This window comes from Sphingobacterium sp. UBA3549 (assembly GCF_002376635.1).
In the GTDB taxonomy this organism is placed as follows: Bacteria; Bacteroidota; Bacteroidia; order Sphingobacteriales; family Sphingobacteriaceae; genus Sphingobacterium.
The window spans coordinates 288,358-346,028 of sequence record NZ_DFOE01000011.1 but is presented as its reverse complement, the minus strand read 5'-3'; the positions used below and the strand labels follow the sequence as shown (position 1 = coordinate 346,028).

Genomic DNA, 57,671 nt, shown 5'->3' with positions numbered 1-57,671 from the left:
ATCACTTAAGAAATAAGCAAGTGCTAGCATCAGCATTACAACAGCCGAAAGGAGCACGTATTTATTGATATACGGATAGAGCTGATTAAAAATGATAAACCCTATATGCTGGTGGATTAAATACAGGGGATAGGTCAACATGCCAATTTTAACAAACTTGGACGAATTAATAAACTGAAGTTTTTTACAGGAAACCAGTAACATAAGTAAGTAAAACACGACAATGGCGGTCCCAATGATATAAGGAGAAAAATCACTATGAAAAGTACGCTCCAGCCAGTGAATTCGACCAATAGCGCTGTCGATCGAAATGTACAAGCACCAAAGTAGGGCGATCATATGCTTTATTTTTACTCCATGCAAAAAAATTTGGCAACATATAATTCCCGCAATAAAGTAGGCACTCCAATCGAGTAAAAAAAACTCGTGGAGTCCATCATACATTTCGGACGGTCCGAAAAAAAAACGTAGACTCGACAATAACAGCCAAAAATAAACCAGGTAATCTAATCCTACTCTTTTAAATTGATTTAGAATCAGGAATAAGACTATGATCAGGTAAAATTTCAACTCAACATAAAGTGACCAGTAGGCACCATCTACATCGCCTTGTCCCCATAATTTCTGCGTCATCGTCAGATTGGCCAGTAGCTGAGTAAATGTTACATGATAACGCGGCGCGCCAAAAAAATAGGTAATCACACAGGTCAGCAGCAAGCAGATCCAATACATCGGGTACAAGCGCTTAAATCGAGAATAGCAGAATTTACGCAACGATAGATGCTTGATAGAGAAAGCGATCACAAAACCGCTGATGATAAAAAATAGGTCGACGCCCAGATAACCATATTTGACATAGTCACCAACGCCATCAAAACGCAAAAGAGACATATTTCCAGCAGCAGCCCCGCGATACATATAATGATAAAACACTACTGCTGATGCTGCAATAAATCGAAAAAAATCGATTTGATAAATTCTTTTGGACTCCAACATTTGGCTGCAAATATACGCGGTTTCTCCCATCTACTCAACTTTATAACATCATCATGTGACTTCTGCTCATTGCATTTAGCACAGTTGCTAATTAACTTTACTAGAGTTTAATCCAATAAAATAGAGGAAATTATGAAAAAGAACCTATTTATACCCCTCATTGCGCTTGTAGCCATATGTTTTGGAAATCAAGCCAAAGCCCAAGTGACGGCAACCTCCCAACCTGTTACTGTAAATATCAACTTGACAGATGCCATATCAATCACCTTAGGTGCAACCCCAACAGTTAATTTTACGTATACAACTGCGGCTGATTATACTGCTTCAAAAACTATTGAGAAAGCAGGTCATTTTACGGTAGTGAGCAATAAACCGTATAACCTCACTGTTGCGGCAACTGCCGCATTTACGCCTGCAGGGGGGCCCGCTTTGGATATTGTAACGGTGAATGTACCTTCCACTTCGGCCAATGGGGGTACTCCAGAAGCGAATGTACCATTAAGTACAACCCCGGCCGCTTTAGTCAACGGTTCGACTGCAACCACGGGGGCTAGCTACACCGTGGATTATACCATAGCAGATCCTGCATCGCTTTTAAATCTTGGTGCATCGGCCTATAGTACAACAGTCACTTATACCGCAACACAACTCTAACTGGAAAGATAATTTTATCCGTGAGATATTATTTAACACTATTCGTCATTTGTATCTGTAATACCCTGATCTATGGACAGGGTATTTCGATTTCTCCATCCCGCATTTTTTTTACTGGCGATCCAGGGCAGACAGTTTCTCAGATCATTACATTTAGCAACACCTCGAACACTGAACTCTATTTTGTCGCCAATCTTAAAGATTGGGATCGCGATTCGATTGGGGTAAAAAAATATTATTCTGAAGGCCAAAAACCGCAATCAAATGCGGCTTGGCTTACGCTATCGGAAAACACGGTACGTTTGGCTCCAGGAGAGACCAAATCGGTAAATCTTTCCATGACTATCCCAAAAAACCCAGCGTCCCTGCAGCTAACCAACACGATGCTCTTCTTTACACAAGTGAAGGAACAGAAAGCTGCACTCAAAAATGGTCTTCATATGAACGTACTAATCGAAGTAGGCATCCAAATTTACCATACCCCTTCAGGATTAAACCCCGGGGATCTGGAATTCCTTGCTTTCGAGGACAGGCATGTCATTCCAGGTCATACAGGTCAGCCGGTGCGCCGGATGGACATACACGTTAAAAACACAGGGCAGATTAATAAGGATGCCTATGTGCGCTTTGAGCTGACCAATACAGAGACAGGCGAAGAAATACCCGTTAAGACTGTCGCTATTGCGATGCTCCCCCACTCGGATCAATGGGTGCAAATCGATCTTCCAGAGAAACTTGTCGCAGGAAATTATCTTGCCGTTGCAATATTAGATGCCGGTAGCCAATATGATTTGAAAATTGCAGAAAAAGAAATTACATATTAAGTGGAATTTTGTGGTATATTTCCTAGGCTTATTAAGCCTATATGGATATAGTACTTATGGGCAGACGACATCTCTGACGCTACCTCAAGCCAATATACAGGCTAGAACCGACTATAATACAGCTATCAACGCTGGCACTTATACCAGTGTAATTACCTTACTTCCTTCTTTTTCAGTAAAATCCAATACCTCAATTTTTAACAGCACCACTAGTGGCAGTTTTCCAGTCGGTGCAGTGCATATGAAACTTTCGAGTATTGGTAGCCTTGTATTACTTGGCTTAACCGGAAACAATGAAGTTGCCCTATCACCCGGGGGCGGTTTACTCTATACGGCGGTGGCAAGTGTTGCTTCCGGTGCGATAGCCGCCAATGCACGCATTGTTACAGCAGGGCAGACTTGGACTGCGGGGGTATTTACTGATGCTGTCAGCTTTTACACGCAAGGCCTGTTGGCGGGGTCAATCTCTCCCGCCAGCTTCACGCTATCCATCAACGTACCCGGATTTATCAGTCCTCCAGGCAACATAGGAACAACAACTATCGTGGTAAACAATCTTAATTTTTATCGTTCTGCTAATGGAATCACTGCCAGTCAAATTATACTGGTATCAAGTACCGTACCTTATATTCCTAGTGTCAGGACTGGTAACGCCCAATTTAATTTTAACACAACCTTTCCCTACAACGCCTTGCCTGTTCCACCTGTCTCAACAGTGAGCGCCGCACTCAGCGGAGTCGGAACAGCAACTGCCACCAATTTGTCTACCAACGATCAGGCGCTTACAAGTGCTGCCGGAATAGCTGTCCCTACCAATAACAGCAGCTCAATCACACACACATACACCATTAGCAACACGTCCCTAAAAAATAACTTTAAACAAGCCGGAACTTACACAGTTCCTCTCACCTACACTTGGAACAAATTATCTTCAGCCTATCCTACAGCTCCAGTGCAGGCGCAGGCTACTGGCAGCTTGAATATTGTGGTCAGCGACCTCGGAGAAATAATCGCAAATCAGCAATCCGTTAATCTTCCTTTTACTACGACCAGTAATTATATTAACGGTGTCAGTACGAATATGGCTACCCACTTAAAGCTGAGTAAGACCACACCCTACAACTTGTATGTACGAGCCACTTCTTCTAGTTTTACCTCAGGGGTCAATAGTATCCCGTTAAGTGTTTTGCGTATCGGTCCAATGGCTGGGCAAACTGGAGTAAATACAGTTACGCTATCCACAACAGCCCAACAGCTTATCCAAAATGCCGATCCTATCATCGATCGAACACTCGATATGCAGTACAGCATCCCCGCATCGCAGACTAGCAATCTTCTGGGCAAACCTGCCGGCACATATACCGCGAACATCGTCTATAGCTTTGTCGCTCCCTAAAATCTTTTAATACCGACTTTGCGCCTCTGATCCCGGTAGCGCAAGGATGGTAGCTCAATCAATCCTTCGGCTTTTATTTCTACTTCGCAATTCGAATTTTCAATGACAAAAGGCATTCCTTCTGTTTCGACCGTCAGCCTATAAAAACCGATAGGCAGATAAAAAACATATTCTCCCGCTTCGTTGGTCAAGGTGTTATATTTCTTGCCCTGCCTATCATTCGCCGTAATTCTGATACCGCTCAAATCAGGCTTAGACTCCAAGTATTTACTGGCAACTAATTGTATATTCCCTTTTACAGATTTTGTTTTGACCAGCGGGATGTCCATCGACTGATTTTTCGTCAGTACAATGGTCGATGGTCCCTGAAAAATCCAGCCTTGATGGTTTTCTGTACGAATGGAAAAAGAGCCCGCTTCCATGTCAACAAACTTGACTCGTCCCTTTTCATCTGTTATGGCAACTTCCTTTCCGACGCGAATCAGCATAGATTCTACGACTGGTTCGTCATTCTCTCGAATGCCATTGTTATTTCTATCATCAAAACAGGTCAGCTGCAAACGATACCCCCTAACGTGGCCCCTATGACCAAAACTCTTTTCAATTCCAATTCTGATTTGTCTGTTATTAAATGAATACCGATCTAGTGGCTGCTGCACAGGAGAAGTCACTGGATCGGTCTTAAAAAGCAGCTTACCTTTAATAAAGGTATAAAAGATATCTGCAGTGAGGTTCCAGCTATTCTTCATCCGCCAACGGACGTTCCCATTTAAGGAAAAATTATTACTTCTCGAAAAGCCGTAATAACTATACATCGCTGCAAGCTGAACTTGTAAATTATGTGCAAATGCGTCAAAGTGCGTGTTTGGTCCTAGTGAATACATCCTATAGTTAGCATTCGCATAAGTAGCGAAAAGATCACTCAAATAATAGGGGTTGATCTGCACAAACGTGTTAATCCCAAAGAGCGCGTGATCATAATTACCTGATACACGCAATGAATGAAAAGGAGCGATAGGCAGTTCAGCTGTATTTTTATAGGTGTAACCATAATCTGTATGCAGCGAGAAGCGATGGTTCTTGGTAAAAAAATTAAGATCTGCAACAGTTCTTAACGAACTGGACTTCCAGTTTGCCGCATCAGTTCCCAATTCCAACCAACTGTGGTAATCTGCAAATTGATTCATCCAATAAGGTCTTAAATCAACCTTTATTCGCCCGAGCGCAGTACGATATCCAAGCTCATAAATTTCAATTCGACTGCTGCTGCTAAAAAAGTAATTCCTATCTCCAGCTTGGTAACTGGGCCTATTATCCATAAAACTCATCCTAACGGAGACACTCTTCGTTTTCTCGAGCGGAATGAGGACACGTGAGTCCGACTGCAAGAGCCCTCTTCTGAGGCCTACATAATAGGGAGAACTGTAGTAATTGTTACTGGAAACCTGGAAGCCGGCGAATATTCCAGTATAATTTATGCCAGCGGCCAAACCCGTTTGATGCCCGTCAGCATCCAGCTGTTCGATACTAACCCCACCTTCCCAGATGAGGTGTTGTTTTTCGCTCCAGTCTTTATAGCCTTTTCCACTAAACAGATGGTTTCGGACAGTTCGGTAATTATCTTTGCTGTGCAAATAGACCAAGCTACTTTCTTGATTTTTTTCTGATTTAAAAGCATACTTAAGTCCTAAAACCCCACCCCGGTGGGAAAAAGTGTTCATCTCATTCCAAAGGAAATAATTGTTTTGAACTGCATATGCGCTAATCGAACGCGACTTATCAAATTTATAGCTTGCTCTCACTCCACGACCGTTCACATATTGATCTAGATTTTCGTAAATATTGCCAGCTTTCACCCCCCATTTTTCCGTCTGATAATTCAAATAACTATCATATATATTGAACACGCGTTGGCTTCTAAAATAGTCCATGTTCATACGATAGGTCAAGGATTTCTCATTACCTAGCCCAAGATTTCCATATCCCTGAAGCTGGTAAACGGCTATATTCTGATCCATATTAAGATAGCGTAAGGCAAACATATTGTTGTAAGGCTGATTCTGTAAGCTCATCGCTGAGCCGAACCGCGTTACGTTTCCTACGGTCAGGATATGTATACTGCAGGGGGCAAGCTGCTTGCCCCCTGCTTCGACCGCTGTTACCGTCAGGTTAACATCTGTGGCAATCCTTTTTGTCCGCATACGAGCTGTAAAGGTCAATAACGACCGTTCTCCAGCAGGCAATGTCATCGGTAAAGTTTCACCCACGATCTCCATTTCGGGAGGCAAGTTAGCAAACTGCAGCTGAAAAGTAAGCGGTATTAAACCCGTATTGACGATGCGCACCATAAACTGTGTCAGTCCAGTTGACTGATCAATAAAATACTCTGGTTGTTCAGGCTGAATTAATAGTGATGCCTGAAGATCCAGTTTTGTAAAAAAAGCTCGGCTTGGTTGTACATTTAATGAAATGTCCTCCGAATTGAGCCTGATGCTAAATTCTTGTCTTGCTTCGGAGATCGTCTGCCTATCACTTATGTATTTTAACGGAAAAGTTTTAGTTTCATGGGGTTTCAGCGGTATAAATGGTGGTAATTTTATTAATCCCTGCAAAACTTTCGTATCATTAGCCTCGGGATAGAGTTCAATGGCTCTATCCATGTAGTTGACAATGGTTAACTTATTGGAAAAGGTTTTGGATGCTGAGATAGAGATGGAGTCGTATTCGAAATGGTAGGCAACATCATATCGTTGCTGACTTTTAGCTATGGATAAGAAAAAAGCCGAGCTGCAGAGAAGAAACGCAAAAATCAAATGGCTTCTTATTGACATAGCATATCATTCAAGTAACCATAAAAATGAGGCTAAAATTATTGAGATCGAAATTTAGGCAGTCACATGTTCATGTAATGAATTATCAAGCATTCAATTGCGCAATCAATTCACCTTTGCTATTAATCTGAAACTTTCTATAGATTCGTTTGATGTAAATACGGACAGTGTCCAATGATATGGCATATTTTTGGGCAATCATTTTATAGCTGAGGCCTTCAAGAATACCATTGGCAATCTGTAATTCTCGCGCAGTAAGTAAATTTTCCGATTGTTTGGCACTAAAAGCCTGCTCAATTAAAGCGCGATTCACAAAAGGGCTAATAAAAGAACCATTTCCCAGAGTCATTGCTATTGCATTTTTTAAAGATTGAAGACATGTCTTCTTTAACATATAACCCACAGCGCCCTGCCTAAAGCAACTACGTACCTTCTTGATATCACAATTATTGGTCAACACTAGTATTTCAGCACTTGGAAATACACTTTTAGCACGTTCAACAATTAAACCATCCGGATGATCAATATCCACAATCATCACATCCGGCACTTGATCGTACGCTGTAGATGCAAGTGTCCCCTGATCGAAAAGCACCTCTATTGGTATAGCTGATTCAGATTTATTTTTTTCCGAGATGATCTTTTTTGTCTCTGCCCGTTCTTGCTTATCTATGTCAATTATCCCAACTGTAATCATGATATTTTACAATTTATTAAACTGAAAATTATAGGATCTCTTTTAAAATATCATAATCTAACTCCAAAAAACAATTGTCAAACGTATAAACAATTGCAACCTTTAATTATTTTTAAAGAAAAACCACGCCTAAAATAAAATTTGAAAAAGAATTAAATTTTGATATTTAGATATAAATCTAATAATAATTTATATTATAAGCAAAAACAAAAACAGAAAATGAGCGCAATAAATATAATATTTATTTTCTAAGAACTCATATTTCACTCTAAGAAAAATATCAATATTTCATATTTCAGGGGTTTTTAAAACCATAAATCATAGGTTGTATTTTTAAGAATGTTATTTATATTTGACAAAAAAAATCCAATGAACCACATCTATATCTTTCTGTTTATTAATTTCTTAACTTTAATACCCAATTGTCTTTATGCACAAAGCACTGGATGGGAAAAAGTCAACAAACAGCTTGAAACAGTTAGTGGTGATTCTGCACGCATATTAGTTTATTACAAAGTCGCATCAGAAATTTATAAGAGTACCCCTCAAGACGCGCAGGAGATTGTATCCAAGGGACTAGATCTGGCGGAAACAAAGAAATTTGAGGCATTGGCAATTGACCTGCTCAACCTCCAAGGAGTTATTTACCTGAAATTAAACAACTTTGACGAAAGTATTAAAACCCACTTTAGGGTGCTCAAAAGACGAGAAGAGCGAAATGACAAAAAGGGGATGATGCTTTCTTTCTTGAATATTGGCAATGTATTCAATAAGAGTTATGATCCAGAACAAGCCTTAAAATATTACCAACGCGCATTAGATCTGGCCAAAGAAATTCATGATATTCGAAATCGTGCAAACATATCGACCAATATAGGCAATATTTATGCGCAAAAAGCACTAAATGGTGAGCAAAAGAAAGATGTATCCAATGCGATCGATTATTTAGTTAAAACAGTTGAATTCTGTAAAGCAAACGCCCCTGAGGTTGACCTGTTCAATACCTACATTTTATTGAGCTACCTTTACCTAAAAGCAGACAAACTCGAATGGAGCACATACTATACCGATCTTGCCATCGACATTACTTCAAAGAAAAAAGATCCCGTAGGTGAAAGTTATGCCAGGATCAATCGTGCAAATATCTACGTTAAAGAAAAACGCTTTGATTTGGCTACACAAGAAGTTACCCTCATTAAAAGCATCATTGCTAAAAGTGGGCTTAGCAATCTAACTGAAGAACTTCAAGGTGATTTTGATAAAATAGCGAAGGCTGTTAAAGAGCAAGATGAACATTTAATTCTCAGCGATCAAGATAGTTCGGATCGAAAGTTCCATGAAGATGCTGAGGTCTTACGTGTAAGAATTAGGGAAGAACTTCGGGAGAAATATGAAAGCGAAAAGAAAGAGCTCGAAAATAAAAATCTAATATTGGAAAACGCTTCCATCGAACGTGAAGCACATTGGGTAAAATTGATGTGGCTGGCCACCTTTTTTGTTCTATTAATCTTTTTTGTGTTGGTTCTGCTATTGGTCAAAAAGAACCGGTTATTACGGAAAGAAAAACAAAAGGTCGATGATCAAGCTGCTGAGATCAGGCATCAACATGAAGAACTGGTTCAGGCAGACCGATTTCGATCTACTATATTTTCCGTCGTATCCCATGATCTTCGAAGTCCTTTATCAACTTTTCAAGCGCTACTTTCTGTATCAAAAATTGTCGATCTTCCAGCTCACGAAATCAAAAGCATGTTAATTACTATTGGTAATCAAGTCACTACAGCGTCCAAAATGCTCGACAGTTTACTCGTTTGGTCTTCACAGCAGATGGCGAATGAAAAGCTTGACATGCAGGAAATTGTACCGTTTCAAATTGTAAAAGAATGTGATGAGTTGTTCATTGATCGGATTAATCTAAAAAATTTAGTTATAGATGTCCGTATTTCTCCGCAATTGACCATTCGTAGTGATCTTAAACGATTTGAATTTATCATTCGAAATATCTTCAACAACGCAATCAAATTTAGCTTTAGTGGCAAATCCATTATTTTTAATCAGCGTGAAACCGATAGTGAAGTTCTTATATCGATTACAGATCAGGGTGTAGGAATGGACGAGCGAAAAATTACCGCACTTAAAAGTATGCAGAAACAACAAACTAGTTTAGAAGGCACATTTGAAGAAAAGGGTGCTGGTATCGGTTTAATGCTCTGTCATGAGTTTGCAAACCGAATGGGCTACTCGATTACAGTGGAGAGCAGCGAAGGTTTTGGAAGTACGTTTACCCTTCATATCCCTAAATAGCATTCTGCTAATTTAGGGATAGTTAAGAGCCTTTAACAATTCTTTTCAAATACTCTCCATAACCTGACTTACAGAGTGGCCCAGAAATTTTCAGTAGCTGCTGCTTATCAATGTAACCCATTCTGTAGGCAACTTCTTCTATTGCTCCTATTTTCATTCCTTGCCGCTCCTCTATCACTTGCACAAATTGCCCTGCTTGCATGAGAGACTGGATCGTTCCGGTATCCAACCAAGCTGTACCACGATCAAAAATTCCGACCTTTAATTTACCGCGGCGTAGATACTCTTTATTGATATCTGTTATCTCCAGTTCTCCACGGGGGGAAGGTGCTATATTTTTTGCGATACTAACCACTTCGTTATCATAAAAATAAATTCCCGGAACAGCATAATTCGATTTGGGTGATTGCGGCTTCTCTTCAATAGAAATCACATTATTTGTTTCATCAAATTCAACTACTCCATACCGTTCGGGGTCCTGCACTGGATAGGCGAAGACCACTCCGCCATCAGGGTCTGAAGAAGACTGCAATAGCTTTGAAAGTCCAGAGCTGTAAAATATATTATCCCCTAAAATCAGGGCTACTTTATCATCACCAATAAATTCTTCTCCCAACAAAAATGCCTGTGCAAGCCCGTCTGGACTAGGTTGCTCTTTATATTCAAAACGGCACCCTAATTGCGATCCATCACCTAATAACTTTTCAAAGTTAGGTAGATCCTGTGGAGTGGATATAATCAAAATTTCACGTATTCCGGCCAGCATCAAGGTAGACAACGGATAATATATCATGGGTTTATCATATACGGGCATCAATTGTTTACTTACAGCAAGCGTCAGCGGATGCAATCGCGTGCCTGAGCCGCCAGCCAATATAATTCCTTTCATTTTAATGTTATTTAGGGAAGAAGACTTTACGATACTAATGTCGACAAAGCCTCTTGTTATCGTCAATCTATTTATCTTTAAATTCTTCAGTAAGCATGTTGCCCAAACTTATTTTCCAGTCTGGAACTTGTATTCCAAACGTACTTCTTATTTTTGATTTATCAAGCAAGGAATACATCGGCCTACGAGCAGGCGTCGGATATGCAGTGGTTGGAATTGACCTGACTTCACAGTCGAACGAACGGAAGTCACGTATTGCTACAGCAAAGTCATACCACGAAATTTCGCCTTCGTTACTATAGTGGTAAATACCAGCTTTCCATTCGGCAGAATCCAAAACTTTCAAAATTACTAGGGCTAGATCTTTTGCATAAGTGGGACTCCCTATTTGATCGCTGATTACGTTAACTTCATTTCGCTCGGTCATTAGGCGGCACATGGTTTTTACAAAGTTTTTACCGTAGGAGGAATACACCCAGGAAGTCCGTATAATGATTGCTTCAGGATGCCATTTCTGAATGGCCAGTTCCCCTGCAAGCTTAGTTTGTCCATATACGTTGATGGGATTAGTGGTCGCATGCTCAGTCAAAGGAGAAGCAGATGATCCATCGAAAACGTAATCTGTAGAAATAGCTATAAGTTTGGCATTATGGATACGGCAGTATTGAGCAATCTCTTCACAAGCTAAATGGTTGACCAAATTTGCCGTAACCTGATCCGTCTCAGCTTTATCCACCGCTGTGTATGCTCCTGCATGAATAATCAAATCGGGTTGATACATCCCCAAAATTTGCTGTATGATCTGAATTTGATCCAATGGCAATTGCTTTCGATCTAAGAAATAACACTCATCTACTGTATTATACAGTAAAAGATCTTTTAGTTCCGAACCAAGTTGACCTGAAGCTCCTGTTATAACAATTCGCATATCATCTAAATTAATTTCAGGCGCAATTTTTCAAACGATTGTGCTTCCTGATCCTTTTGTGAGAGAATCATTTCTTCATGGGGTATTTGCCAGTCTACAGCCAATTCAAAATCTAATGGATTTACGCCATCTTCCGATTCTTTGTGATAGTTATTATCACATTTATAGAAAAAAACTGCATGTTCTGATAATACAGAGAAGCCATGTAAGAAACCTCTCGGAACAAATAGCTGTTTTCTATTTTCAGCTGAAAGCTCTACAGTAATATGTTGTCCAAAGGTGCTTGATCCTGGACGAACATCGACAGCAACATCCAGCACTTTTCCTTCCACGACTCGAACCAACTTAGCCTGAGCATGATCGCCGGCCTGTAAATGTAGCCCCCTCACGACACCAAACTGTGATTTGGATTGATTGTCTTGCACAAAATGAGGTTTATAACCAAGTATTGCTGTTAGCTTCGTTTCATTAAATGACTCAAAAAAATAACCTCTTTCGTCTTCATAAACTGTCGGTTCAAGTATAAAACATCCTTTCAGTTTTGTCTCCGTATACGTCATGCTTATGCGTCTTTATATTGATTGTCGTAATATTTTTTATAATCGCCCGATGTCACATGCTCCAGCCATTCCTGATTAGACAAGAACCAATCTATCGTCCGCGACAAACCTTCTTCAAAAGTTACTGAAGGATACCATCCCAATTCCTTATTAATCTTGGTTGCATCAATTGCGTAACGCAAATCGTGTCCGGGACGGTCTTTAACAAAAGTAATTAATTGCATCGAAGAGTCTTCTTCACGTCCCAATTTCTCGTCCATTTGTTTACATAGCTCTTTGATCAGATCTATATTTTGCCACTCATTGAATCCACCGACATTATAAGAGTCACCATTTTTACCCTCATGAAAAACGAGATCTATAGCTTTTGCGTGATCAATCACATATAACCAATCGCGGGTATATTTTCCATCACCATAAACCGGGAGAGGCTTATTATTTAAAATATTATGAATGCAAAGAGGAATCAATTTCTCCGGGAAATGATTAGGTCCATAATTGTTTGAACAGTTTGTTAAAACAATAGGTAAACCGTAAGTATCATGATAAGCCCGGATAAAATGATCCGAACTTGCCTTCGAAGCGGAATATGGTGAATGGGGATCATATTTTGTTTCTTCCGTAAAAAATCCCGTATCGCCAAGCGCACCAAATACCTCATCGGTAGATACGTGATGAAAACGTTTCCCTTCAAAATTATTCTTCCAAACTGCATTGGCTGCATTCAATAAATTGACCGTTCCAATCACGTTGGTCATCACGAAAGCCGTTGGATCAACAATCGAACGGTCAACATGAGACTCCGCTGCCAGATGGATAACTCCATCCGGCTGATATTTTTGAAAAATATCCAAAATGAGCTGCTGATCCGTAATATCTGCTTTAACAAAAGTATAATTTGGTAAGTGCTCGATATCTTTTAAATTCTCTAGATTGCCGGCATAGGTCAATGCATCCAGATTGATAATTTGATATTCTGGATACTTCAGCACAAACTCACGTACAACATGTGAACCTATAAATCCGGCCCCCCCGGTAATTAAAACTGTTTTATTCATATAATGACTCTCGATAGTTTAGACCATTCGCCTACAAGTGATAACTTCGCTAAATAGTTCGTTAAAATTAGGATGATTTTTGAGAATTGACAAGTTTTAATCCATAAGTAAACCGAATAAACCAAAAAAGCTCTCAATGAGAGCTTTTTTGATATCGTATCAGCAAACTAAAATGTTAACTGCCTAAAATAAAATTTACAACACATTCTTTACCAAAGAATATACGGGTACCTCTATAGGTTCCCCATGAACTAATTCGATTTCTTTCTTATCCGCGACCGTGTCCAACACTTGATATTGCGAATTCTGAGATTTAAACTCTGGGACTACTTCCTTCATCGCAGCGACAAGCCCCATAAAATCGGGCAGCAGTGTATCGGCATCCAAAATCTGTTGGCAGATGGCATTAATACGATCCGCTTTAAGTGAAAGTTCATCATGATTTACTTTTGCGATCATGATTTTTGGATGATGTGTTTTCACAGTATTTTCATTGTTTGCCAAAAGTTCTTCATAAATCTTTTCTCCGGGGCGCAATCCAACAATTTTGATGTCAATATCCTCAGGGTAACGGTACCCCTTTAATTTGATCATCCGTTTGGCCAAATCGATTATTTTAACAGACTTGCCCATATCGAATACAAAAATCTCACCTCCTTTCCCCATCACACCCGCTTCTTGAACAAGTTGACAAGCTTCAGGAATAGTCATAAAGAAACGCGTGATGTCTGGATGAGTTAACGTCAACGGACCTCCCTCAGCCATCTGCTTTTCAAATAACGGTATAACCGAACCATTTGACCCGAGTACATTACCAAACCGAGTGATAATAAAGCTTGTATCAGACTTACAGCTACAACTACTCACATAAATCTCAGCCATACGTTTGGTAGCTCCCATAACATTTGTGGGGTTTACCGCTTTATCTGTGGATACCATGACCATCTTTTTTGTACCATATCGCATACAGAGATCCGCAACGATTTTACTCCCTAATACATTAGTCTGGATGGACTCGTAAGGATTAGCTTCCATCAACGGCACATGCTTATAAGCCGCTGCATGGAACACCAAATCAGGTTTATACTCGTCAAATATACGTTGCATAAATGCAAAATTCCGTACATCCCCAACGACGCAATGCAAATGCTCTGCAAAGGTAGCCTTAATAGATTGCTGTACATCATAAATTGCGGACTCTGCTTGATCAAGCAGTATCAACTTCTTATAATGTCTTCTTGCAATCTGTCGAGCTAATTCCGAACCAATAGATCCAGCTGCGCCTGTTACTAAAATAACTTTACCACGCATTTCGTCTTCAATTTCTGGATGATCTAACTTAATGGGTTTACGCCCCAATAGATCTTCTATCTTTAACGGCCGAATTTCACGTTTGGCGCCGGAGTTAAGTAATATCCGGGCTGGTGGCATTATTTTCAGCTCAAGCCCAAGATTTTGAAACCAATCTGAGACGTATTCCAGCCGTTCGGGATCGTTATTTTCAACCGCAATGATTACCTGAGTAATCTGGCATTTCTCCACATATTCTTTCGTAATTTCGGTAATATCTTTAATTTTTAAACCTGCCAAGCGCTTACCTATCCGTGATATTTTATCTTCGACAAAAGCGACCACCTGATATTTCGTCCGCTGGTCTTCTTTTAAGAGAGAAAACGATACTAGACCTGGTCTCGAAGCACCAAATATCAACACATTCTCCCCTTTCCTACCCGGCAAAAAAAGGTATTCATAGATAGTCCGATAGATTACACGCGCCCCCACCATAATGACCAGCAAAATTGTAGCCTGCATAGTCAATACGCCATAAGACAATCTAAGATAATCTCCTGCCAAAGTTCCTTTATCAAAGATAGTTTTGATAATAAATGTGAAAATCATCAACAGGATATAGGCGGATCCCACCGTTTTAAATATTTTAATAGTATCACGAATGCCTGTTTGTCGAACAATTCCTCGAAAGGTGTCGTAACACAAGAACATCAAGAAGTAAATTGGCAATATAACGACAACTTTTTTTAACATCAATTCGATATCAAATACTCCCTTGAAGTTGTTGACCACATAATTAGAAAACACATAGCTTGCAAACACAAACCACATGTCGATCATTAAAATGACCCATCTTGGATTGTCCTTTCTCAGGCGCCTTCTTAAATCTCCTAGAGAACCCATCATAGCTTTTTCTCTTATTTTATTAAATGTTACTGACCGTGTCTGCGACAAACGGACACTATCTAATATGGCTTTGTTATAATATTTTATAAAGGAAATGCAAGATAGTTAAATTTTCGCACTCAAATTGCTCCTATGATAAAATATCATTAAAAAGAACCCTATTCATTCGATCAATTTATCATCGTGGACTAAGCAACTATTATACCGAAACTGTTACATTCAAAAAATAATAACATGAATAGATTATAATTTATAGAACAGCGCATCATATTTAACAGATTAGACTTACAAAAAATAATTCTTTAACATCACTTGTCGGAAATTTATAGCATAGCATTCGACCTTATGCATATCGATATAATTATTGGCATATTGTTTGTAAGAGGTACCTCGTAGTCATGGAAAGGAATTTGTAATTTACCCTTCACTTTATATAGCTTGAAACGCCACTCCTTTACTGCACTATTTGCACAACAATAATAAGATTTGCATCATGGGATTTTTTAGTAATTTGTTTGGGAAAAAGACTTCATCAATTCGCTCTTTAGCGCAGTTGGAATTTTTAGAAGTAGACATGCACAACCACCTGTTACCAGGTATTGATGATGGAAGTAATTCTGTGCAACAATCCTTACATTATATCCAGGAGCTGCAGCGTTTAGGTCTTAAAAAGTTTATCTGTACCCCACATATCATGGCCGGCGTACATCAAAACACCAAGTTTAGTATTGAACACGCGAAAGATTCACTGGTGGCGGGACTAAAAAAATCTGGCAATGATGTGGATATATTCGGCGCGGCTGAACATATGATTGATGAAAATCTTTCTTTATTGATCCGTGAAAATGAACTCTGCGTGATGCCAGGCGGTTATGTATTGATTGAAATGTCTTATCTATCCGAATCGAAAGCTTTGTTTCATACCATCTTAAATATTCAAAAATTAGGTTACAAACCTATTCTAGCTCATCCTGAACGTTATAATTATTACCATAGCAACTTTAATATTTATAAGCAGATCAAAGATGCAGGCTGCTTACTCCAGTTAAATCTACTTTCCTTGAGCCGATACTATGGGGTCGATGTTAAAGCCATCGCGATGACCCTATTGAAATCCGGTATGTATGATTTTGTCGGAACCGACCTCCATCATCAACGCCATCTTGATGCTTTAAAAAATATAGTTGAGAAATACCCCATTCGTGAGATGTTGAGAACTTCACCCATCTTAAATGAAACACTTCTTGATCATATCGATCAGCATAAAGGTCAAGTGATCGCTGTATAATCAGCAGATACAATCACTATAAACTCTTTATAAACATGTTTTAAAATAATCTATTGTCTTCGACAATCCCTCTTCCAGTTGGATCGTGGGATTCCAGTCCAAGCAATTCTTGGCAACTTCAATATCAGGCTTCCTTTGTTGTGGGTCATCTTGAGGTAATGGCAAAAACTTAATCTTCGATTTTGAACCGGTCTGTAAGATCACCTGTTCCGCCAATTGAAGTATAGTAAATTCATTGGGGTTACCTATATTTACTGGCCCTATAAAAGATGGTTCTGCAGCCATCATTCTTATCATTCCTTCCACCAAATCATCTACGTATTGAAAACTTCGGGTCTGATTTCCTTCGCCATAAATGGTAATATCCTTATTTTGTAAGGCCTGCATAATAAAATTGGATACGACTCGCCCGTCCTGCGGATGCATCCGTGGACCATAGGTATTAAAAATCCGGACGATCTTTATCGCAATATGATGTTGCCTATGATAATCCATAAACAACGTTTCGGCACATCGCTTTCCCTCGTCATAGCAGGAACGGATACCGATAGGATTCACATTTCCCCAATAGCTCTCGGGCTGTGGATGGATGTGTGGGTCGCCATATATTTCACTTGTAGAAGCCTGTAAAATACGCGCATTTACCCGCTTTGCAAGTCCAAGCATATTAATTGCCCCCATAACAGATGTTTTAATCGTTTTTATCGGATTATACTGATAGTGAACTGGGCTGGCGGGACAGGCAAGATTATAAATTTCGTCGACCTCAGCCAAAAAAGGTTCGGTTACATCATGGCGCACAAACTCGAAATATGGGTTTTGCAACAGGTGAACGATGTTGGATTTATCCCCAGTAAAGAAATTATCCATACAGATGACCTCATTCCCATCCTTAAGCAAACGCTCACAAAGATGTGAACCTATAAATCCAGCTCCTCCCGAGACTAGTACTCTTTTTTTTAGGTTATACATAAATTAGTGATTTATACTGTCGAATTTTTAATGGTTAGACGGCTTATCCAAAAGTGGCACACGAAAACCGAAACGTGAGCCAATATGCTCTTCCGACTCGAAAAAGAAGACCCCACCGTTTTGTTGGATAAAATGGTAAACAACCCACAGTCCCAAACCCTTACCTTTCTCCCGCATAGGCGTAATCTTACCTTCTTCCATAATCTGGTCTTGTAGCTGACGCTGCGCATCCAAGCTCATTCCCACACCTGTATCAATAAATTCGACAACAGCATCATCCTTATCGCGATATAAATTGAGCTTGATCAGGGAATCTTCGTGACTAAACTTCACCGCATTGATCAAAAGATTCCTCAACATACTTTTCATAATATCCACATCAAAAAAAATCTGCAAACTGGATTGTAAGGTTAATTGTATGTCGATATTTTTCAGCTTGGCTGTCGGTTGAAGCGTCTCCACTACACCCTTGATCATTTCATCAAATTCAATTTCCTGAGGCATGTAACTTAGCACACCCAAACTATTTTTAGTCCATTTGAGCAAATTGTCCAATACACTAAAAAGTTGCTCAGCGATATCATTACCCGTATTGACCATATCGGCATACCCAGTATTACTGCTTTCGGGGCTCATGGTCAAAATATTTAAGATCATCTTTAATGAAGATATTGGACTTCGGAGATCATGTGCCAGAATAGCATACATTCTATCCCGATTTAATATTGCTTCCTGAAGCTGTGCCGTCTGTTTGGAAATGGTATTTCCCGATTCAATCAGTTTAATCTGATGTTTGATACGTTGAAGCAATTCCTTCTTATTAAAGGGCTTCGAAACATAGTCAACACCGCCGCTGTCAAATCCACGCACAACATCATCAGCAGATTTTAAGTTCGTGATAAACAATACCGGAATATGTTTATACTGTTCCATGGATTTCAACTCCGCTGTTAGATCAAATCCATTTTTTTCGCCCATGACAACATCCATTAAAATAAGGTCAATTCGATTATTTTCCAAATTTTCGAATGCTCCTTTAGCACCTGAGGCAGAGAATACGTTGAAATGTTCGCGTTCCAAGATTTCTTTTAATACAAAAAGATTCAGCTCAGAGTCCTCTACGATGAGAATATTATACGTTGAAAAATCAATTTCCATAGATCATTATAGCTTAATTAGATATTATATAGAAGGATCCAATCATTCTTTACCATTCATAAACCAATATTACGCTATTAATTGCTGCAATAATTTGTGTAGCAAAAATATTATACAATATCAATTTATCTTTAAATCAACCAGTACAGGAAGATGGTCACTGTAATCTACATTTCCTGTTCTGTAATTTATAGCCCGGAATTCATTGCCAGAAAAGAATACAAAATCAATCCGAAAGAGCTTCATTAAATAGGCATAGGTATAGCTATATCCATTACCTGCTTCGCAAAAAGCATCCTTCAGATTTCCTTTAATTTTATGATAACTATACGAATTAGGGCTGTTATTAAAGTCTCCACAAATAAGTGTAGGAAAAGGTGATTTATCGATTAAATTTCTTAAACGATCTGCCTGAGCACCTCTCAACCTCAAATTTCCCGACATTGTTTTAATCGCACTCCACCATTTAACCACTACATTTTCGGCAGCCAATAGATTTCCTTTTACCTGGTTCCAATTTGTCGTTTGCAAATGGCAAGTTCCAATTCGGATCTTTTCACCCTTAAAGGAAAGATCGGCGAAAATCGCACAATTCGGACGTTCCTCAAATGATACAGTCTGCACTGAGTCCAACGGAAACTTGCTTAAGATAGCAAGCTGATTGTTTCCTGAATTGCTTTCTGTCATTATTAAATATGGAAATTGGCCAAATACCTCCTTCAATTCCGATGCCGAACACTCGGCCGGTACCTCCTGCAAACATAACGTATTTACTTGCTGTGATTCAATATAGGAAGCAATCTGTTCCATGGAAGATAAATTATAAATCATTTTGAATTCACGGACATTATACGACGCTAAGCGTATATCTGCCGTTTCATTATGTTCCATTGAGTTTACTTGAATTATCTTTGCGAAATAATGAAAGTTGGCCAATAGTGCTATTAACGGACAAATACTATACCAACTACGCCTGTAAAGGCCAATAATAAGGAAAAGCAAATTACCACCGACAAGTGCTGGCAATAACAGACCAATCCATTGAAAAAAAACAGTGGTCTGTGGCGAGATTAACAACGCTAAAAAGGACAATGAAGTAAGCAGTGCAACGATAACAATTACAATTCTAACTAATGCGCCGGATATACTAAACGGTCTAAATTCAAACTCTTGCGCCATATTATGTTATTTAAACCTGTTCAAATAGGGGAAATTTTATGCTAAAAGTTGCTCCCTCTCCAAGCTCCGATTCAACACTTAACTGCCCCTTCATCTGCTCAACGATACCCTTACAAATCGCAAGACCCAAACCCGTCCCCTTATCCAATGAGTTAATCTTATAAAACCTATTGAAGATCAACTCATGATTTTCCTTGGCTATTCCTATACCATTATCCTTTACATAGAATTCTATATGATCATCTTTTAACATATAACCGACATGGACAGCACCTTCGGGCGGTGTAAATTTTAAGCTGTTATTAATAAGATTGACAAGGACCTGAATGATCCGACCACGATCCAGTCTCGCTACGACCTCCCTTTCAGGAATGTCAAAAATTATGGCTGGCTGGTCATCATTGGGTAGAAAACTCAATGACAACTCATTCAATATTCCTTTAAGAGACACATCCGAATTCTTTAGCCTAACTCTACCTGCATCCATTTGTGACATTTCAAGCACGTCGGTTATCAAACGCAACAACTGGTTACTGTTAACGTTGAGGAGCTCACCATATTCTTTTCGCAATTCAGGATCTGGCGTATCTGCAATAATACTTCCAAACCCCATGATGGCGCTAAGCGGCGTACGGATTTCATGATTCATATTGGAGATAAAGGCAGACTTTAACCGTTCGGATTCCTCTGCAGCTTCTTTTGAGCGCAAGAGTTGCTCTTCATAACGTAACTGATCAGAGATATCGCGCTTGATGGTCCAGACAATATCTTCACCATTGCCATTTTTGATCATCAGCGAACTGCATTCTGAGCCGATAATATCAAGTTCTGGATATATCGTATCACAGCGGTATTGATAATAACCCGAAGCAGAAATGATTTTTTGTACCGATAAATCCCAAGCTTCTTGCGTTGTGAACTCACGTAGACATTCAAAGATTTTTAAGCCAGTAATATCTTCCTGTTCATTCAGACCGTTTTGCTGACGGCATGCTTTATTTGCAAAAGCCATATTTCCATTTTTATGACATGCAAAAATACTATACGGTGCATTGTCAACCACTGCAAGCACCATTTCAAGTTCATTTCTGTTCTTAATAAAATCACTTACATTTTGCGAAAAACCTTCTATTACATATACATTGTTTTCAAGGCGTTTGGCATATTTCGTCGCCCTCACATAAGTGATGGGAGCAGCAGATTGCTTTATACGGTATTCAAATGTACTATACTCAATGGAATCATTATGTAGAAATGCCTCCATTCCCTTTCTGTCATCTGGATGGACAGAAGTGAGCAGCTCCGCCAAAGTGAGCTTCTCAGGTGCTTCCAGATTCCTTTTACGTAAATTAGAATAACCATTGTGCGTTAATTCCTGATGCTGCAGATCATAGGTCCAATGGCCAATCATGGCGACCTTTCCCACTTCAAGCTGTGCGGTAAGGGCCGATTTAAGGCGGTACTTCATATTACTCCTTTGAGTAATATCCCGATACTGGCAAATTAAATGTTCGTCATCAAATTTGTGAATCAGAAATTTGAAATAATACATCTGTTCGTCTGTTGGAAGATCGTAATTTAGATTGGAGGTTTCCCCTGTTTGACGACAAAATGCAAATTCCTGTTCAATGAGCCTCGATGTCGGTTGAGGCAAAAGGGACAAAATATTCTTGCCAATTACATCGACGTCGGGGTTTAAAATTGGATTATTTGTTTTCATTATTGCATCTACGCAGATGTTATCACGGTTGATTAACAATAACGTATCGCAAGTTATATTCAGTATCTTCTCCAAGAACTTTAAATCATGTAATATTTTTTTCTCCATAACATTCATAGGTTTATTTTCTTTGAGATTTCTCCCACCCGCCAACAAAGCGCCTGCTAAATAAATAGTAAATTCCACGCATCACATTGATGTTCATAAACAAAAAGTAATACGGGATATAAAATAATTTCGAACTATTGGGATTATTTCGCCGCGCATATCCCAAAGCCGCACAAAGATAGCAGAGACACTGAAGCGCAAAAATGACGTAAAACACATTGAAAGATGATGAACTTCGGTATCCAAGAATGGCCGACAGGGGGAAGAGAGCAAAAAGGGCAAAAGGTGTGACAGACCACCGCAGCACACGATGTGAAATATATTGAAAACTCAGCTTCCCAAATTTAAACAAATTTAATAACGGAAGCAACCTTCCTATAGACTGCCATCCACCTGCAGCGATACGTCTTTTCCGCTTTCCTTCTTCTTCCATGTTCAGCGACCCGTACTCGACAGCATAGGCATTCGATGTATAGGCAATCCGATGCCCTTTTTGTGCAATACGCATCGATAGCATAAAATCATCCAACAAGGTATCTTCTTCCATTGAATCGAATAATTCTTTACGCATTGCAAAAAGTTCTCCCGCAGCTCCTACAGCAGAATAAAACTCAAAGTCTAGCCTTTTTAGCAGCGATTCATATTTCCAATAAGCTCCCTCGCCTTTTGAAGAAACAGTATCATCACTGCTAAAAGCCACCCTTTTCTCGCCAGAGACACAACCGATTGTTGGATCACTAAATTGGTCGGCAATAATCTTCAAAGCCTCTGCATTCAGCAAACAATTTGCATCGCTAAACACAACAATTGGAGTTTTCACATATTCCATGCCATGATTAACGGCAGCAGTTTTGCCTTTCCTAAGGGGTGACCCGACAATCTCTACCATCGGATACTGTTTCAATAGCTCACGACTGTGGTCGGTACTTCCATCTATAACCCATAGGATGTGTAACTTGTCTACTGGGTAATCAAGTTCAAGGCAATTTGACATTTTTTCAGGGATAATTTCCGCCTCATTATAAGCTGTAATAAATAGCGTCAAAGGAGGAAACTGCTTTCCCTCGCTGTTTTGCTCGCCCTCCTTTCTCTGAATGGGGTATGGAAATAACCTGGCTAGTATAAAAATGACGATAGCATAACCGATATAGGTATATAGCACCAACAACAGGGCGCTCCAAAAGAAAATATTCAAACTCATTTGTATTAAATAGATTACCTATTTCCCCTTATCACTTTTAATTAAATTTGAATCTTCATCTTTGTAACTATCCGATTTGGAGAAAACCAATAAGAAATTCTTGAGTGCTCTCTTCGAACGAACTTTAAAACTCTCGAATAAGGTTCCATCCGCGGAGAGAGTACCATACCCCGTCATTGCTTTTGCTTTTTTATCGCGAACAAAAGCTATCTTCCCAAACTTCTTTAAACCTAACGCTAAAGATCCATCCTCTCCTCTTATGATATCAGTGCGTATCCCAACTTTTTGAGCTAATTCAGTATGATAAGCAAACACTAATCCCCTAACACTAAGTTCGGGTCTCTTTATAGATTGGACAAATAAAAAAATGTCTCGCGCGCACGTATATAGCCATATCGAAAATCGACTGTGATCCTTATCTGGAATATAGCCCCAGGAAGCACTTGCAGCTACCACGCCCTTTTCTTTTAATGCACTCACCATCACATCTACATAATCGCTTGGATAAAGTGTATCTGCGTCGATATTAAGATGATATTTTCCCCTAGCCTGTTTCAACCCGCATAGCCGAGCAAAACCACACCCATTTTTCTGCTCATTAAAATATCTGATCCCCGATTTTTTAAAAATTTCTTCCGTTTTATCAATCGAATTATTATTTACCCCAATAATTTCGATAGGATAGCGAGATTTAAGATCACTTAGCGACCACAAACAGGCCCATAAATTTTTATCCTCATTATATGCAATTACTGAGATTGTTACCAAAGGCTCTATCACGTCAAATTTTTTAAGCTGATTCGCTATTGTATCGATCGTAGACTGAGAGACTTGATCTTGAGCAACCTGATAAACAGATAAATATTTCGCATACCACTTGTTCTTCATATCATTATCATTCTACCGGTTGTATAGATTCGAAAAGTTCTTTCCACTGTTTTGCTATATTTTCCAAATCAAATTTTTTAACGTCCCTTCTTGCATTTCTTCCCATTTCTTTTCTCTTCACATCATCCTCAATGAGTAAACATATTCCTTCAGCCAACAGTTTAACATTGCCATTCTCTACCAGTAATCCATTTTTTCCGTCAATGATAATATCCCTCGGGCCACAAGGACACATAAAAGATACTGGTGGAACGCCATAAGCCATTGTCTCTCCCAAAACCAACGGGAATCCCTCATATCTTGACGATAATACAAAGATCGAACTATCATTGTATTTTTCAGCAATCGAAGAAGTTCCATTTTCCAAAAAACAACTATCCGACAGGCCTAACTTCCTGATCATCGACATATATATCCCCTGATCCCCCCCACCATAAATTTTTAATATCCAATCCGGATGTTTTCTAACTACTAATTGCCAAGACTCAATCAGCAAATCGAACCCTTTTTGATAAGTCATTCTTCCTACAGCAATCACCTGTTTGTTATTAAGCAATGCCGCTTCTTCAGGGTAGAAAGATAAGGGATTTGAGATTACAGAAACATTGTTAAGTTCGTGCCAATAGCCCGCGTCTTCATGCGTTAGCACAACAAAAGCTGAAAGTTTTCTCAAATTTTTAATGAGCTGCGCCTGCCATAATTTAGATATTCCTCTCCGTATAAAGCCTGGAAATCTCGTATCTGTAAACTGACGATATACCAACCTATTAAAGTGCAATTCGCCGACCTTCAAACTACCATCCTTTAATTCATGGATGAAATTGATGTCTCGCCGCAATAGTGACACAGTAATATCAGGCTTTATAAGACACAGCTCTTCTTCGAGTCTTCGCTTAAATAAACGCTGTTTTTTCCAATAGCTCCATGTTCTTCTCAATAACGATAACGAAAAAATGCCGTCAAAGTTTATATCGAGGTGATGCAATTTTATTTTTTCATCTAAGGCATAATAAGGCGGTGATCCTTTTCCGTCGGTAACAAAAATGTGAATCTCATAATCAAACTCTTTGACGAAATAATTTACCTTTGCTGTAAGCACTCTTTCCATTCCACTTGGATAAAACAAACCTGGAATAATGTAAGCAAGCTTAAGTCTCCTTTTCATATAGTTCATGACTTTTAGTGTGTTTACCAAAAGAATCAAATAGGTCTTTCCATCGATCTGCTATATTTTCAACCTGAAACCGAGTACTATTTAGCTGTGCTCTTTTCCCCATTTCCTTTCTAAGTAGATCGTCTTTTATCAAGTCACAAATTCGTTTGGCTAATTCCTCGACATTTCCATTTTCAACTAAATATCCATCCTCACCGTCCCGAACTATTTCACTTGGGCCTGAGGGGCAATCAAATGCAACAGCAGGTAATCCACATGCCATAGCCTCAATCAATACCATACCAAACCCCTCATAACGTGAAGATAGCACAAAAATAGAGCTATCGCAATATTTCTTTTCAATCGCTGTCGTACTAGGTTTTAATCTACAGCTTTCCGCTATGCCTAGACGATCTATTTGATGTTGGAGTTCAACTGGACTACCATCACCATAGATTTTTAAAACCCAATCCGGATGGCGGGCATTTACAATGCGCCATGCCTCTATTAGTAAATCAAATCCTTTTTGAGGAACATATCTCCCCACTGCAATAACTTGCTTTGCATGGCAAGAACACTGTTCTTTTGGCCGCAAAACTATCGGATTAGGAATCACGTGTACGTTTGATAACTCAGGCCAAAAACTTCTTTCTTGCGCTGTAAGAAAAACGACCGCGTCCATCAATTTTAGTTTTTCGAGCCTTATCGTATCTTTTCTCTTTCGCAAAAAACCATTTATACCCTTGGGAAAATTGGGATGATAAAACTCTTTAGTGACATGTAATTCTGCCACTTTAACACTTCCATCATTCAACAATGGTAAAAAATTAATTTCTCGCCTAATCGTAGAAATTACGACATCAGGTTTTTCTTGTTGAAGAATTTGTAGAAACTTATTTTTAAATCTACGATAAAGAAAAGGAAAACGAAGCACTTTCAGTAAAGGCGACTGGTCAAAAGGATAATCAATACGCACATCAATGTCAATATGCTTCACTTTTTCAGACAACGGAAAAAAGCTGGGTTTATTTAGCTGTTCAGATGTCATTAAAACCACTTCCACATTCGGTAGATGATCAGCAAAATAATTTGCTTTAAAAATGATAATACGTTCCAATCCTCCAGATGTATATAGTGAAGGTAAATAATATAAAATTTTCATCTCCTCAAAACAGCCTTTTTAAAATCTGACGTTGATATAGATCCTCGTCCTTTACCACAACCTGATCGCCACCGATCACTTCATTGACATATTTAGACGTTATATTAATCTTATGTTTCGCCCCCATCCTTAACCATTCATATTCAATATCAATATGCCCGACATCTATCGCCTGATAACCTAATTTGCATAAATCATACGCTAATACCGTTGCTGTTGGCCCTAAAGCAATCAAGATAAGACTATTTTTGGCCAATTTGCTTGCTTCCTCGATAATCAAATCGTATTGGTCAAATGCACTTTTTGATCGGCACAAAATTCGACCGACACTTTTGACATTATCAAACAGGTCATTACCTACTCCCAAGCGACTTTTTTCTCCCTCTATAAAAATGATATCCCGCTTTTCCCAAATTTGTTTTAACATATTAAACCATTGCGTTGACTTTTTCTGGTCTAGGAAATCAATATACGGGCGCGTGATAAACGTATTTCCATACCTTTTACCCTGTTTGAGGTATATATCCCACAAATAACCATACAAATAAAAATGCGCACGCCAAAATCGACGCGCACGCCTATTGTATCTTTCTAAACCGACAAATGCATCTGACACACATACGATATGGTTTGTAAGATCACTCGTAATAACTTCGGCCAATCGTTTAGACAATTCGGTATCAGGATGCTGAAAACGAATTCCCTCACCACCTATCAATAGCATTTCACCATCGCCAAATCGACTAACCGAACTGTTTTTTGAAATAATTTGTTGAATAGTTTCATCAATTGTCATAACATCTGGTGATAATCGCTGTTTCCTCCCTGTTAGAAGCTCCAACATATTGTACCATTCTATTATTATATTATAATGAAATTTATCCTTAAATTTATTTAGGAATGATAGCATCAGTACAAATTTAAATGGTCTAAAACTTTTTTCATTTGATTCCTCCAAGATAATTCATAAACATCATTTCTAATGCGTGATGGTTCCCAATCTTTAGACAAACAATAGGATACAATTTGCTCAATATCAATAGGGGATTCATCCGGCTCAGCCTTTAAAATATAAGGCTTATTTTCAAAATCAGAATCTATCTCCGAATACATAAAAGGTATCCCTCTAGCTGCATACTCCCGGGTCTTTAAAGTCCTTATATACGTTATCCCACTGCGATGTCTGGCCAAACTACCGATTGCAAAATCCGCCTGATCAAACATGACATCAAGGCTCTCACCCCAAAGAGCACCATGCATGGAAACATATTCATGTACTCCTGCCGTTTCAATAGCTGTAAATATCTCATGCTGTTCCCTTAATCCACTTAGATTTCCAACGATATCGAAATAGACTCGGCATCTCGGATTTCGACTATAATATAGACCTAACCCCTTTATCACCCGATCAAACCCATGCCAAAAATGAATTTCCGCCACCCCTAGCAAATGAATCTCCTCCTCATTTCGAGCTTTTTTAATTCGCAGTGGAATTTCATCCAGATCAATCCCATTAGAGATTTTGATTGTCTTTGCACCAAAAATTTCATTCTCTTCAGTAAATGTTACTACAGCATCTAATACCAAAGCCATGGATCTTCGAAACAACCGATCCGGTACCTGTACAATTTTATCGATAAAACGAGTATACTCTTGATCATAAGGATATGTTGGCACTTCCATGACTACTTTCGCTCCAGCCTTCTTAAATTCTCTCACTGCATCAGTTAAAGCCGGACTCGAGTTGTGATAAGAACGCATATATATTAAATCAAACTGCTCTCTACGCACATATCCGGTTAATTCCTCAAAGTCCCATCTCTTTCTTAATTTTGCAAAAATCCCCTTTCCAAAATCTGCGATCACTTCATTATCTACAATCCATGCACGATGCCCATTATTTAATACATCATAATAGCATAGCTTGACATTTGATCCACATTCTTGGAGTCCTCTAACCTGCCCAAAAATCTTTTTACTAATACCATTGTGGGCACTAAAGCCATGAAAGACGAGAAATAAAACTTTTAATTCCATAGATTTTGATGTTGGGCCAATTAACGTTATTATGCTAGCTTTAACGTCCTCTTTTTAAGTATAACTCCAAATAAGATCTATATCCGCCAAACCAGGTAAAAGCAATAAATAAAGCAGATGACACACCGATCTTAACAATCAGCTTATACCATATTATATCAGTTATAAAAAAGATCTTACATATATAAAGTAAAAACGTCAATAATAAACCCGCTAAAACTGGTTTTGCTAAAAGATAAAAAAAAGAAAGCATATCTCTACTAAAAACCTTTTTATACAGGATTAAGTAGGTAAATAAGAATGTAATAAAATTTGTAATTACAAGACATCCAGCCACCGCCACAATAGCATTAAAATAGAAAATACCCAATATTATCCCACATATATTCAGCGAGGCTGAAAGTAACCCTGACAAAAACATATACTTCGTATCTCCAGTGGTTTGAAAAATTGATCCTGACGAAGATAAAATGAGCTGGATGCCCACGGTTAAGCTCAATAGCTGAAATACCGGAATCGCTTGGCTCCATTGCGCTCCAAAAAATAGATAAATCAAATCTTCGGCGGCAAAGTAAAGGAATGCCGTAAGGGGAAATCCAATTAAGGCTAATACAGATACAAGTTGTTCAGTCGCAACAATTAGTTGCATTTTATCTCCTTTTTTCAAACTCAAGATCGGGTGTATCACCGGTGTAATTACCTGCGTGATATTTTGCAACGGCAAGGACATCAATTGATAGGCTTTGTCATAATAGCCCAAGTTATGTACCCCCAGATATCTCCCGATGAGTAATGTATCCGAGTTTTTACTAAAATAGTTTACAATATTAAATAAAAACTGAAATGTAGAATAACGTAGGATAGGCCTTATTTCTTCCAAAGAAACCTTTAATTTAAAAGGCAATGGAAAATGTAAATAGGAAACGATAAAAAGAAGGATACTATATAAAATAGGATTAATCAGGAGCGCATAAATACCTGCCCCCAAAAAAGCAGCGGTTATTGACACCGCACCCAAAATGATCTGGATAATAAAGCTTCTGATGGCGATAAATTTGAACATCCTTTCGCGATAGAACAAGGCATTGGGTACTACTGAGCTTGCCGTAAAAAATAGACCTATCGCCAATAACCTAATGATATTTTGAAGTATAGGCTGCTCGTAGTACTGGGCTATTTTGGGGGCAATCAAAACAAGGACTAAAGCTAAAAAACCTCCCAAATAGCAAGATATAGAAAAGAGATTACCGAGTTCATCTTTTGTCAAATTTTTATATTGAATGACGGCAGGAAAGAGCCCGATATCTGCAATCAAATTCAGGAAAGCGATAATAACCATAGCAATAGCGATTACTCCAAACTGCTCAGGCGAAAGAAGACGCGCAAGAACTGCAGTAATACCAAGAGAAATAATCAAGTTTGCATATTTCGCTATCGCAGTAAAAAAAACTCCAGATATAACCTGCTGCTTGGCACTTTCCATTAGCTTCGTGTATATTTTTTAAATAATAATACGCATAGTGTTTTTATCTTCACATATTTCCGCCAGCGTCTCAAACAGACCACAAAAACAGTAACCCGATTTTTCAGCTGCATTTTATAAGCTTTCCAAACTGCAGCATCAATCATACCCCTAAGGTAAAGAACTACAATATCGCGAATCTTCGCATTGTTTTTGGAATAATCCAACAATCTAATCCCTACAATGAAGTAGCTGTTTATATTTTTCATGGAATAATCAACCATCATAATGGAACCAGTCCTCAAACGACGCATAAAAAAAGTAGCAGGTATATAGTAGGTTTTATGAGCTTCCATAAACAAAATTGTTGTAAACAATTCATCCTCATGCACTATGTATTTTTCAAACCGAAGCCCTATTCTAGTTAAAAAGGTTCTGTTTATAAAAAGAAGACATACAGAAGAAAAGAATTCATCGTACTTTAAAAGTTTTTCAAAAGCTTCAATTCCCGATACAATCACCTTTGGCTCAAAATATATTCTGCTGTAATTGAATCTAGTTGACAGAGCTGTATCTTGGATCTCATCAGCGAATGTTTCGGCGTCAAAAAATACAAAATCTAGGTGATTTTCTTTACAATATTTATAACAGGTATGTAATGTGTCTCTCTTGATAAGGTCATCACTATCCATAAAATAAATAAAGTTTCCTTTTGCATGCTCTATTCCAGTATTTCTAGCTCCAGACAAACCCTGATTAGCCTGAGAAAATACACGTACCCTAGCATCTTTTTCAGCCCAATTTGCCAGACGTGAAAGACTGCCATCAGTAGAACCATCGTTGATCAATAGCAGTTCAAAACTTTTAAAGGTCTGGTCCAATACACTCTCAACAGCGCTATCAACATATGCCTCGGTATTGAAAACGGGCATTATTATCGTTATTTCAGGATCATTTATCATGATTTCTCACCCATTTTCTTTGTTGGTCGTCCCATTTTTTAACCACTTTAGCAGGGTTTCCAATAACCACAGAATACGGAGGAACATCTTTTGTCACCACCGAACCTGCTCCCACGACACAGTGTTCACCAATTGTAACTCCAGCCAAAATCACGGCATTTGCCCCTATCCATACATTGTTATCAATCTTCACAGGAGAGACTTCTATCCCCTGCTCTGCAATCGTTATATTAATATTTTCATATTTATGATTGAGTCCCGAAATCAACACATGTTGTCCTATTTGCACATAATCACCGATGATTACAGGACCTATTACGGTATTTCCAAAACCAATTCGTGAATTACTTCCAATAATAAGATCTCCAACTGCATTATTAATTAAAGAGTAAGATTCTACAACAGTCCGAGAACCGATTTGACATTTCCTAAATGGCACCAAGTCTTTACGCACACTTCTATAAATCACAGCACCTCGTCCCTTATGTACATATAAAAACTGAAATAGTCTCAAATACCATCTCGGCCGCGTTCGAACAGGATGCATTAATACAGTATGCAACCAACGCTTTAAACGAGGGGAATGCATTATTTTTTCCTTTAGCCCCATATCAGCTTCATTACTTTAATACCGTAAAATTCATGCTACTTTTGTTTATTTGGTAAAGCACTATGCTTCGTATGGATAAAAGTCGATCGTCCCGAACGAAAATGGATTATACTGCTCACCATCGCTAAAAATATACGTGGCAAGCTAAATATTGCCCACAGCAGTTGCGTTGTGTACAAATTTTTCGGAACTGCCAAAGCTAAACCCACTACGTACAAAATAATTAAAAAAAACCATTTAAAGGAAGAAATATCAGACGCAAATAAAGATCCTAAAAAAAACAAAGGAATGATCCCAAGCATAATAATTCGAGGTGGCATGGACCATTGAAAAATCTTGTCTATTAAAGGCCAATTACCGGTAAAAATTGCGCTACGCGTCTGCTTAATAGCATGGCAGAAAATATCAATTTGTGAAGCGATCCAACGCCGCCTCTGTTTAGAAAAATCATCACTATACTGAATCTTTTCATCTAGAATGACAACATCTTCCAAATAGGTTGTGTTTATTCTATCCAATAACAAAAAATATTCTAAAAATTTATCCTCCCCCATCGATTTGATCTGTACTATTCGCTGCTTAAACCAATTAAAGTCGAATGCCATACCCGACCCGATCAATGCTGCAGGCAGACCAAGCCGAGCATGCCCCAAGCGAAAGATAGAATTGTTAATTTCTTCACTCACGCCATCCAAAATTGCGGTTGCTGTTGTATTATTTTTAGCTGTCCGATGGGTTTGAATGGCTTTTGCCCCACAAGTAAAAGCATTATTAAGCTTACTGAGAAAGTCAGGAAAAACAATATTATCCGCATCCATTACAACAACAACATCAAATAATTGCGCATCCAATTGAGACATTGCTGTCGTCAATGCCGCGGCTTTCGAACGTTCTGTTCCAGTGGGATGTATAAGCGATACACCCAATCGCCGAAGGTGGTCGTTTGTCGCATCTTCCATAGCATCTGAAATGACAACAATTTCAAACTTATCAATTGGATAATCCTGCGCCTTAAAACTAAGAACACTTTCCTTTATAACATTATCCTCTTTGTAGGCCGGAAATAATATGGCAAATCTTGCTAATGGCTCAGCTTGCGAAAAATTAACTCTCTGTTTTACTCGCGATGCAAATGCAAATAAAGCTACATAGCCTACCCACAAAGCAAAGGCTATGAAAAATAAAAAGTCAATATACCAAAAGATTGTTATAAGCATACACGTATAGATTAATCAACGATGTCCCACCACGATCCAGCGACAGGCAGACAAAACTCCTTTAATCATCGCACTAGATTGTTTAAACTTCAATTTAAACAAAAGTAAAGACAAATGCATGGGAAAAGCAATTAAAATCAAATAACTCAGTGCTATCGCCCGCAAAATATATTTTCTTTGCCTAAAGGCAAATATTATTCTATTGCGCGTAATATAATAGGTTTTAAGTGGACTATCAATTCCAGTGGAAGCACTTTCCAAGTGAAAAATCTGAGCACTAGGGAAATAAAACAATGGAAAATATTGAGTTATACTGATCGACCAGTCAAGCTCTTCATAATACAAAAAGTAGCACGTAGGCATGCTGCCAACACATTCGATTATACGCTTAGGAATAAACATTGCGGCACCATGAAAATAAGGAATTTGGGCAATTTTATCATATTGACCATAATCTATTTCCTTGTATCCAATTTGTTTGTTTCTGATAGTGATAGGTGTCAATGGCGTACTTCCTGCGAACTGTATCAAATTACTAGGATTGTGATACCTAATTTTAGGAGACAGCCCCCCTACATTTGGATTTGATTCACAAAATGAAATCATGGCTTGAATTTGTAAGTCGGCATCGCCAGGTAATAAAGTATCATTATTAACCAAATATAAATAATCACCACATGCAAGTTCAAGCCCTTTATTATTTCCTCCTGCAAAACCCAGATTTTCAGACAAATACTCACCTTTCACAAGTGGATACCGCTGCAAGATTACCTCAAATTCATTGCTATCTGAAGCATTATCAATGACGATTACTTCAAAACAAAAGCTGCTGACGTTATCAAAGATCGTTTGCAATAGATTCAATGTATCGTTGACACCATTATAATTAACTGTAATAAAGGAAACTCTAGGATGCGTTTTTTTGTTCATTCTGCTGCAAATATGGGCATAACATTGCCATAGCCATCAATATATATATGGTCTCCCCAGTTGGAAATTGATGCAAAACTTCGTTTCCATACCCCGCTAACATCATGCCTGCAATTCCTGCTGCTGACGCACTACAAAATCCGCGGAGCATTGGATCTTTCAGTTTAAACCAAACAAAATAAAAGCAAATCGTTATACATGAAATCCAGATCAACACATACAATACCAATCCTATCACTCCTGTTTCTACCCAAATGAAGACAAAAGAAGTATCTGTTGGCAGCCCACTCAAAAGGTCCCCCTCACTAGCATTCTTGGCAGATCCCAAACCCAAACCAATTGGATAATTACGCATAAATGTTTTCATTTTAGCCTGGTTCTCCTTGCGCAAATTAAAAGATGCATCCTCTTTAAATTGAAAAGCTGTTCTCATCCTTCGAATATCAGCATTACTGTTTCCAATATTGGTTAAAGATAGGAAGCCAAATACTAATGTAAATAATAGAGATCCCCAAATGACCAACCGCCAACGTTTTAATAACAGAATATAAAATGCATAGCCAGCAATTGGTATGGCCATGGCCGATCGGGTACCCGATATCAGCATGCCGTACATCGCTAGGACAGCAACCACACTGTATAGAATCCGAACACTTCTACTTTTCTCATAGAAAAACAAAATGGAAAAAACAACCATACCGAGTCCCATATGACAACCAAAATTAGCGGCATCGGTAAAAAAAGAAAAATAGCGCACGCCACTATAGATGAGGTGGGTGTGAGCCCCTAGCGTGTAAAGCCAGATTTTCTCATCTGTATCAAAGCCGATAAACTTTTGCCCAATAGCCTTGAGTGCGGCTAAAAGGACTAAAATAGCCCAAAAAATAAAAAATGACCTAAGCTGAGATTTATCTTTAAATATATAATATACTAAAAATTGGAATAAACAGAGATAGAGCGCTACGCTCCGGATAGAAGCCATCCAATTACCAAATATACTCGCTGGATTAAATACTTCAACCATGCAATATCCTACCCAAGCTAGACAAATAAAGAGATAGAGCGGTATTTTCAACTTAGTATTATAATTTCGATAAAGATGATTTAATGCGATTACAATAAAATTAAATAAAATCACCAAATCTACCATAATACTGGGTGGCACAGGAATACGCACATAACGTAATATTCCCATAATAAAAAAGCACGCAGCAAATAAGAAAAGAAAACTGACAAACGGATTCCGGATGCAAATTATTAAAAACCATAGAAGAAAAGGAGTTAGCGCAATTCCAACACTAGGCAATAGACCTCCCGATATGGCAAAAAAAGTAATCAATGCACATCCAGAGACAGCTAATAATTTTAAGCCGATTTTATCAAACAAAACTTCCTTTGTCATTTCCTTCGATCGTAATGCCTAAGCTTTAGATGCGGTAATTCCCAATTGAGCAAATCTATATTCCAATTTTCTCAAAAAGCTGTAAGGCGGCAACATCCCAGTAAATGTCTCTGTAGCAAATCGATCTGCATTCACTAGACAGATCAATACAGGTACTGTTCCGCTGCGTTGAACAATCTCTTTAAAGAGCTCATCATCCTCTTCCTTCCACGCAGACTCCGCATCCAGTAGCAATAGATTTACTGCTGCCTGAGAAAGGTAAAATGAAGGAACTGGAATATTAAACGAACTTGTATGGCCTACAAGCGTAAAATCATTTTCTCCTAATTCAATTCGTTCTAAGAGCGTATTTTCGATCAAAAATTCTCGGGATTTAGCATTAAAGCCTTTGCTTTCTTCCAGCACACCCACTTCTAGACCAATCGTTTCCCATTCCTCTTTGATGTAGCGCATCACACTCCCACTATCAATAGTTTCATCTAGCTTCAACACATTAATAAAATTAACTGCATTTCCCCGCTTAAAATAGTTGAACAACTGATTTGCCAATGATTTTGATGCCATCTTTTTAATTTGCTCACTATAGCGGCCCATTTTTTTATGTGGGAATGCACCTATCACATTTCCTTTGGTCACACGGTCAGTCCTTTGCTTATCACGTAAAGTTCGATCGAGCAGTTCCAAAACCAGGATACAGCCCAATAAAAACGCCAAAGTAGCAAAATAGGTTCCCATAACCAGCATCTTACGCTTGGTAGGTTTGGAATTGAGCGGATAGGTTGCAGGATTAATTACTTTTAATGTGGCAGCACTCATTTCCAAACTCTTAAGTCGAAGACGAGCAGCATTTAATCCCCCCAAAACCGAAAGATAACTCTGTTCAGTAAAATTAATACCCCGTTCTTGACGTTTAAGTAATGAGCCTATCGGAGAGTAATGCGAATACATTTTATCCAATTCAACTTTAAAATCATCCACCACTTTAATATCCGCCTGCGCCTGATCCAATTTTAATAATTCATCCACCCATTGCGTAACATAGTTTGCGTTCGGATAGCCATTTTTAGTATATTTTTGGCTAGAATATTCCTGGATAAAATTGCGGAAATCCCGTTCTTGATTTCTCAATTTTGATTTAAGCCCTTGAAGTGTCGATACTGAATTCGTGACTGCAGTTTTCAATGAATCAGGACGGTAGGATTCAATTTGAGAAATAGAATAGTTTAAGTCCGATATATCATTCATTTTAGCCAAAAATTGTGCATTATTTTTAATACTTTTAATATTTGCATCAATGCCTGATTCTAACTGAGCGATACTCACTTGCGCTCTGTTGCGTGCAGATAGCGCATCCTGTTTCCGGATTTCATAATCCTTGTCCAAAATTGTAACAGCTTCAGTCTGCTTATCATAATGGATAACGCGATTTTGAACATTGAATTTTGTTAGCGAATCTTCTTTCAAGAATAAATCCTTTCCGATTCTCGCCAATTCAGCTTCAAAATATTTAATTACATTATTGGTATTGCTATATTGAAGGGTTTTATATTCATCCGCAAAAACTTCACTCAATATATTTAATGTTTGATAGGTGATCCCAGCATCATTATTCTCATAGTAAACATGAAGAATATCGCTGTTGTCAATCTGTTTAATGTCAATTTTACTTAGCGCACCATAACTAAAATAGGGATGGTTCCAATTAAATAAGCCATAAACAAAATTTTTGGCATCCACTTTTTCGTATCTTTTTAGATTTTCGACAGTACGTTCTTCGGATGTCTTATCAATTAATTTTTTTACTGCCGGCGGTGTAATATCCAACAATTGACGGAAATGAGCACTTGAAATATAAACATTATCTCGCTCAAGGTCGCCATTGATCATGGTTCGGGCGAATAGCTTTAACGACACCACGCGCATAGTCTCTTTTGAACCGATGGTGTTAATGACATTTAACAATGAATTTTTAAGAATATTCCAGTCTTGCTTACCATCTTGACTAAGGTCCGTCCCGTTAGCGGAAATTATACCTGTATAAATGGTCATATCGGATTCATATTGTCTATTCATATTTCTCGTGAAATAGATAACAATCCCCATGACCAGCAATGGCAATACTATCAGCCACCATTTAAACCTATACAACGATTTTATAATGTAAATTACTATACCCATCTTTACTTGCTGATAATTTTTGTTCTACTTAAAATCTCCAAATGCAAAAGTTCAGCGGTTATCGTGCTTTCAGTCAACTTATAAGCCTCATATGCCTCCACTTCCATTTTTTTTGCTGCGTTTAAATCCGAAATTCCTGCATGCCCATTAGCAAAATCAGCCTCCACAGTTTTCAGCTGTGCTTCCGTTAATGTTAAATTTTCTGTCTTCTTTTTTAATATCGACATTGCATTGGTCAATTTAACATAAGAATCAATAATGCGAACCTTCTGTTCGTCAAACCATTTTTCCATTTCCAATTCTGTAGAACGACGCTGCATCTTTTGCCGCTTGACACGATTTGAACGATCAAAAACGTCATCAAAAGGTACTGAAACAGTACTACTTACAAACAGAGCATTCTGCTTAGCTCCAGAATACTGATAAAACAAAGGCGTATTTTGATCTGTAAACATGGAATTAACACCTATATTTCCATACTGCCATGAACCACCCACCTTAAAGTATTTTAACCAGCTTCTTTTCTCAGATTTTAATAGATTATCTTGCTCCATCATCTTAGATTCAAACATTTCTACACTTGGACTCCGTTTAGCATTTTCAAAAAGCTCCTCCAGTGAGGGAAGTAAAAGTTTAGTGTAATCCAAACTTCCGGCTGCCTGTAGAACATTTTGCCCATGGCTGAGCAAACCAAAAGTGATTAAGAATAAAAATATTGGGAAAATTTTCTTCATATTCAGATAATAACGTTATAGGGGCATGGCCCCGTTATATATTTCTATTTTAATTTATTCTTCTGTAGTTCTTAAATAAAGGGCATCTAGCACCCGAAAACATCAGTTCTATTTAAAGTAAAATCATCGAAAAACTAAACATCAGCTTTTTGGATAAATGCAGAAAATGTTTTATACAGAATTTTCAAATCCATCCAGATCGAATAATGCTTCGCATAATCTATATCAAGCTGAATCCGTTCCTGATCGGACATGCTTCCATTATCTCCTCGCTTTTCCACTTGCCATAATCCCGTAATTCCAGCGGGAGCCATAAACCGTTCGACACTATCATCTGTTGTCAACATCTCCGCCTCATACAAAGGCAAAGGCCTATTACCAACAATGGACATATCTCCTTTAAGAACATTAAACAACTGCGGAAGTTCATCTAAACTATATTTGCGGAGAATACGCCCGACCTTAGTTACCCTTGGATCCTTTTCCAACTTAAAAAAAGCAGCTTTTTTTTGCTTATTTCCTGTGTCAAAGCCTCTCACAACCACCTCATCGTCAATAAGAACATCTCGAAGATCATCCAATGTGAAATTCAAAGCTTCTTCACCATTATGTATACTGGAAGAAAATGGAGCTGCGTGTTGTGTAGCATCCGCGTATTGATTGAGGGCCATATACTCTTTAAGTCGCTTATCCGCGTCTGGATACATCGATCTGAATTTATAGAAATCAAACATAAAATATCCCGAACCGATCCGTTTGGACTTATAAACAGCTGAACCTCTACTTTCTAACTTGATTGCAAAAAAAACGAATAAAAGAATCGGAGAAAGCAATACGATTAAGACAGATGATACAACGATATCAAAAATCCTCTTACCAAAAGGAATACCAATTTGGGGAAAAGAAGGTGTAGCTATTTCAAATTTTTCACGCTGAGCTGTAGCTTCAAAAAATAAATGAATGTATTTTTTTACAGATTGAAAAACATCCGGCTGTGCAAAGGGGCTAATAGTATTGGTAATTCCAGCATCAAAATAAGACTGCTTCTCAAAACGCGAAAGATCATTCCCAACCAAAATCAGCAACGTATCCTTGTCATATAGGAGCAGTTTACCTAATTGCGCTAAATCTTTAACAAGGCTTTTACCCTTTTCATAAAAGACCACTGAAAAAAATTGATCTTTTTGCTCCTGAAAATACATATCCATGGTCTCGAACGAACTAAAAAACTTCAAATCAACACCCAAAACATCTTGGACTTGTTTATGAAAATAATCAAAAGTTTCGATATTATCACCAAAGTATATATAATCACTATATTGAGGCATTATTTTAAAGCTTTTTTAATCCGCAACTTTAACTCAAGTGGATTAAAAGGTTTCAAAATAAAATCATCAGCTCCCGCCTCGAGCAAATTGATCCGTGTATGTGAGTTATCTTCACCGGACAGGAAGATAACAGGGATATCTTTCAAAAACTCGTTTTGCTTGATCATCAACAATAAATCATAGCCATTCATTTCAGGCATTGTATAATCGGATAGAATAAGGTCTACACCATTTCCCTCCTTCAGCCAATTGTAAGCGTCCAGTGCATTATTAAAGAAGCGAAAGTCATAATCCGCATTTAGGTATAGCGTAATTAACTGACCTATTGCTGGCTTATCATCAATTATTACAATCTTCTTTTTCATGAATTTGCTACGTTTTTTTACTGTAAGTAAACAGACAAAATGTGCTTGCTAAAATCAAAATCCATTCGATAAAGTACCTCAAAAAATGGGGCCCTTTATCGAATGAGTTTCCTTTACTCCTCTAGCTTCGATCTCTTTCTACTTCAAATACCAATTGAGATTCTGAGAACCGCCACTTAATGCCCATCCTTCAAATTTAGGATAAACACCAGTTATTTTTTTATACTCATTTGGATAAACAAAAGATACTGGAACACATAATCCCCAAGGCTCCCCTTTTGATGACTTAAATGGGTCATTAGCAGAAAGCTGGCCTTTTGAAGTTTGACTCTCAACCAAGGCCTTGTTCATCTTATCTGTACCTTTGTATCCAACCAAATGAATTTCACTTCGAGAACTTACTTTATATCCATTTGTGACAATAAATGAGTTCAAATCAGCAAATGTAAAATTCTCCAAAGGCGTAGTGAATTCTATGGTAATCTCTGATTCAACAGGTTGATAACTGCCATTTTCCGTAGAAATGAATTGTGTATCCGAAATACCAAAAGCACGATGCGCATCATCACATAATGTTACTACAGCATACTTTTGATTGGATTCGACACCGTTGGAGCCCAATGGCAAATTTTGTCCAACCAAATTCATATTTGTATATTTTACAGATTTCACATTGGTCGCCAATATGCCATCCAACTGAATAGCTGCAGCAAGTCTATTTTTGGCACCGACAGATCTAATTTTATTTACTAATTTTAGTTTAGTAATTTTATTCGCAGAATTTTGAACTTTTGTGATAGCCACATCCACCACAAAGTCATTCATATCATAGTCCCCGATTGATGGCCAATTATCTTCAAAAGCATACGAGTAAGTACCCAATTTGACTTCTGTAACGGTTTGATCATTTGGATTACCGCCAGCTGCATTATTACCACCAGCATTACAAGAAGTACCCGAAATTACAACTGTTGATTTATCATAAGGAACTAATTTGGCCGGACTATTGACCACATAATAAGTATTATATTGCTCATTGGCCGAATGATCTGAACAAGCAATTTCCAGGTTACCAGAATAGGAAATTGCCATATTTTGACCTTTTACATCCACTTTTTTCAAGCGAGCCAGTGCCTGACCAGAAGAAGGTCCTTGCATTGTACTTGCCTGACTATTAAATTTAGCTAATGTATTTACATCCAAAATTGCAGAAGCCGCCAAATTTATACTAGTACCACCGGCACTTAAGTTGTCGATGCTTAGCAATGATCCTGATGCAACTGAAATTTTAGCACCGTTTGTTGTCATCGTCTTGATATACGTATGACATACAGCCTGTAATGTCGCATTTGTAAAATCGCCTTTATTTACATTCAATGTTCCCTCATTCCTAACCACAGTACCATCTGTGGTGCTAGTTAAAGTTTGGATTGTCGCCACACCATAGTTGTTAAAACTACCGTTAGTTATCACAGCTTCATTAACATCCAATGTCCCATAATTGATATAGAGCGAACTGTTTGTTGTTGTCATTTTAGACAAAGAGGCAGCCCCATAATTTTCAAACCTACCGTTGGTATTTTGGGTAACATGAGCTAACTGAATTGAACCAGACTGCGCCACTATTAATGTATTATTACCCCCCAAATTGAATTCATTGCCTGTATTTTTCCATACCCCCTGAACATATATTTTCACATTACTCGAACCATTATTGGCGTTAATGGTACCTGTAAATGTTACTCCAGATTTGATGACATATGATTTATTTGATTCAACATATATAGAGCCATTACCATTTATTTCAACAGCATCGCTAGGAACGATTACGGTTGCAGCTTCTGCAGTAGACGCTGCTGCCTTCAAGCCTCCACTGGCAAGCAAGGCAGACGATGTAGAGCCACGCAAAACACTCGCTTTGCTAACTGTTGAAACTTGTGCACCATCGACGCTGATTGTATTTTGTTGTCCAACTTCAACCATACTGATTGCAGCAACACCCAGCGGAGAGGTTTCTCTCAAATAGATGTATTTCGCTACGGTTGGAATCATTAGCTTGCCAACGAAATCTTGGCCAGACTTTGCCTGTCCTGCAGCCAAAAGGTTCGCTCCGGCACCAAGTGCTGGATCATTATCAAAAATCTCCACCCGATAGAAGTATTTACCGCTAAATTTATCATCAACGGCAATACGCACATCTACAGCTCTCGCCGAATTCCACATAAAATCAGTTGGCACCTTAACGCCACCAGGAAATAAGGATGAAGAATCGGAGGCCGCAGCAGTGTCGTTGTACAAATCTTTTACTTTTGAACAACTTGCCCCGAAGAGCGTAATCCCTGCAAGACCCACCAAGAAGAGATTAAAGCTTTTTATGTTATACATAATTAAATAATAATAGATCAATATCAAACAGCTCTATCGGCTGACCGAAACAGGACGTTAATATTTGGCTTATAAACAATATTATTAATGCCGAACTGCTTGAAGCAAAGATATAACTAATTTTAGTGAGTAGATGACAAAATACGCAAGTCCAGTATAAATTGCAAATCTTGTAGCGGTTCAACTACACCGCCGCATAACAAACTACAAATTAGGTTATAGCAACAGGAAGATAATAAATTAGGAATATTATCCTAGCCACCTTTTTCGGTACTCAGTGGGCGTCAAGGTAGTTTCTTTTAAGAAAAAAGTACTGAAGTTATTCACATCAGCATAACCAAGCTCCCAAGCAATCTGTTTGATACTCATCGACGATTCAACGATAAGCTTTTTACTAACACGCAGCAATTCTTTGACAATAAGTTCTTTTGGAGTTGCTCCCAAAATTTCTTTAGTTAAGTTGGTTAATTTTTTATTTCCGACCTTGAGTTGTTCGGCATAGAAGGCGACCTGTTTTTCTTGTTTTACATGTTTTTTGATCAGCTCCTGGAAAAGTGTTATCAGCTTTGCATCAGCACCTTGGCCCAGTAACCCATTTGACGGCCTATCTTCAGCAGAAATTGCTGCAAGGAGCACAATCTGTTTAACGATATTATGCGCTAAATCGCGATATATTGCCAGATTATAATTCTGCTTAGAAAGCTTAAGCTGCATGCTTACAAATTCGTAATAGCTTGCGTATTCTGCAGGAACACGCAGTACACGGTAGGTATATTCGTTTTTATTGAATGATTTAAAGTTATGCAGAAAAGCGGTATCTATCTCCGTACGTGCAAAAAAACTTTCCGAAAAATAAATAATAAGAAACGATCGCTGTTCATCTGGGTTGGCTTCAATTTTTATACCTCTTGGAATTAGCACCAAACAGAATTCTTCGATTTCTGTAACCTGATTATTGATTTCCACGCTACAGCCACCCTTTGACACAAAAAGAACAACATAATTTTCTTTTGCTGTTGCATCCGTAATTTCGGAAGGCTCCTGCGCTACACCAATGACTCGATGAACTCCAAATTCCATATTTTTATCTAATGCATATAAGGCCCGACAAGCATTTCATATTACTGAAATAGGGGCAATTTAGGAAATAAAAGCCAAACACAAAAAATTTCATTTTCAAAGAAATCATGCGTTTGCAATATGTTTTTTTAGAGCGCATCAGAAAAACCTGGACGATCGTTATAGAGAGCAATCTTAAACCAATTTTTAGGACAATCAAATCGACCAATCATTCTATAAGAGACCCTAAATGAAATAGCATACAATTAGGTTGGCGAAACAAATATTAGATAATTATCCACACATAGCCCTCAAAAAATCTTTTATTTTACAACAAAAAAATCATTTAGTTAAACCAACAGGCATTTCCATAATCTTCCCTTCAAGATTAATAAGCCTGTTTTTTAACACTTCTTAACACAACAATTTAAGGCGACAACAGTTTAGTTGCCACTGCAATTTTCCTACAATGAAACAATAGAAAAACAATAAATTGAATTTAAATTTTAAAACAAAAAAAACATCTTGTCTCTTTAAAATATAACACAACCATTCATATATTGAAAATCAATAAATAAACGAGACTAAAAAAAAGAATAGAAGGATATTAAATGACTACAAATAAATAAAAACAAGCAACACACATATCACAACAGGAAATATATTTCCAAATAAATCTTAAAAATTTGAATAATTAGACTCAAAAAACAAACTGTTCAAACATATTAATTATAAAACAATAATTAGACAAAAAAATATTTTGAAAAAATGATAAACAAAATAAACGATGACTTGTTAATCAGAAAGATGGCAGGACGAAGGCCAGCTTTAATCGGTTTAAATCCAGCTTTAAGAGCAGGAAAAGAGAATAAATCGATACATCTTATAGAATAATAACAATGGAGAAAGTTGTTTTATTACAAAATCAATAATAGTTCAAAAAAAAGTTTACAATTTTTTTTTGCACAAGTTGATATTAAGTCGTAATATTACAATTCAATTCGGGAAAAGTATTACTAGCCGATAGCAAAATAAGTATTAACAATTAAATTAGGAATCAACAAACAGACAAAAAATTTAGGAGCACCTAAGTGATAACAGCAATATATTGCCTATACGCAAAGGCAAGCCGTTATATGCTTAAGTATTTCTATCAAATAAACGAGGGTTAAATTGTCCATTAAATTTAAACCCCATGCTGGTAACAGCATGGATTATCCAAATAATATTATCATGAATAAGAACGCAAAAAAAATGTACGTAGCTCCGTCCATCAAGGAGCACGTAGTAGAGCTGGAGCAAGGCATTGCTGCTGGCTCGGGAACAGCAGGATCTTCTAGTCCTTCAGTGACAGACGTTGAAAGTGCCGACGGTGGCCAAGGTTGGGACAATAGCAGCTTTTAACATTATGAAAAAGATCAACAATAATTTAGCAAATAAATTTGCTTTAGCTGCATTTTTGGCTTTAGGAACATTGGCTGTTGCAACGAGCTGTAGCAAAAATAACAATCCCACCGAGGAAATTGCTCCAGATGGCAAAAATCAAGTAATTGTGCGCATTGCAGGACTCAACGAAAATACAGAGAACATTTCAACTAAAGCGAGCAATACAAACAGTACCAAGGCCAGTGAAAATTTACTTAAATTGGTAGAAGGGGACGAATTTGACGCCATCGTTGGGGTTACAAATAGCTCCTCTGCTTCATCCGGCTTGAAAGCTTCATCTGGATCACGCGCAGCAACTACTGCTTTAGCTACAACAACAACGTATAGTCTTTATTTTTATAAGAAAAATCCTGACAACAGCTATTCTTTTGTCAAATCAGTGCCATTGACTGCTGGAGCAGTGGGTACTATTGATTTACAGAATGGTTCGTATAAATGGTTAGCAGTCTCGTACAACAATACTGATGTATTACCAATTGGTGCAACAGCAACTATGGTACCTACTACCACGACATTAGACTTAACTAAGGATGTGCTTATTGCTTCCAGCACAGCAGATTTAGTCATCAACAACAATTCCGTTCCCTTAAACATCACTTTTAACCGCGTATTTTCAACTGTTACTGTCGAAGTAAATACTTTGGGTATGTTTGCACCGATGACCGCAACTCCAACAATAGCAGTAAGTTGCCCTAACGGCATTAAAACTAAAACAATCGATTTTAGCACCGGGAATCTATCGTTGTCAAACGTATCAAATCTTAACCTGACTCAAGCAGATTTCACCGATGTTTCTCCAGTAGGAACTGATGCGTATCAAAAAGTTGCGACCTTTAAAACTGCAGAACAATCTGAATTAACGGTCAATGCGCAAATATCTCAACTTAAAATCAAAGTTGACGACGGCTCTACCCGCAATTTTGGTGCATCCCTGTCAAATCAGAATATCAAAATTACGCCTTTAGGTGGTAAAAATCAACGACTTTTAGTAGGCCTTGCAGAATCTGCACTTAGTTATGGGACAGTAGGAGGCAGCACTGTACAATGGGGAAGATCAAATCTGTATTACCGTACAGGTGGGGCTTTGAATACAACACCATATCGCTTTTACCATACTAACCCGAATCAACCGACCGCAAACGAAAGCTTCTTCTCATTCAAAGGTCATCTTCCACGCACTTTTGCGAGTGCTAACGCCGCTTTACAAAAAGACCCTTGTGCTTTGGTTTATCCTGCAGGTTTATGGAAAACACCGACATCCAATGAGATCGGTGTACTAACATCAAATCAAGGAGTTGTTGATGGATTACTAACTAATATAGTAGACCTATTATTTCCAAGCGCCACACCAGGCGCTGCTGCAGGAGCAGGCTATATCGAATACCCAACAGGTACTGGTGTTCAAAGTAGTGTATATCCGACAGCAACCAATAGATTACGGTTTTATAAAAATGGTACCGCTTATGCTACGTCTATTATTAGTGGCTTAGTCACCCTTAATTTTCAATACACACAACTTGGGGGGCTTTTTACTACAGATAGTAGAGGGCAAACCGCTTCAATATGGTCAAGTGACCAGCTTCTAACTGGCGATCCACTTCTTAGCCTACTACAAGCAGCAAGCGGAGTTGCGTCAGTCGGCGCTACAAGTTACGTGGGTAGTAGTAGAGTCGGTGGCCTTGGAGGAAACAGAGCCGTAGGTACAAAAGCCGCAGGCCTATTAAATTTAAGTGCATTGGGAGCGAGCGTAGTGGCCTCTGACTTTATGAATGTACGTTGTACACGTAATGCCAGCTGGAACGGAAGTGCTCCGGGATATAATCCAATGCCAGCTTTGTAAAAAGAAGCTTAGAGACCGGCGCAAGTTAATGCTTATTTAATATATGCAAGTTTGAAAATTGGAAAACCGTAATAACCAGCTTTGGATTAGCATAATTTAGCGCTTTGAAATATCACTTAAAGAGGTTCACTACGCGAGAACAAACTAAAAATAGTAATAATTGAAGCTTAGGCAACCAAACGAAGACGGCTAGAAATTCTAGCCGTCTTTTTTTATGAACGTTGTAGCCCATCAACTACCGCGTCGATTTTTACACGATAATCGTAAATTTTTACCGGAGAATTTCAATAATATTTTTTTACATTTGGGCCATCAAGTCATTTTTTTTGCGTTCGACTTGATAATATTAATGGATATAATGGGGCGAAGGCGTTCGCCCCATTTATTTTTATCCCCTTATAAACCTCATTAAAGCACCAATTTCCTGATTTGATCTGATCTCAAATTCCAACCTTAAATTATTATGCGCAAAGCGGACTGACCTACCCGATTCAGCTTATCTGCTTGATCAGCATGATGTATACCATAACTTGCACCAAGAAACAAAATAACCAAATGGTCAGAAACAGTAAATAACCAGATCGGGCTCTTTTGCGGCTCGAGCAGCATTCAGACCAGGATTCCATACACCTAAAAAGGATGACAAAAGTCGTTATCACGAGCGTAGGAATTCCTATAATAATACATGCGTAAAATAATTTCTGCGGCCACAACTCGATAAATTCATTAGCTGAGATACACAAAGCAGCTATTAACATAGCCGAAAACGTGAGTACGATTAAACAAAAAAATGCTATTCGCTCCCAAATTTGTCCTGCGTTATTAACAACAGTAGCCTTTCGATAGCCCCAGCAAATCAAATTATAGCTAAAAAAAGCCCCAAGCATAGCACAGGGTAAATACAGCAAAAAAGACAAAAAACCATTTCCTAACGACATAATGATTTTCTTAGGTCAGATAATCGGTTCAATAAATTTAGGAAAAATTCGCTTTAAGATTACCCAAATTTCTAAATCCTCCGTATCTATTTTCTAACGTGAATTTCATCTATGGCAAAAAGCGGGTTACGATGCCGCGAACCTTCAAACCAATGTGGAAATTCTTGCGAAAAAGAAACTTTCACCTTTAAAAATCGTCCTTGCTGCTGCCTTAATGCAAATGAAACAGGATAACGTATCGGACCTTCAGGAATAAGACCAGTATCGATCTTATATGTTCCTATGTTGACATAAGAAACATTATCGTTTGAGCTCTCCACCTGTATGTTATCTGGAAGAAATAGATAATGCGCCGGATCCAATAGAAAACTAAGCTGAATTTGCGAAGTCATTGTTTCATTCGGAAAAGGAAAAGTAATCTCGACATCCTTACTATCAAATAATAGCCAATTGTAACTGTAATCTGTCGTTCCCGATAAGCCATCATTCAGTGTTGTTTTTCCATTGGCGGGAAAATCTTCCAAGAAAGAAGGTTTAAACTGAGGAATTATTCCTTGGAGCAATGAAGGTAAATAGGGTTTATTTAATAGTGTTAGCCATTGCTGCCGGTATTGCTCAAGACTACCACCAGTTTCAGCCAATTCGATAGCTCCGCCTCGAAGTGCATGGTCCAAAAACTCATCAATGCGCTTCATCCAATTAGAATTGACCACCCACTGACCATCAGCTTTCCTGTTTAAAAAGCCGAATGGATGATCACCATAAGCCTTTGACTGCTCCAAAGCTGCATACTCCAGACCTAAAGCAATCAATTTCACGCGACTTATAAATTTCGAATCCCCAGCTACAGCTTTTTGCGCGTTATTCACAAGTTCCTTAAAAAGTCTCATCTTTTCTAAACTTAGATAACCATGTCGCGAAAGGATCGGATTACCATATATATCAAGCGTCGAGCGGCTTGTTTTGCGAGCATCAATAAGTTGTTTTAGATACTTTTTAATACTTTTTGCAGCTGGACCATAATACCCCTCCAGAAAATCATTTTCAACCTCAATCGGATCCACCTCAGGATCCCACAGACTCTTAGCCTGCACATAACTCGCATACGCAGACATATCACCCAGCGTATGTCCTGATCCGTGCTCAAAGATACCTTTTACACCATTTTGATACATATAGGCGATATTGCTCTGGTAATGATCATACATCGGAAAAGGATTTATATAAGCTGTAAATTGCGTGGTATAATCCCACACAAAAATATGCGATGAGATCTTCGACCAGTCATTGAGCTGGCGTCGAAAAGGAGCAGCTGTTGGATTAACCGCCAGGCCCTGCTCCCGCGTTGCGTCTATCGTACTTAGCAACACATATACATTGTCCAATGGCCGAGTTATTTTGGGAGCTTCTGCGGTGTAACCATAGGCTAAGGTCGTAAAATTCTGTTCTGGAAATTGAGCCGCAATACGATTCACAAATCGGATTAGCGTACCCTGAGGCCCTCCCTCCTCCTGATCAACCTTTGTACAGCGATCACAGGTACAGTAACCTTTTCCATCCATTGGCGCTATAGACCAATAGACCGCATAAGGATTATCGGCAATGGCCTGACGAAAATAATTGATTGCAATTTTATCGACGTCAGGATTTGTTAAACAGAGTTGTGTTGCGCTGCGCTTTCCGTTTGTTAAAGCGAAATATTCAGGATGCTCCTTAAAATAGTCTTCCGGTGGTATAATTTTAAAAAATGAATGTCCCCATAACCCCCATAGATCTTCAAATCGATGCAAATGATGCCAATCCAGGTATTCACCATCCGCAGAAGCGGGGTAGTAAGACTCTCTATAACGTAATGGTGGTTCAAAACGAAGATTGAAATCCTGAGGAAGTGACAGATTCGAACGCTTCGGGACCCATGCAGGCCCTTGATCATATTTCCGAGCGCCAAATTGCTTCTCGATAAGTTCATATACGCCATACAACAGCCCTTTTCCTGAACCTCCAGTCAGATATACTTGTCCGTCCCGAACAATAATTTCAAAACCTTCGCTTCCAAGCTCAACCTTCTTTCCAATCCGCTGCTGATAAAAAGTATTCCCTATATATACTACGTGTTTTTTCTTCCCAGAAGGGCTCGACAATATCGCTAACTCTGCGCCAGTAATACGTTTGATATAATCTTGTAAGACCAGAGCCGCCTTGCGCTCCAAATTTGATGGATGCGATGAAATAAGGATTTCCGTTTCGGCTTTCTTATCTCGCACGATATCCACTTGCTGCGCCATACAGCTGCTAATGAACAATAATCCAACAAGAACGAACAGGTTCAGTTTATAATTTGCATCTTTCATCATTGCATATTAAACTAGATCACCAAATCCAACTCTTGCTTATCCATGATCGCACAATCCACAAAAGAAGCTATCGTATCAAGTACCATTCGCAGACGGCCCATATTTTCATAATAAGGTATACCAAAACGCAGTATGTGTCCAACCTTCGCTTCTACCCGACAATGCTTAATGCATTTAATATGGATATCTTTCTTTCTCAAAAACGCATACAGCGGATAAGGATCATAATCTGACACCAGCAGACTTACGACCGGAGATACATCATCCCCCATAAAACAGTGCGCAATGCCTGCATGGCCCAAGATCCTATTAAGCTCTCTTTTCAGATAAGCTGCCAGATAGGTACTGCGATCAAGGATAGCTTTCGGCCCAATTTCTCGATAGCGTTTTAGGCTTTGACTCAATCTTTCATACAATAAGAAATCCTGCCCCCCCGGAATGCTGAACCCATGGGTTTTCGGATCTTCAAAAAGATGCTGCTTATTCCAATATAAGGCCCCGATCCAGCTTGCAAAATCTTCTTTGAGCCAAGCTAAACCACCACCCAACGGCCCATGCAACCATTTATGTGTACTCCCGATCAGTACATCGGCTTCCCCAAAAGGAAGTTGCTGAATCCCTAATGACTGTGCTACGTCAAGAATCAGAATTGCATTCGGAACAGCCTCTTTTATATTGCGCAGGCGCCACTTGTCTTGCATCAGTTTTCCTGTGGGATAATAGACATGGGATAAGAAGACGATGTCTGGTTGCATTTCGCGCAAGCATCTGTTAAATTCATCCGCGTCATTAAGGACAACATCAGGGAGATAAGTGAGCTTATATTCTGGCAATTGTTCAAAGGGGCCAATACCCCCCGGATGTTCATGCTCACTTGTCAGGACCTGAAAACACCTCTTCCCATCCTCCTGCAACTTCCGTAAAAGCACCAATGCCAATAAATTCATGGCCTGAGAAGTGCTGGAAGTCACATTACAGCGATAACCGATAGCCGGCCACAATTTAGCACATTCCTCCTGTATGGAAGTAAAAGCTTCCCTCCCTAAAGCATATAAAGAAAGTGGATTGCCGTTTACCTGATTTTTGATGGTTTCGAGCCGATCCTGTGGCAACGTAGCTAGGCAGCCCGGATTCAGATTCACGCGGGTCGAAGGAAATGTGTTGATCCTGATCTGATCCCAATACGCTTCATTTTCTATTTTTCGGACGGCATCTACTCTTTTAAGATCAACATTTTTCTCATCAGAACATTCGTTCCAGGCGCTATGGGGTAAAAAATGATGCGATAGAAGTGTACTATATTGTTTCTTTAAAAGACTAATGGATTCTTTGATCACGGTATGGAAATCGGTATGATACAAATGACTTCCCTGCAAACTTGTTTCAATGCTGTATATAGGTTTCTTGGCAGCACTTTCCCCTCTAAGATCGGAGGTAAAAGAAATCTTGGGATCCAATCCAACACCCCTAGCGATGTCAGCAATATCCGCCGCTAATTCATTGATGGAATAGTGTGTTTCTGTAACATGGTTCACCACACGATGTTCACCAACTGATGGTATATCTTCAACAAATCGGGCCAGCGAATTGACCGCATCGTTCAACGCCATGAGTCCAGTACGCTGATTTCCGCTACCATAAACTGTCATCGGAGAACCAGAAACTACCTGCGCTATAAAACGGTTGGCTACCGTTCCAAATATCGGATCGTAATCAAAACGGGTAAAAAGATCAGGCGAGGCATCCATTTCGGATGTTAGCAGACCAAAGACCGTTGCTTGCATCACTTCCGTGATGCGAAGCCCCCAGGTACGCGCCGCCATCGCTACGTAATTCGAGTCATTTATTTTGGAAACATGATAAATATCGTTTGCCGCCCTAGGGTAAGGTAAAGGCGTCGACGCCAACTGTCCTTGATAACCAGGCTTAAAATAGCCTTCTGCGATCGGCAATCCGCCCTTAGCATATTCACCAAAAGATCCAAGCTTAATAATATGGGCTTGCGGAACATACTCGCGTACTGCCCAGAGCAGACGCATATTTCCTTCTTCATTGTTACGGATGGTGTAAAGCGCCTGTTGTAATCCCAACATCGAATAACTCGCCGAACACTGCTGTGCGAGATGATAAATCGTATGCGGCCGTTCCCGGCGAATCAGTTCTGCCAATTCGTCCGAACAAACCTCAGCGTGCACAGCGCACATATTAGCTAAACCATATTTTTGGCCAAATACTTCGATACGACTTGAGAGATGCGGGATCTGTAACCAAGGGCCAAATCCGAGATTGGCAACCGTGCTTTTGCGCCAGCCATTGTCCAGCAATATAATTTTTTGGTCTGGATGGTGCAGCGCTAACTTCATGGCCAGCGGCCAGCCCAAGTACCCTTCGGCACCTAAAATTAAAATTGTACGATTCATTGTTCAATTATTGGCTAGAGTTAAAATTTCACCTGTAAAGCGAGCAGTAGATCATATTGATTACGAAATGTTGCTGTACCAATTTTTTGACTCGTGTAAGTACCATTTAGACCTAACGATGTACGATAATTTATTGTGCGTCTGTATCCCGCGCCCACACTTCGACTCATAACACCCCCCAATTCAGGCAATAGAATAAGCCTGCTTCTATCGTCTGGTGAAGTTCCAAGTCCAAAATTTGCTTGCAATAAATCGGCTTCAGTAAGCTCATATTTTGCGCCTGCCTGAAAAGCGAAGTAGAAATCCTTTTCCTCCTTGATGGCAAAGATTCGTGCATTCAGCAGAAAAGGGTCAAAATTTTTGCTCGCACCAACAACCAATGATACCGCTTTGATCGCGACAACTTCCAGAAAACGCGCCCCAATCTCCCCTTCGAAACCTTTTCCGAGTTGCCGATAAAGCGAATAGGCCAATCTATATTTGGGAAGCAACACATTATTGGATATACCTATCGAAGCATTCCAGTAAAGCAATTTATTCGCCGTATACGTCAGGTCGCCTTCTCCCATAATGCCCGTACCTGATTGCCGTCCTGTGAATAACAGCTGTGCACCATAACTTATTTTTGGCGACAAACGGCGGTTGTAGTACAGTGTCGCAATACGGTATGCAGGCGGAGCTGGATTATCATCAACACCTGAAAAGGAGCTATTCAGCAAAGAAAGTCCAAAAGCGTGCTGCATGGTTTTGCTTCGCAGAAGAGCCGCATATTCCCGGTGTTTCCGCAGATCGAAGCGCTTGGAGAGCGTATCAGCATAATGGGCCGCTTCAACAAATCGCCCCAAACTGTCGAGTACGATTACTTTTTTTAGGAGAAAAGGTTCGGCATACTCAAAATGCTGTAATGCCGTATCCACACTCTGCAAGGCATATACAAAGTCTCCTTTTGCCATCAGAAGGTTTATTTTATTACTATAGGCTAGCGAATCTGTTCGATTGTCCTTGAGCACGCGATCAAAACAAAAGATTGCGCTATCGGCTAATCCTTTTTTTTGAAAAGCCAATCCCGCCGACATCCATGCATCCTGTACCATTGTACGGTACTTTTGATTGTACGGATATTCTGTCCGCAGCATAGTGGCGACCTGAGCAGCTGCCATATACTGCGTACTATTATGAAGGATTGAAGCTTTCTTCTGAAGAAATTCGCGGTCACCCGGATAACTTTGCAGGGCCTGCTGAACAACGAGCAAAGCTTCCGGATAGCGTCTTCTGAGGTCAAGAATATTAGAAAGGTAGTGTAGGGCTTCTTTATTATCGTTGTCTTCAATGAGTAATTGACGAAGATGCGTTTCCGCTTCTCCGTACTCTTCCACCAGTATACAGGCATTGGCTGCGGCCAGCTTTTGCTCCAAATAAAGCGATTTAATTTTCGGATTTCCCGGATAACTGGCGTAAAGTTTTTCGCTTAAGGCTACAGCCTGCTGTATTTTGCCCGATTGTGCCAGAAAACCCGCCTTTTTTAACTGTAAATCGATATCATTTGGATAATAACTGATCGCCTGCTCCAATTCTCGAAGGGCCGAGGATAAATTATTTTGCAGGATAAGAGCGGAAATACGCCCTTGCAGAGCTGGCATATTGCTCGGATCTAAGTGAAGCGTACGATCGTAGTAAACGATGGCGCTGTCGGCTTGTTGCTGTTGCAAATAATAACTCCCACAGGCATTGATCGTTTGCAATGCTTCTGATCGGAATGCTTTATCACCATTGCTCCCATAGAGTTTAACAGCAATATCTGCCGCTGTCTGATAACGGCGCAGTTGAAATTCAAAATCCATTTTTCGGCGCAGCAATACACGGTCGGCTGTATTTCGCTGTAAGGCACGATCTACCCAATACAGTGCCTGCGTCGTCTCCCCCCGAGACGCGGCTATGCCTACCACCTTTTCCAGGGCTTCCCGATCGCCTGGATTCTGATCCAAAATCGACTGATAAAGTGCATAAGTATCCGTGTTCTGATAATATCCGGCTGCTTCTTTCCGTAAACTATTGTTTAGGTCAAGGGCTTTTTTATCTTTCGGATAATAGCGTAAGATCACACGTAACACTTCTAAAGCCTCTGCATAACGATGTGATTCCTGTAACAGGCTGAGCTTTTGGAATAACGCATTGTAAGATTTACTATCGCCGTTCAATAGCGCATTTGCCTTGGCAATTCGGGCGTCATAATCACCGCCTTGCGATACGAGATTGTTCATTTTTTCGATGAGATCTGTATTTTTCGGTGCGAGTTCGAGCGCCTTTTCATAATAAGAATTGGCCAGATTATCCATTTTATTGCCTTTATACCAATCCGCTTTTGCTTCATAATGACCGGCCATCGAGAGCCTTACACTTCCATCGGTCGGAAAACGCCGGATTAGAACCTGTGCCCAGGAATCTCCATCCTGATAGCGTTTGAGCATATCCAGTATATTGAGCTTTTTGATTCCGAAATCTTTATTGGCAGCAAAACGTGCCAATCCCATTTCGACATACCGCAAGGCTTCAGCAGGCCTATTTTTTGATAAATAAGAACCTATAATATAATAATACACATCTTCATATTCGGGCGAAGCACGCAGTACCAGTTGTGCAGTACGGATCGACTGATCATAGTGTTTCTGCGCCATATAGATTCGGGCAAGTTGCACCTGCGCATCGATATGCGCTGGATTCAGCTTTATGGCCTCCTTCAATGACTTCAAAGCTTTCTGCTGCTGAGCAGATTTAATTTCTACCACAGCCTGCTGGTACAATTTTTCGGCACGCACGGAATTCCAGGTCTGCGCTCGCAACACCTGTGTAGACAGTAGGAAGAGAATAAAAATAGTATAACGGAAATTCATAATAGCTTAAGCTTGATTTTTGACAGTAGACTTTTGGCTTGCAAAACCTTTACGCTGCATATTCCCCCATACCAGCTTTTGCCTGAACATGGACTGTATGTAGCCTTTGATACTAAAAAAAACAATGAGCGGATGATAAATAAACGGTTCAGCAAAAGCCGTGAGGCACAATCCTATAACCTCACTCGTTTTGCGGTAATGTCTTTCAATTAATTGATCCCACAGCACAGCTATGGAGCTTACCAGGACAGAAAACATATAAAGAAAAGCGAGTAATGTAAATGTATTTTCCCAATTGATGGCGCCGATTACAATAAGATAGATGTAAAACAACAGCCCCAATACCTCGAAAATAGGCGCCAAAAACTCAAATAGGAAGTTATAAGGAAAGACAATAAGACCGAGTCTTTTAAACTTAAAATTAAATAAGACATGACGGTGTAACAGCATGATCTGGATCAATCCTCTAGCCCAGCGTACGCGCTGTCTACTGAATACCGGCAAGGTTTGTGGTCCTTCCGTCCAGCACAGTGAAACCGGAATATACCGAATCGCGTATTTGTGGTTATTCTGGATCATGTAAACACTCATACGCGTCACCATATCAATATCTTCGGCAAATGAGCGTGGATCATAGCCCCCAACCTTAACGGCAATATGTTTATCAAAAAGGCCAAGTCCTCCAGACACATTTGGGACACAATTAATTGAGCTCCAAGCCATTTTTGAAAGCAAGTATGCGCGAATATACTCCAGTTCCTGAAAACGTGGGAGGACTTTATGTGGTGGTTTGAAGCGTGTTATTACACCATTATCCACTTCAGAAGAATTGATCATCCGCAGGGGCGCCCCTACCGCTATAACCCGCCGTTGATTATTCTCCACGTGGATATAACCGGTATCGGGAATCACCTGAATGTCTTTTAAGCGGCTCCGGCTCTTTTCGTCTAAAATAGGGCGCATAAGCCTGGATAGGGTATCTTCATGCAGAATGCAGTCCACATCTGTACAGAGAAAATAATCAAATTTTGAGGCATTTATACCTGCATTCGAAGCGTCTGCTTTGCCTTTTCCGTTTTCTTTATCAATGACCAGCAACTTTTCATAAGCGCGATTAGTAGATCGAAAAAAGCGCTTTACAGCTTTCGTTTTGATCTTTTCATTGTAAGGGAGATCTACCTCCTTAAGTTCGAAATGCTCCACCAATTTTTCCAATGTATCATCCGTACTGCCGTCATTGACAATAATAACTTCGTATAATGGATAATTCAGATGCATTAATGCATACACATTATCAATGATCGTCAAACCCTCGTTGTAAGCCGGAGCAATGACCGAAATGCCGGGCGAGAGTGGACTCGAAATCACATTTTGCGTATAGTGCTCTCTATTTTTACGCCTATAAAGCATAATTCCCTTATACGATAGCACCGCCATGATGACGTAGATCACCATGGTCAGGCTACTGTAGGAAAATATAAAAAGCTGGAAAACGTCAATTATATCTTGGATCATATCGTATAAGTTATTGTTCGTGCAGATAATAGTTTAGAATACGCTGTTTGCGCGAAGGCAAATTGAGCGGATTCCATACCAATTGATTGTTGCGAACTAACCGGGCGAGTATTGCCGCAACATGATTTTCGATTTCAAAATCAAAGGCCGACTGAAATTGTTCCGTCAGAAATTCCATCGCTCTTGGCGTCCGGAACATGCCAAGTGAAAACAGGATTTCGCACTGGCAGTCTACCGGCTGATTAGGATACATTTTTATCAATAATTCTTGTGTATGCACAGCTCTTAAATGTCCCAGCGCATTGATGGCATGCGAGCGCAAGCTATGATCGTTCACATTCAGCAAACCTTCAATACTGTCGATAGCCTCCACACTCTGTTCGTGTGCCGCAAGCTTCATACAACAAATAACAACCGTTTTATTGCGCGAATAACGGATCCAATTTGCAAAGTTTGACTTTACAGTATCGCGGGATTGTTCGAGAATCCGAAAAAATCCAATCAATTCCCAGATACTCAATGGATCCCGAACTTCATCAAAAAAGCGAAAAGGTTCATTTTTACTAAAACGCATAAATGCGCTTCGGGCTGCAGAACGCAGCTCAGACACTTCACTCAGATTGAATCGGAGAATATCAATGTCCGAAATCGCATAGTCCATAAGCGTCAGTTCGTGCAACCCCTGAACGTTTCGATACCATTTCCGCGATTTCATCTTTTGGAGCGAATCCAGATTCAGCCCAAGTAAAACATAAATGCGATGCAGAATCAGCGCATTTGTTCCGGCCACATGCCATCGAAGCCGGATCAAGGTATCAATTAGGGTTTGACGGTTCCCTTTGTCCATCAGCGCAAGCTCATCCAAAACGGACTGGTCAATGGACACCTGTACACTTTCTGTGGCCATTTCCTGGATAAACTGCGGCAGGATACGATCTTCAATCAGCTGGTCCAGCTTATCCTGCCGACGCTGTGCTTTTGCTGTTCGAAAACGAAGAATCATAATCACTGCATAAGCAACAAAAGTTCCAATAAAAGAAGTGACCACAATCCCCTGAATTACTGCAATAAATGTTTGGTCTACCGTCATACCTTAGTTTTCCGCTAGGGCTACACGTGTTTGGATATTCCCAATATCAATACCCACCGGCAGTTTGGACTGATCCTGAATGTAACGCATGGAGTTCAGCAGATAACCCTTGACAGCCAGCGACTCTGGATGCTCGACAATTTTAACCCCTGCAATATCGCCAAACTCTTCCAAAATGCAGTCGATCAGATCGCCATAGTGGGCACCGCCTCCACATAAAAATATGCGATTTGATTTAGCGAGGTTTCTATCATTGACCACCTCTCCTAAAGCGGGTGAAACAATTTCAGCATAATACGTCTGTATAGCTTTTTTACGCAAATCTTTCAGATCATACTTTCTGCGG

Annotated in this window: 44 protein-coding genes (2 of these 44 only partly in view); 8 read left to right on the top strand and 36 right to left on the bottom strand. The window is 39.2% G+C overall.

Translation table 11 applies throughout. The features are described 5' to 3' along the window. Positions 1-1,026: the 5' portion of an acyltransferase family protein gene (locus B2W36_RS07835; RefSeq protein WP_293887309.1), read on the bottom strand. 39 nt of this gene lie to the left of the window's left edge; 1,026 of the gene's 1,065 nt are visible here — the first part of the coding sequence; the start codon lies at positions 1,024-1,026; its stop codon lies beyond the left edge, outside the window. 102 nt (positions 1,027-1,128) lie between these two features. On the opposite strand from B2W36_RS07835, the gene B2W36_RS07830 reads away from it, so the two are divergent. The 3 genes from B2W36_RS07830 to B2W36_RS07820 are packed head-to-tail and all read left to right on the top strand — an operon-like array spanning position 1,129 to position 3,870. Further along, entirely contained in the window at positions 1,129-1,650 is a 522-nt protein-coding gene (locus B2W36_RS07830) for a hypothetical protein (RefSeq protein WP_293887307.1), read from the top strand. Between the two features lie 20 nt (positions 1,651-1,670). After that, positions 1,671-2,474 (top strand): hypothetical protein, encoded by an 804-nt coding sequence (locus B2W36_RS07825; protein ID WP_293887305.1) that lies wholly within the window; start codon positions 1,671-1,673, stop codon positions 2,472-2,474. 10 nt (positions 2,475-2,484) lie between these two features. Further along, positions 2,485-3,870, top strand: a complete 1,386-nt coding sequence (locus tag B2W36_RS07820; RefSeq protein ID WP_293887303.1) for a hypothetical protein — start codon at positions 2,485-2,487, stop codon at positions 3,868-3,870. On the opposite strand, the gene B2W36_RS07815 is transcribed toward B2W36_RS07820, so the two are convergent. Further along, positions 3,867-6,701, bottom strand: coding sequence for an MSCRAMM family protein (locus tag B2W36_RS07815; protein WP_293887301.1), 2,835 nt, complete (start codon positions 6,699-6,701; stop codon positions 3,867-3,869). The genes B2W36_RS07820 and B2W36_RS07815 overlap by 4 nt on opposite strands. Before the next feature lie 85 nt (positions 6,702-6,786). Further along, positions 6,787-7,398 carry a LuxR C-terminal-related transcriptional regulator gene (locus tag B2W36_RS07810; protein ID WP_293887299.1) on the bottom strand — a complete coding sequence of 204 codons (612 nt, stop codon included), beginning with the start codon at positions 7,396-7,398 and terminating at the stop codon, positions 6,787-6,789. Between the two features lie 369 nt (positions 7,399-7,767). Between B2W36_RS07810 and B2W36_RS07805 the strand changes: the two genes are divergently transcribed. Continuing rightward, positions 7,768-9,702, top strand: coding sequence for a tetratricopeptide repeat-containing sensor histidine kinase (locus tag B2W36_RS07805; RefSeq protein ID WP_293887297.1), 1,935 nt, complete (start codon positions 7,768-7,770; stop codon positions 9,700-9,702). 22 nt (positions 9,703-9,724) lie between these two features. On the opposite strand, the gene rfbA is transcribed toward B2W36_RS07805, so the two are convergent. From rfbA to B2W36_RS07780, 5 genes are all read right to left on the bottom strand, one after another. Then, positions 9,725-10,591: a glucose-1-phosphate thymidylyltransferase RfbA gene (gene rfbA / locus B2W36_RS07800; RefSeq protein ID WP_293887295.1), complete on the bottom strand. Its 867-nt coding sequence runs from the start codon at positions 10,589-10,591 to the stop codon at positions 9,725-9,727. A gap of 67 nt (positions 10,592-10,658) precedes the next feature. Beyond that, a complete protein-coding gene (gene rfbD / locus B2W36_RS07795; RefSeq protein ID WP_293887293.1) occupies positions 10,659-11,519 on the bottom strand; it encodes a dTDP-4-dehydrorhamnose reductase in 861 nt (286 codons plus the stop codon). Between the two features lie 5 nt (positions 11,520-11,524). Continuing rightward, positions 11,525-12,079 (bottom strand): dTDP-4-dehydrorhamnose 3,5-epimerase, encoded by a 555-nt coding sequence (gene rfbC / locus B2W36_RS07790; protein WP_293887291.1) that lies wholly within the window; start codon positions 12,077-12,079, stop codon positions 11,525-11,527. Positions 12,080-12,081: 2 nt separating this feature from the next. Next, positions 12,082-13,137 carry a dTDP-glucose 4,6-dehydratase gene (gene rfbB / locus B2W36_RS07785; protein WP_293887289.1) on the bottom strand — a complete coding sequence of 352 codons (1,056 nt, stop codon included), beginning with the start codon at positions 13,135-13,137 and terminating at the stop codon, positions 12,082-12,084. 195 nt (positions 13,138-13,332) lie between these two features. Continuing rightward, a complete protein-coding gene (locus B2W36_RS07780; RefSeq protein ID WP_293887287.1) occupies positions 13,333-15,333 on the bottom strand; it encodes a polysaccharide biosynthesis protein in 2,001 nt (666 codons plus the stop codon). Between the two features lie 493 nt (positions 15,334-15,826). On the opposite strand from B2W36_RS07780, the gene B2W36_RS07775 reads away from it, so the two are divergent. Continuing rightward, positions 15,827-16,621: a tyrosine-protein phosphatase gene (locus B2W36_RS07775; protein ID WP_209579406.1), complete on the top strand. Its 795-nt coding sequence runs from the start codon at positions 15,827-15,829 to the stop codon at positions 16,619-16,621. 27 nt (positions 16,622-16,648) lie between these two features. Here the strand turns inward: B2W36_RS07775 and B2W36_RS07770 are convergent, their stop codons facing one another. The 16 genes from B2W36_RS07770 to B2W36_RS07695 all read right to left on the bottom strand — a co-directional run bounded on the left by B2W36_RS07770 (position 16,649) and on the right by B2W36_RS07695 (position 34,575). Then, entirely contained in the window at positions 16,649-17,593 is a 945-nt protein-coding gene (locus B2W36_RS07770; protein ID WP_293887285.1) for a UDP-glucuronic acid decarboxylase family protein, read from the bottom strand. A gap of 27 nt (positions 17,594-17,620) precedes the next feature. Beyond that, entirely contained in the window at positions 17,621-18,751 is a 1,131-nt protein-coding gene (locus B2W36_RS07765; protein ID WP_293887283.1) for a hybrid sensor histidine kinase/response regulator, read from the bottom strand. Between the two features lie 120 nt (positions 18,752-18,871). Then, positions 18,872-19,930, bottom strand: a complete 1,059-nt coding sequence (locus tag B2W36_RS07760; RefSeq protein ID WP_293887281.1) for an endonuclease/exonuclease/phosphatase family protein — start codon at positions 19,928-19,930, stop codon at positions 18,872-18,874. 10 nt (positions 19,931-19,940) lie between these two features. Beyond that, complete coding sequence (locus B2W36_RS07755) at positions 19,941-21,758, bottom strand: PAS domain-containing sensor histidine kinase (protein ID WP_293887279.1); 1,818 nt, start codon at positions 21,756-21,758, stop codon at positions 19,941-19,943. 13 nt (positions 21,759-21,771) lie between these two features. Continuing rightward, positions 21,772-22,959: a glycosyltransferase family 2 protein gene (locus tag B2W36_RS07750; protein ID WP_293887277.1), complete on the bottom strand. Its 1,188-nt coding sequence runs from the start codon at positions 22,957-22,959 to the stop codon at positions 21,772-21,774. Between the two features lie 18 nt (positions 22,960-22,977). Then, complete coding sequence (locus B2W36_RS07745; protein ID WP_293887275.1) at positions 22,978-23,847, bottom strand: glycosyltransferase family 2 protein; 870 nt, start codon at positions 23,845-23,847, stop codon at positions 22,978-22,980. A gap of 7 nt (positions 23,848-23,854) precedes the next feature. Beyond that, positions 23,855-25,012, bottom strand: a complete 1,158-nt coding sequence (locus tag B2W36_RS07740; protein WP_293887273.1) for a glycosyltransferase family 4 protein — start codon at positions 25,010-25,012, stop codon at positions 23,855-23,857. Further along, complete coding sequence (locus tag B2W36_RS07735) at positions 24,996-26,162, bottom strand: glycosyltransferase family 4 protein (protein WP_293887271.1); 1,167 nt, start codon at positions 26,160-26,162, stop codon at positions 24,996-24,998. Before B2W36_RS07735 ends, B2W36_RS07740 begins: the two co-directional genes overlap by 17 nt. Positions 26,163-26,166: 4 nt before the next feature. Beyond that, the gene (locus B2W36_RS07730) at positions 26,167-27,006 is read right to left on the bottom strand and encodes an SP_1767 family glycosyltransferase (RefSeq protein ID WP_293887269.1); all 840 of its coding nucleotides are present in this window, start codon (positions 27,004-27,006) and stop codon (positions 26,167-26,169) included. A gap of 65 nt (positions 27,007-27,071) precedes the next feature. Further along, positions 27,072-28,199, bottom strand: coding sequence for a hypothetical protein (locus B2W36_RS07725; protein ID WP_293887268.1), 1,128 nt, complete (start codon positions 28,197-28,199; stop codon positions 27,072-27,074). A gap of 40 nt (positions 28,200-28,239) precedes the next feature. Continuing rightward, positions 28,240-29,682 (bottom strand): lipopolysaccharide biosynthesis protein, encoded by a 1,443-nt coding sequence (locus tag B2W36_RS07720; protein ID WP_293887266.1) that lies wholly within the window; start codon positions 29,680-29,682, stop codon positions 28,240-28,242. Beyond that, positions 29,682-30,623, bottom strand: a complete 942-nt coding sequence (locus B2W36_RS07715; RefSeq protein ID WP_293887264.1) for a glycosyltransferase family 2 protein — start codon at positions 30,621-30,623, stop codon at positions 29,682-29,684. Before B2W36_RS07715 ends, B2W36_RS07720 begins: the two co-directional genes overlap by 1 nt. Further along, complete coding sequence (locus B2W36_RS07710; RefSeq protein WP_293887262.1) at positions 30,613-31,212, bottom strand: acyltransferase; 600 nt, start codon at positions 31,210-31,212, stop codon at positions 30,613-30,615. The genes B2W36_RS07715 and B2W36_RS07710 overlap by 11 nt, the downstream gene beginning before the upstream one ends. 56 nt (positions 31,213-31,268) lie before the next feature. Beyond that, complete coding sequence (locus B2W36_RS07705) at positions 31,269-32,450, bottom strand: glycosyltransferase family 2 protein (RefSeq protein WP_293887260.1); 1,182 nt, start codon at positions 32,448-32,450, stop codon at positions 31,269-31,271. Between the two features lie 15 nt (positions 32,451-32,465). Continuing rightward, on the bottom strand, positions 32,466-33,380 hold the full coding sequence (locus tag B2W36_RS07700) for a glycosyltransferase family 2 protein (protein WP_293887258.1): 915 nt from the start codon (positions 33,378-33,380) through the stop codon (positions 32,466-32,468). After that, positions 33,358-34,575 (bottom strand): O-antigen ligase family protein, encoded by a 1,218-nt coding sequence (locus B2W36_RS07695; RefSeq protein ID WP_293887256.1) that lies wholly within the window; start codon positions 34,573-34,575, stop codon positions 33,358-33,360. Before B2W36_RS07695 ends, B2W36_RS07700 begins: the two co-directional genes overlap by 23 nt. Positions 34,576-34,627: 52 nt before the next feature. Between B2W36_RS07695 and B2W36_RS07690 the strand changes: the two genes are divergently transcribed. After that, positions 34,628-34,804, top strand: a complete 177-nt coding sequence (locus B2W36_RS07690) for a hypothetical protein (RefSeq protein WP_293887254.1) — start codon at positions 34,628-34,630, stop codon at positions 34,802-34,804. Here the strand turns inward: B2W36_RS07690 and B2W36_RS07685 are convergent. The 6 genes from B2W36_RS07685 to B2W36_RS07660 all read right to left on the bottom strand — a co-directional run bounded on the left by B2W36_RS07685 (position 34,801) and on the right by B2W36_RS07660 (position 42,852). Beyond that, positions 34,801-36,855 carry a hypothetical protein gene (locus tag B2W36_RS07685; protein ID WP_293887252.1) on the bottom strand — a complete coding sequence of 685 codons (2,055 nt, stop codon included), beginning with the start codon at positions 36,853-36,855 and terminating at the stop codon, positions 34,801-34,803. The two genes, B2W36_RS07690 and B2W36_RS07685, sit on opposite strands and share 4 nt — an antisense overlap. Positions 36,856-36,962: 107 nt before the next feature. After that, complete coding sequence (locus B2W36_RS07680; protein ID WP_293887250.1) at positions 36,963-37,694, bottom strand: TolC family protein; 732 nt, start codon at positions 37,692-37,694, stop codon at positions 36,963-36,965. A 134-nt stretch (positions 37,695-37,828) separates the two neighbouring features. Beyond that, positions 37,829-39,022 (bottom strand): sugar transferase, encoded by a 1,194-nt coding sequence (locus B2W36_RS07675; RefSeq protein WP_293887248.1) that lies wholly within the window; start codon positions 39,020-39,022, stop codon positions 37,829-37,831. Continuing rightward, entirely contained in the window at positions 39,022-39,387 is a 366-nt protein-coding gene (locus B2W36_RS07670; RefSeq protein ID WP_293887246.1) for a response regulator, read from the bottom strand. The genes B2W36_RS07675 and B2W36_RS07670 overlap by 1 nt, the downstream gene beginning before the upstream one ends. 138 nt (positions 39,388-39,525) lie before the next feature. Then, positions 39,526-41,772: an LruC domain-containing protein gene (locus B2W36_RS07665; RefSeq protein ID WP_293887244.1), complete on the bottom strand. Its 2,247-nt coding sequence runs from the start codon at positions 41,770-41,772 to the stop codon at positions 39,526-39,528. 249 nt (positions 41,773-42,021) lie between these two features. Beyond that, positions 42,022-42,852: a helix-turn-helix domain-containing protein gene (locus B2W36_RS07660; protein WP_293887242.1), complete on the bottom strand. Its 831-nt coding sequence runs from the start codon at positions 42,850-42,852 to the stop codon at positions 42,022-42,024. Between the two features lie 1,212 nt (positions 42,853-44,064). Here B2W36_RS07660 and B2W36_RS07655 point away from each other — a divergent pair. Next, a complete protein-coding gene (locus B2W36_RS07655) occupies positions 44,065-44,235 on the top strand; it encodes a hypothetical protein (RefSeq protein WP_293887240.1) in 171 nt (56 codons plus the stop codon). Between the two features lie 4 nt (positions 44,236-44,239). After that, positions 44,240-46,117 (top strand): hypothetical protein, encoded by a 1,878-nt coding sequence (locus B2W36_RS07650; RefSeq protein ID WP_293887238.1) that lies wholly within the window; start codon positions 44,240-44,242, stop codon positions 46,115-46,117. Positions 46,118-47,141: 1,024 nt separating this feature from the next. On the opposite strand, the gene B2W36_RS07645 is transcribed toward B2W36_RS07650, so the two are convergent. The 6 genes in view from B2W36_RS07645 to B2W36_RS07620 are tightly spaced (at most 20 nt apart) and all read right to left on the bottom strand, a layout consistent with a single transcriptional unit that may run on beyond the window. After that, positions 47,142-49,409 (bottom strand): DUF4838 domain-containing protein, encoded by a 2,268-nt coding sequence (locus B2W36_RS07645; RefSeq protein ID WP_293887236.1) that lies wholly within the window; start codon positions 49,407-49,409, stop codon positions 47,142-47,144. Between the two features lie 11 nt (positions 49,410-49,420). Then, complete coding sequence (locus B2W36_RS07640; RefSeq protein WP_293887234.1) at positions 49,421-51,829, bottom strand: aminotransferase class V-fold PLP-dependent enzyme; 2,409 nt, start codon at positions 51,827-51,829, stop codon at positions 49,421-49,423. Between the two features lie 20 nt (positions 51,830-51,849). Further along, on the bottom strand, positions 51,850-54,720 hold the full coding sequence (locus B2W36_RS07635; RefSeq protein ID WP_293887232.1) for a tetratricopeptide repeat protein: 2,871 nt from the start codon (positions 54,718-54,720) through the stop codon (positions 51,850-51,852). A gap of 6 nt (positions 54,721-54,726) precedes the next feature. After that, positions 54,727-56,235, bottom strand: coding sequence for a glycosyltransferase family 2 protein (locus B2W36_RS07630; protein WP_293887230.1), 1,509 nt, complete (start codon positions 56,233-56,235; stop codon positions 54,727-54,729). Positions 56,236-56,245: 10 nt separating this feature from the next. Beyond that, positions 56,246-57,325 (bottom strand): HEAT repeat domain-containing protein, encoded by a 1,080-nt coding sequence (locus B2W36_RS07625; RefSeq protein WP_293887228.1) that lies wholly within the window; start codon positions 57,323-57,325, stop codon positions 56,246-56,248. Between the two features lie 3 nt (positions 57,326-57,328). Continuing rightward, positions 57,329-57,671 carry the 3' portion of a ParM/StbA family protein gene (locus B2W36_RS07620; RefSeq protein WP_293887226.1) on the bottom strand. 674 nt of this gene lie beyond the right edge of the window, so the window shows 343 of its 1,017 coding nt (coding positions 675-1,017); the start codon falls outside the window, past its right edge — the gene reads right to left on this strand; the stop codon is at positions 57,329-57,331.

Excerpts from the sequence above, each read along its gene's own strand:
- B2W36_RS07830 (WP_293887307.1), top strand. The coding sequence starts at position 1,129 with ATGAAAAAGAACCTATTTATACCCCTCATTGCGCTTGTAGCCATATGT.
- B2W36_RS07815 (WP_293887301.1), bottom strand. The coding sequence starts at position 6,701 with ATGTCAATAAGAAGCCATTTGATTTTTGCGTTTCTTCTCTGCAGCTCG.
- B2W36_RS07810 (WP_293887299.1), bottom strand. The coding sequence starts at position 7,398 with ATGATTACAGTTGGGATAATTGACATAGATAAGCAAGAACGGGCAGAG.
- B2W36_RS07805 (WP_293887297.1), top strand. The coding sequence starts at position 7,768 with ATGAACCACATCTATATCTTTCTGTTTATTAATTTCTTAACTTTAATA.
- rfbA (WP_293887295.1), bottom strand. The coding sequence starts at position 10,591 with ATGAAAGGAATTATATTGGCTGGCGGCTCAGGCACGCGATTGCATCCG.
- rfbD (WP_293887293.1), bottom strand. The coding sequence starts at position 11,519 with ATGCGAATTGTTATAACAGGAGCTTCAGGTCAACTTGGTTCGGAACTA.
- rfbC (WP_293887291.1), bottom strand. The coding sequence starts at position 12,079 with ATGACGTATACGGAGACAAAACTGAAAGGATGTTTTATACTTGAACCG.
- rfbB (WP_293887289.1), bottom strand. The coding sequence starts at position 13,137 with ATGAATAAAACAGTTTTAATTACCGGGGGGGCCGGATTTATAGGTTCA.
- B2W36_RS07780 (WP_293887287.1), bottom strand. The coding sequence starts at position 15,333 with ATGATGGGTTCTCTAGGAGATTTAAGAAGGCGCCTGAGAAAGGACAAT.
- B2W36_RS07775 (WP_209579406.1), top strand. The coding sequence starts at position 15,827 with ATGGGATTTTTTAGTAATTTGTTTGGGAAAAAGACTTCATCAATTCGC.
- B2W36_RS07770 (WP_293887285.1), bottom strand. The coding sequence starts at position 17,593 with ATGTATAACCTAAAAAAAAGAGTACTAGTCTCGGGAGGAGCTGGATTT.
- B2W36_RS07765 (WP_293887283.1), bottom strand. The coding sequence starts at position 18,751 with ATGGAAATTGATTTTTCAACGTATAATATTCTCATCGTAGAGGACTCT.
- B2W36_RS07760 (WP_293887281.1), bottom strand. The coding sequence starts at position 19,930 with ATGGCGCAAGAGTTTGAATTTAGACCGTTTAGTATATCCGGCGCATTA.
- B2W36_RS07755 (WP_293887279.1), bottom strand. The coding sequence starts at position 21,758 with ATGGAGAAAAAAATATTACATGATTTAAAGTTCTTGGAGAAGATACTG.
- B2W36_RS07750 (WP_293887277.1), bottom strand. The coding sequence starts at position 22,959 with ATGAGTTTGAATATTTTCTTTTGGAGCGCCCTGTTGTTGGTGCTATAT.
- B2W36_RS07745 (WP_293887275.1), bottom strand. The coding sequence starts at position 23,847 with ATGAAGAACAAGTGGTATGCGAAATATTTATCTGTTTATCAGGTTGCT.
- B2W36_RS07740 (WP_293887273.1), bottom strand. The coding sequence starts at position 25,012 with ATGAAAAGGAGACTTAAGCTTGCTTACATTATTCCAGGTTTGTTTTAT.
- B2W36_RS07735 (WP_293887271.1), bottom strand. The coding sequence starts at position 26,162 with ATGAAAATTTTATATTATTTACCTTCACTATATACATCTGGAGGATTG.
- B2W36_RS07730 (WP_293887269.1), bottom strand. The coding sequence starts at position 27,006 with ATGTTGGAGCTTCTAACAGGGAGGAAACAGCGATTATCACCAGATGTT.
- B2W36_RS07725 (WP_293887268.1), bottom strand. The coding sequence starts at position 28,199 with ATGGAATTAAAAGTTTTATTTCTCGTCTTTCATGGCTTTAGTGCCCAC.
- B2W36_RS07720 (WP_293887266.1), bottom strand. The coding sequence starts at position 29,682 with ATGGAAAGTGCCAAGCAGCAGGTTATATCTGGAGTTTTTTTTACTGCG.
- B2W36_RS07715 (WP_293887264.1), bottom strand. The coding sequence starts at position 30,623 with ATGATAAATGATCCTGAAATAACGATAATAATGCCCGTTTTCAATACC.
- B2W36_RS07710 (WP_293887262.1), bottom strand. The coding sequence starts at position 31,212 with ATGCATTCCCCTCGTTTAAAGCGTTGGTTGCATACTGTATTAATGCAT.
- B2W36_RS07705 (WP_293887260.1), bottom strand. The coding sequence starts at position 32,450 with ATGCTTATAACAATCTTTTGGTATATTGACTTTTTATTTTTCATAGCC.
- B2W36_RS07700 (WP_293887258.1), bottom strand. The coding sequence starts at position 33,380 with ATGAACAAAAAAACGCATCCTAGAGTTTCCTTTATTACAGTTAATTAT.
- B2W36_RS07695 (WP_293887256.1), bottom strand. The coding sequence starts at position 34,575 with ATGGGAATATTACGTTATGTGCGTATTCCTGTGCCACCCAGTATTATG.
- B2W36_RS07690 (WP_293887254.1), top strand. The coding sequence starts at position 34,628 with ATGCAAATTATTAAAAACCATAGAAGAAAAGGAGTTAGCGCAATTCCA.
- B2W36_RS07685 (WP_293887252.1), bottom strand. The coding sequence starts at position 36,855 with ATGAATAGACAATATGAATCCGATATGACCATTTATACAGGTATAATT.
- B2W36_RS07680 (WP_293887250.1), bottom strand. The coding sequence starts at position 37,694 with ATGAAGAAAATTTTCCCAATATTTTTATTCTTAATCACTTTTGGTTTG.
- B2W36_RS07675 (WP_293887248.1), bottom strand. The coding sequence starts at position 39,022 with ATGCCTCAATATAGTGATTATATATACTTTGGTGATAATATCGAAACT.
- B2W36_RS07670 (WP_293887246.1), bottom strand. The coding sequence starts at position 39,387 with ATGAAAAAGAAGATTGTAATAATTGATGATAAGCCAGCAATAGGTCAG.
- B2W36_RS07665 (WP_293887244.1), bottom strand. The coding sequence starts at position 41,772 with ATGTATAACATAAAAAGCTTTAATCTCTTCTTGGTGGGTCTTGCAGGG.
- B2W36_RS07660 (WP_293887242.1), bottom strand. The coding sequence starts at position 42,852 with ATGGAATTTGGAGTTCATCGAGTCATTGGTGTAGCGCAGGAGCCTTCC.
- B2W36_RS07655 (WP_293887240.1), top strand. The coding sequence starts at position 44,065 with ATGAATAAGAACGCAAAAAAAATGTACGTAGCTCCGTCCATCAAGGAG.
- B2W36_RS07650 (WP_293887238.1), top strand. The coding sequence starts at position 44,240 with ATGAAAAAGATCAACAATAATTTAGCAAATAAATTTGCTTTAGCTGCA.
- B2W36_RS07645 (WP_293887236.1), bottom strand. The coding sequence starts at position 49,409 with ATGATGAAAGATGCAAATTATAAACTGAACCTGTTCGTTCTTGTTGGA.
- B2W36_RS07640 (WP_293887234.1), bottom strand. The coding sequence starts at position 51,829 with ATGAATCGTACAATTTTAATTTTAGGTGCCGAAGGGTACTTGGGCTGG.
- B2W36_RS07635 (WP_293887232.1), bottom strand. The coding sequence starts at position 54,720 with ATGAATTTCCGTTATACTATTTTTATTCTCTTCCTACTGTCTACACAG.
- B2W36_RS07630 (WP_293887230.1), bottom strand. The coding sequence starts at position 56,235 with ATGATCCAAGATATAATTGACGTTTTCCAGCTTTTTATATTTTCCTAC.
- B2W36_RS07625 (WP_293887228.1), bottom strand. The coding sequence starts at position 57,325 with ATGACGGTAGACCAAACATTTATTGCAGTAATTCAGGGGATTGTGGTC.